Annotated in this window: 53 protein-coding genes; 26 read left to right on the top strand and 27 right to left on the bottom strand. The window is 67.9% G+C overall.

Features of this window, described 5'->3' with window-relative positions:
• Positions 1-243: 243 nt before the first annotated feature.
• Together BG61_RS28200 and BG61_RS28195 are read right to left on the bottom strand one after the other, a co-directional pair.
• Entirely contained in the window at positions 244-1,215 is a 972-nt protein-coding gene (locus BG61_RS28200) for an AraC family transcriptional regulator (protein ID WP_035937140.1), read from the bottom strand.
• A gap of 110 nt (positions 1,216-1,325) precedes the next feature.
• Positions 1,326-1,796 carry a 2,4'-dihydroxyacetophenone dioxygenase family protein gene (locus BG61_RS28195; RefSeq protein ID WP_035937143.1) on the bottom strand — a complete coding sequence of 157 codons (471 nt, stop codon included), beginning with the start codon at positions 1,794-1,796 and terminating at the stop codon, positions 1,326-1,328.
• Between the two features lie 94 nt (positions 1,797-1,890).
• On the opposite strand from BG61_RS28195, the gene BG61_RS28190 reads away from it, so the two are divergent.
• The 5 genes from BG61_RS28190 (at position 1,891) to BG61_RS28170 (ending at position 5,633) form a co-directional block, all read left to right on the top strand.
• Positions 1,891-2,817, top strand: coding sequence for an ABC transporter ATP-binding protein (locus BG61_RS28190; RefSeq protein ID WP_035936990.1), 927 nt, complete (start codon positions 1,891-1,893; stop codon positions 2,815-2,817).
• Positions 2,814-3,575: an ABC transporter permease gene (locus BG61_RS28185; protein ID WP_035936992.1), complete on the top strand. Its 762-nt coding sequence runs from the start codon at positions 2,814-2,816 to the stop codon at positions 3,573-3,575. Before BG61_RS28190 ends, BG61_RS28185 begins: the two co-directional genes overlap by 4 nt.
• A gap of 112 nt (positions 3,576-3,687) precedes the next feature.
• Positions 3,688-4,191: a peptide-methionine (R)-S-oxide reductase MsrB gene (gene msrB / locus BG61_RS28180; protein WP_035937144.1), complete on the top strand. Its 504-nt coding sequence runs from the start codon at positions 3,688-3,690 to the stop codon at positions 4,189-4,191.
• 117 nt (positions 4,192-4,308) lie between these two features.
• The gene (msrA, locus tag BG61_RS28175) at positions 4,309-5,010 is read left to right on the top strand and encodes a peptide-methionine (S)-S-oxide reductase MsrA (RefSeq protein WP_051672824.1); all 702 of its coding nucleotides are present in this window, start codon (positions 4,309-4,311) and stop codon (positions 5,008-5,010) included.
• 41 nt (positions 5,011-5,051) lie between these two features.
• A complete protein-coding gene (locus BG61_RS28170) occupies positions 5,052-5,633 on the top strand; it encodes a hydrolase (RefSeq protein ID WP_035936997.1) in 582 nt (193 codons plus the stop codon).
• Positions 5,634-5,688: 55 nt separating this feature from the next.
• Here the strand turns inward: BG61_RS28170 and BG61_RS28165 are convergent, their stop codons facing one another.
• From BG61_RS28165 to BG61_RS28150, 4 genes are all read right to left on the bottom strand, one after another.
• Positions 5,689-7,047: an MFS transporter gene (locus BG61_RS28165; protein ID WP_035936998.1), complete on the bottom strand. Its 1,359-nt coding sequence runs from the start codon at positions 7,045-7,047 to the stop codon at positions 5,689-5,691.
• A 261-nt stretch (positions 7,048-7,308) separates the two neighbouring features.
• On the bottom strand, positions 7,309-8,241 hold the full coding sequence (kce, locus tag BG61_RS28160) for a 3,5-dioxohexanoate:acetyl-CoA acetone transferase (protein ID WP_035937001.1): 933 nt from the start codon (positions 8,239-8,241) through the stop codon (positions 7,309-7,311).
• Positions 8,242-8,274: 33 nt separating this feature from the next.
• Entirely contained in the window at positions 8,275-9,066 is a 792-nt protein-coding gene (locus tag BG61_RS28155; RefSeq protein WP_035937003.1) for an SDR family oxidoreductase, read from the bottom strand.
• Between the two features lie 49 nt (positions 9,067-9,115).
• Positions 9,116-9,808 carry a GntR family transcriptional regulator gene (locus BG61_RS28150; protein ID WP_035937005.1) on the bottom strand — a complete coding sequence of 231 codons (693 nt, stop codon included), beginning with the start codon at positions 9,806-9,808 and terminating at the stop codon, positions 9,116-9,118.
• A gap of 210 nt (positions 9,809-10,018) precedes the next feature.
• On the opposite strand from BG61_RS28150, the gene BG61_RS28145 reads away from it, so the two are divergent.
• A complete protein-coding gene (locus BG61_RS28145) occupies positions 10,019-11,059 on the top strand; it encodes a patatin-like phospholipase family protein (RefSeq protein ID WP_035937008.1) in 1,041 nt (346 codons plus the stop codon).
• Positions 11,060-11,307: 248 nt separating this feature from the next.
• On the opposite strand, the gene BG61_RS28140 is transcribed toward BG61_RS28145, so the two are convergent.
• Positions 11,308-11,553 carry a hypothetical protein gene (locus BG61_RS28140; protein ID WP_035942486.1) on the bottom strand — a complete coding sequence of 82 codons (246 nt, stop codon included), beginning with the start codon at positions 11,551-11,553 and terminating at the stop codon, positions 11,308-11,310.
• On the opposite strand from BG61_RS28140, the gene BG61_RS28135 reads away from it, so the two are divergent.
• Entirely contained in the window at positions 11,552-12,049 is a 498-nt protein-coding gene (locus tag BG61_RS28135) for a hypothetical protein (RefSeq protein ID WP_035937010.1), read from the top strand. The genes BG61_RS28140 and BG61_RS28135 overlap by 2 nt on opposite strands.
• 271 nt (positions 12,050-12,320) lie before the next feature.
• Here the strand turns inward: BG61_RS28135 and BG61_RS28130 are convergent, their stop codons facing one another.
• Positions 12,321-13,487, bottom strand: a complete 1,167-nt coding sequence (locus BG61_RS28130; protein WP_035937013.1) for a metallophosphoesterase — start codon at positions 13,485-13,487, stop codon at positions 12,321-12,323.
• Here BG61_RS28130 and BG61_RS44170 point away from each other — a divergent pair.
• Positions 13,450-14,391 carry a copper-binding protein gene (locus BG61_RS44170; RefSeq protein ID WP_232256366.1) on the top strand — a complete coding sequence of 314 codons (942 nt, stop codon included), beginning with the start codon at positions 13,450-13,452 and terminating at the stop codon, positions 14,389-14,391. The two genes, BG61_RS28130 and BG61_RS44170, sit on opposite strands and share 38 nt — an antisense overlap.
• 59 nt (positions 14,392-14,450) lie before the next feature.
• Here BG61_RS44170 and BG61_RS28120 read toward each other — a convergent pair whose 3' ends face one another.
• Together BG61_RS28120 and gabT are read right to left on the bottom strand one after the other, a co-directional pair.
• Positions 14,451-15,899 carry an NAD-dependent succinate-semialdehyde dehydrogenase gene (locus BG61_RS28120; protein ID WP_035937015.1) on the bottom strand — a complete coding sequence of 483 codons (1,449 nt, stop codon included), beginning with the start codon at positions 15,897-15,899 and terminating at the stop codon, positions 14,451-14,453.
• 16 nt (positions 15,900-15,915) lie between these two features.
• Positions 15,916-17,199 carry a 4-aminobutyrate--2-oxoglutarate transaminase gene (gabT, locus tag BG61_RS28115; RefSeq protein ID WP_035937149.1) on the bottom strand — a complete coding sequence of 428 codons (1,284 nt, stop codon included), beginning with the start codon at positions 17,197-17,199 and terminating at the stop codon, positions 15,916-15,918.
• Positions 17,200-17,325: 126 nt separating this feature from the next.
• Here gabT and pdxR point away from each other — a divergent pair, with 126 nt between their 5' ends.
• Entirely contained in the window at positions 17,326-18,798 is a 1,473-nt protein-coding gene (pdxR, locus tag BG61_RS28110) for a MocR-like pyridoxine biosynthesis transcription factor PdxR (protein ID WP_035937018.1), read from the top strand.
• A gap of 105 nt (positions 18,799-18,903) precedes the next feature.
• On the opposite strand, the gene BG61_RS43370 is transcribed toward pdxR, so the two are convergent.
• Both BG61_RS43370 and BG61_RS28100 read right to left on the bottom strand, forming a co-directional pair.
• Positions 18,904-19,137, bottom strand: coding sequence for a hypothetical protein (locus BG61_RS43370; protein ID WP_035937150.1), 234 nt, complete (start codon positions 19,135-19,137; stop codon positions 18,904-18,906).
• A 76-nt stretch (positions 19,138-19,213) separates the two neighbouring features.
• The gene (locus BG61_RS28100; RefSeq protein WP_035937019.1) at positions 19,214-20,050 is read right to left on the bottom strand and encodes a DMT family transporter; all 837 of its coding nucleotides are present in this window, start codon (positions 20,048-20,050) and stop codon (positions 19,214-19,216) included.
• Between the two features lie 229 nt (positions 20,051-20,279).
• Here BG61_RS28100 and BG61_RS28095 point away from each other — a divergent pair, with 229 nt between their 5' ends.
• A complete protein-coding gene (locus BG61_RS28095) occupies positions 20,280-21,470 on the top strand; it encodes a M20 aminoacylase family protein (protein WP_035937021.1) in 1,191 nt (396 codons plus the stop codon).
• A 49-nt stretch (positions 21,471-21,519) separates the two neighbouring features.
• Here BG61_RS28095 and BG61_RS28090 read toward each other — a convergent pair whose 3' ends face one another.
• The 5 genes from BG61_RS28090 to BG61_RS28075 all read right to left on the bottom strand — a co-directional run bounded on the left by BG61_RS28090 (position 21,520) and on the right by BG61_RS28075 (position 26,714).
• Positions 21,520-23,061, bottom strand: coding sequence for a methyl-accepting chemotaxis protein (locus tag BG61_RS28090; RefSeq protein ID WP_035937152.1), 1,542 nt, complete (start codon positions 23,059-23,061; stop codon positions 21,520-21,522).
• Between the two features lie 230 nt (positions 23,062-23,291).
• Positions 23,292-23,444, bottom strand: a complete 153-nt coding sequence (locus tag BG61_RS43365) for a hypothetical protein (RefSeq protein WP_169743320.1) — start codon at positions 23,442-23,444, stop codon at positions 23,292-23,294.
• Positions 23,445-23,471: 27 nt separating this feature from the next.
• Positions 23,472-24,053, bottom strand: a complete 582-nt coding sequence (locus BG61_RS28085; protein ID WP_035937023.1) for a glycosyltransferase family 9 protein — start codon at positions 24,051-24,053, stop codon at positions 23,472-23,474.
• Between the two features lie 554 nt (positions 24,054-24,607).
• Positions 24,608-25,102, bottom strand: coding sequence for a hypothetical protein (locus BG61_RS28080; protein WP_035937026.1), 495 nt, complete (start codon positions 25,100-25,102; stop codon positions 24,608-24,610).
• Between the two features lie 142 nt (positions 25,103-25,244).
• Positions 25,245-26,714: a UdgX family uracil-DNA binding protein gene (locus BG61_RS28075; RefSeq protein WP_035937028.1), complete on the bottom strand. Its 1,470-nt coding sequence runs from the start codon at positions 26,712-26,714 to the stop codon at positions 25,245-25,247.
• A 232-nt stretch (positions 26,715-26,946) separates the two neighbouring features.
• On the opposite strand from BG61_RS28075, the gene BG61_RS28070 reads away from it, so the two are divergent.
• Positions 26,947-27,645 (top strand): glycosyltransferase family 2 protein, encoded by a 699-nt coding sequence (locus BG61_RS28070; RefSeq protein WP_051672822.1) that lies wholly within the window; start codon positions 26,947-26,949, stop codon positions 27,643-27,645.
• 3 nt (positions 27,646-27,648) lie between these two features.
• On the opposite strand, the gene BG61_RS28065 is transcribed toward BG61_RS28070, so the two are convergent.
• From BG61_RS28065 to BG61_RS28030, 8 genes are all read right to left on the bottom strand, one after another.
• A complete protein-coding gene (locus tag BG61_RS28065) occupies positions 27,649-28,236 on the bottom strand; it encodes a nucleotidyltransferase family protein (protein ID WP_035937030.1) in 588 nt (195 codons plus the stop codon).
• Positions 28,237-28,355: 119 nt separating this feature from the next.
• Positions 28,356-30,578 carry a xanthine dehydrogenase family protein molybdopterin-binding subunit gene (locus BG61_RS28060; RefSeq protein WP_035937033.1) on the bottom strand — a complete coding sequence of 741 codons (2,223 nt, stop codon included), beginning with the start codon at positions 30,576-30,578 and terminating at the stop codon, positions 28,356-28,358.
• The gene (locus BG61_RS28055) at positions 30,575-31,564 is read right to left on the bottom strand and encodes an FAD binding domain-containing protein (RefSeq protein ID WP_035937036.1); all 990 of its coding nucleotides are present in this window, start codon (positions 31,562-31,564) and stop codon (positions 30,575-30,577) included. The genes BG61_RS28060 and BG61_RS28055 overlap by 4 nt, the downstream gene beginning before the upstream one ends.
• A gap of 9 nt (positions 31,565-31,573) precedes the next feature.
• Positions 31,574-32,275, bottom strand: coding sequence for a 2Fe-2S iron-sulfur cluster-binding protein (locus BG61_RS28050; RefSeq protein WP_035937038.1), 702 nt, complete (start codon positions 32,273-32,275; stop codon positions 31,574-31,576).
• Positions 32,276-32,615: 340 nt separating this feature from the next.
• Positions 32,616-32,912 (bottom strand): DUF4148 domain-containing protein, encoded by a 297-nt coding sequence (locus BG61_RS28045; protein ID WP_035937040.1) that lies wholly within the window; start codon positions 32,910-32,912, stop codon positions 32,616-32,618.
• 233 nt (positions 32,913-33,145) lie between these two features.
• Positions 33,146-33,937: a transporter substrate-binding domain-containing protein gene (locus tag BG61_RS28040; protein WP_035937044.1), complete on the bottom strand. Its 792-nt coding sequence runs from the start codon at positions 33,935-33,937 to the stop codon at positions 33,146-33,148.
• A gap of 109 nt (positions 33,938-34,046) precedes the next feature.
• On the bottom strand, positions 34,047-34,571 hold the full coding sequence (locus BG61_RS28035; protein ID WP_035937047.1) for an isochorismatase family protein: 525 nt from the start codon (positions 34,569-34,571) through the stop codon (positions 34,047-34,049).
• The gene (locus BG61_RS28030) at positions 34,561-35,853 is read right to left on the bottom strand and encodes an inositol monophosphatase (RefSeq protein WP_232256367.1); all 1,293 of its coding nucleotides are present in this window, start codon (positions 35,851-35,853) and stop codon (positions 34,561-34,563) included. Before BG61_RS28030 ends, BG61_RS28035 begins: the two co-directional genes overlap by 11 nt.
• A 130-nt stretch (positions 35,854-35,983) precedes the next feature.
• Between BG61_RS28030 and BG61_RS28025 the strand changes: the two genes are divergently transcribed.
• The 12 genes from BG61_RS28025 to BG61_RS27975 all read left to right on the top strand — a co-directional run bounded on the left by BG61_RS28025 (position 35,984) and on the right by BG61_RS27975 (position 50,226).
• Positions 35,984-36,388, top strand: coding sequence for a GFA family protein (locus BG61_RS28025; RefSeq protein WP_035937160.1), 405 nt, complete (start codon positions 35,984-35,986; stop codon positions 36,386-36,388).
• Between the two features lie 239 nt (positions 36,389-36,627).
• A complete protein-coding gene (locus tag BG61_RS28020) occupies positions 36,628-37,011 on the top strand; it encodes a nuclear transport factor 2 family protein (protein ID WP_035937049.1) in 384 nt (127 codons plus the stop codon).
• Positions 37,012-37,069: 58 nt separating this feature from the next.
• A complete protein-coding gene (locus tag BG61_RS28015) occupies positions 37,070-37,672 on the top strand; it encodes an O-methyltransferase (protein WP_035937052.1) in 603 nt (200 codons plus the stop codon).
• Between the two features lie 251 nt (positions 37,673-37,923).
• Positions 37,924-39,492: a S53 family peptidase gene (locus BG61_RS28010; protein ID WP_035937054.1), complete on the top strand. Its 1,569-nt coding sequence runs from the start codon at positions 37,924-37,926 to the stop codon at positions 39,490-39,492.
• A 91-nt stretch (positions 39,493-39,583) separates the two neighbouring features.
• Positions 39,584-41,239, top strand: coding sequence for a S10 family peptidase (locus BG61_RS28005; protein ID WP_035937057.1), 1,656 nt, complete (start codon positions 39,584-39,586; stop codon positions 41,237-41,239).
• 33 nt (positions 41,240-41,272) lie between these two features.
• A complete protein-coding gene (gene katE, locus BG61_RS28000; protein ID WP_267908605.1) occupies positions 41,273-43,444 on the top strand; it encodes a catalase HPII in 2,172 nt (723 codons plus the stop codon).
• Between the two features lie 256 nt (positions 43,445-43,700).
• Positions 43,701-47,006, top strand: coding sequence for an ATP-binding protein (locus BG61_RS27995; protein ID WP_051672821.1), 3,306 nt, complete (start codon positions 43,701-43,703; stop codon positions 47,004-47,006).
• Positions 47,007-47,198: 192 nt separating this feature from the next.
• Positions 47,199-47,744 (top strand): hypothetical protein, encoded by a 546-nt coding sequence (locus BG61_RS27990; RefSeq protein WP_035937061.1) that lies wholly within the window; start codon positions 47,199-47,201, stop codon positions 47,742-47,744.
• Positions 47,745-47,782: 38 nt separating this feature from the next.
• Entirely contained in the window at positions 47,783-48,163 is a 381-nt protein-coding gene (locus tag BG61_RS27985; protein WP_035937062.1) for a hypothetical protein, read from the top strand.
• 206 nt (positions 48,164-48,369) lie between these two features.
• A complete protein-coding gene (locus BG61_RS44695) occupies positions 48,370-48,492 on the top strand; it encodes a hypothetical protein (protein ID WP_267908603.1) in 123 nt (40 codons plus the stop codon).
• Positions 48,493-48,497: 5 nt separating this feature from the next.
• Positions 48,498-48,764 carry a hypothetical protein gene (locus BG61_RS27980; protein WP_035937165.1) on the top strand — a complete coding sequence of 89 codons (267 nt, stop codon included), beginning with the start codon at positions 48,498-48,500 and terminating at the stop codon, positions 48,762-48,764.
• 253 nt (positions 48,765-49,017) lie between these two features.
• Positions 49,018-50,226: a L,D-transpeptidase gene (locus tag BG61_RS27975; protein ID WP_035937064.1), complete on the top strand. Its 1,209-nt coding sequence runs from the start codon at positions 49,018-49,020 to the stop codon at positions 50,224-50,226.
• A 75-nt stretch (positions 50,227-50,301) separates the two neighbouring features.
• On the opposite strand, the gene BG61_RS27970 is transcribed toward BG61_RS27975, so the two are convergent.
• Together BG61_RS27970 and BG61_RS27965 are read right to left on the bottom strand one after the other, a co-directional pair.
• On the bottom strand, positions 50,302-51,177 hold the full coding sequence (locus BG61_RS27970) for a DMT family transporter (protein WP_035937066.1): 876 nt from the start codon (positions 51,175-51,177) through the stop codon (positions 50,302-50,304).
• 92 nt (positions 51,178-51,269) lie between these two features.
• On the bottom strand, positions 51,270-51,455 hold the full coding sequence (locus BG61_RS27965) for a hypothetical protein (protein ID WP_035937069.1): 186 nt from the start codon (positions 51,453-51,455) through the stop codon (positions 51,270-51,272).
• Positions 51,456-51,701: 246 nt separating this feature from the next.
• Between BG61_RS27965 and BG61_RS27960 the strand changes: the two genes are divergently transcribed.
• The 3 genes from BG61_RS27960 to BG61_RS27950 form a co-directional block, all read left to right on the top strand.
• Entirely contained in the window at positions 51,702-52,457 is a 756-nt protein-coding gene (locus BG61_RS27960; RefSeq protein ID WP_035937070.1) for a DeoR/GlpR family DNA-binding transcription regulator, read from the top strand.
• Positions 52,458-52,609: 152 nt separating this feature from the next.
• A complete protein-coding gene (gene phnS, locus BG61_RS27955) occupies positions 52,610-53,683 on the top strand; it encodes a 2-aminoethylphosphonate ABC transporter substrate-binding protein (RefSeq protein ID WP_035937073.1) in 1,074 nt (357 codons plus the stop codon).
• Between the two features lie 19 nt (positions 53,684-53,702).
• Positions 53,703-54,033, top strand: a 331-nt coding sequence (locus BG61_RS27950; protein ID WP_035942484.1) for an ATP-binding cassette domain-containing protein, incomplete at its 3' end; no start/stop codon positions are given.

The following is a 54,033-nucleotide window of genomic DNA, read 5'->3' as shown; positions in this document are numbered from 1 at the left end:
TCGCGAACAGCATGTCCTTGACCGGTGCCGTGTAGCTCATTTTTGTGTCTCCCTGATAGGCCGCGCGCCGCGAGAACTCGCCAGTTCATCGTGCAGCGCACATCGGATGAGCGATCGTAGCGCCACGCGGCGCGCTACCGGATATCCGAATCTGCCTTTTCATTGACAAAAGCTGCCGCTTTTCACACCGTGGGGCCGTGTGCCGTCAGCTTCCCGGCTGGCAGGATCTGTCAGTCGGGAAGCTCACATCGTCTTGCGGTACGCGTTGGGCGTGCTGCCGGTCCAGTGCCGGAACGCGCGATGAAATGCGGTCGGGTTGTCGAACCCCACTTCATAGGCGATCGCCGCGATGGCGTCGTCCGAGCGCGTGAGCCGCTGGATCGCGATGTCGCGCCGCACTTCGTCCTTGATGGCCTGGAACGTCGTGTCTTCGGCGGCGAGCCGCCTGCACAGCGTGCGCACGGAGTAGTGCAGCGCCTGTGCGACGGTGGCGATGGGCGGCATGGCCGGCAGGCAATCCGCGACGTATTGCCTCACACGATGGCAGGTCAGCTGTTCGGCGAACGATACGAAGATCCAGTCTTCGGGCGCACGCGACAGGAATTTTTTCAGGTCGGACTTGCGCTGCCTGACGGGCATTTCGAGATAGGCCGCGTCGAAGCCGATGCGGGTGGCATCGCAGGAAAAGCGCACCGGCCCGGGGAACAGGTGGAGATGGTCGTTCGCCTGCGGAGGACGAGCGAAATCGAAGTCCACCTCCACGAGCGGAATCTTCTGCCCGATGAGCCACGACGCCACGCCGTGCACGAGCTTTAGCATCAGTTCGCGCCCGAGCATGCTGGGCGCCGGGCCGCGCGGATTCCCGACGACTTCGACGTAGCCCAGCGCGCCTTCGCGGTGCGACTGGAGCCTGAAGTCGTCGAGGATCAGGTGGAAGAACTGGCCGAAGCGGTGCAGCGCGACTTCGAGCTTCGACGCATCGATGAGGCTCAGGCACAGATATTTGAGCGTGCCGTTGCGCAGCGGGCGGCTGAAGATGCCGGGCATCTCGTCGTCGAGTTCCATCGCGAGCAGGCGATAGAGCGTCGAGAACTGCTCCTGTGTCACGCGCGCGCCCGGCTTGCGCAGCAATTCGTGCGGAATGCCCGAGCGCTCGGCGAGCCGCGCGATCGCGCGACGGTCGGCGCCGGACAGGAAACCGTTGACGACCGAGATGGGAACGGTGGCGGAAAGGGCGTTCAAGGCTTGAGCGAGGAAGGGCCGCGGTGTGGCCTATTTTGTCATAGTGTCCGCGCGGGGCCGCGGCCGGCCGCCTGCGGCGGGAGTTACGCGAACGCCGTCAGGTCGCGCGGTTCGAGGCCGTTCGCCTTGCAGTACGCCGCATAGCGCTCCCAGCCGCTGCGCCAGTTCTCGATCGCGATCACCTGCCGCGCCTCGTTCATGAAGAGCAGTTCTCCCTGGATGATATTCAGCGTGACGATGTCCTCGTCGCCCGGGATCGCCTGGGGCGTGTGGGTCGATCCGGCCACCTCGTAGACCACGCTGCCCTTGCGCGCCACCCAGCCGTGCTCCAGGTACTTCCATTGCCCCTGGACGGTGTAGACGATCACGGTGCCGGTGTGATGATGGACCGGCATCTGCCCGGCGGCGGGTGCCCTGAGCAGCGCGATGGTCTCGCCGCGGACGGGGTCGAGCTTGAAATACTTGACGAACACCTTCTCGCTGTAAGGCGTGAACGGGACCCAGGGGATCTCGTCGTCGTTGATGCAGGCGGTTTCTATCTGTTCGAACAGCATGGCGCGGCTCCCGGCATTCCGTGGTATCGCGCCATTGTAGACACGCGCGCGGCCGGTCGAGCCGATTTGGACGGTATCTGATATCGTCCACGCCATGCAAACAATCATTACCGTATCGAATCTCGGCAAGACCTACGCGTCCGGATTTCAGGCGCTGAAAGGCATCGACCTTGAAATCAGGCGCGGCGAGATCTTCGCGCTGCTCGGGCCGAACGGGGCGGGCAAGACCACGCTGATCAGCACCATCTGCGGGATCGTGCGGCCGAGCGCCGGCCGCGTGCTCGTGAACGGTCACGATATCGTCACGGATTATCGCGCCGCCCGCGCGATGATCGGCCTCGTGCCGCAGGAACTCACCACCGACGCCTTCGAAACCGTCTGGGCGACCGTGTCGTTCAGCCGCGGCCTGTTCGGCAAGCCGCCGAACCCGGCGCACATCGAGAAGGTGCTCCGGGCGTTGTCGCTCTGGGGCAAGAAGGACAACCGCATCATCACGCTGTCGGGCGGCATGAAGCGGCGCGTGCTGATCGCGAAGGCGCTCTCGCACGAGCCCGACATTCTCTTTCTGGACGAGCCCACCGCGGGCGTCGACGTCGAACTGCGGCGCGACATGTGGCAGCTCGTGCGCTCGCTGAAGGCGAGCGGCGTGACGATCATCCTGACGACGCACTACATCGACGAGGCGGAGGAAATGGCCGACCGCATCGGCGTGATCACCGGCGGCGAGATCATCCTGGTCGAGGAAAAGGCGGAGCTGATGCGCAAGCTCGGCAAGAAGCAGCTCGTGCTGCAACTCGATCATGCGCTCGAGCGCATTCCCGCCGCGCTCGGGCCCTACGGCCTCGAACTGTCCGCCGAAGGCACCGAGCTGACCTACACCTACGACGCGAGCGACGAGCCCGGCCGCATCATCGCGCTGTTGCGCCACCTCGACGAAGCCGGCGTGAAGTTCAAGGATCTTCAGACGACGCAAAGTTCGCTCGAAGACATCTTCGTGAGTCTTGTAAGGGAGGCGAAATGAATCTGCACGCAGTGCGGGCGATCTACCGCTTCGAAATGGCGCGCACCGGGCGCACTCTGATGCAGAGCATCGTGTCGCCGGTCATTTCCACGTCGCTCTATTTCGTCGTGTTCGGCGCGGCGATCGGCTCGCGCATTCCGCACATCGAAGGCATCAGCTACGGCGCGTTCATCGTGCCGGGGCTCGTCATGCTGTCGCTGCTCACGCAAAGCATCTCGAACGCCTCCTTCGGCATCTATTTCCCGAAGTTCACGGGGACGATCTACGAGCTGCTGTCCGCGCCGATCTCGTATCTGGAGATCGTCGTGAGCTACGTGGGCGCGGCGGCGACGAAATCGGTGATTCTCGGGGTGATCATCCTCATCACGGCGCGTCTCTTTGTGCCGCTTCGCATCGACCATCCGGTCTGGATGATCGTGTTCCTGCTGCTCACGGCGGTGACGTTCAGCCTGCTCGGCTTCATCATCGGCATCTGGGCGGACGGCTTCGAGAAGCTGCAGGTGATTCCGCTCCTGATCGTCACGCCGCTCACGTTTCTCGGCGGCAGCTTCTATTCCATCGACATCCTGCCGCCGTTCTGGAAGACGGTCGCGCTGTTCAATCCTGTCGTCTACCTGATCAGCGGCTTCCGGTGGAGCTTCTACGGACTCGCGGACGTGGACGTCGGCGTAAGCCTCGCGATGACGCTCGTATTCCTCGGACTATTTATCGCCATCGTTGCGTGGATCTTTAAGACCGGTTATCGACTCAAATCGTAGCGGGCTTCGATTGTTTGCGTCGGTTTGCGTCGGTTTGCGGCAGCCGGCACACCGGGATCGAGTGAAGGCGAACGGAACGGCGGCACGCGTGGGGTCCTTCTGGATGAGCATGATGAAAGGCACGAAACGCAGTTTTCTCGGCGCGATCGCGGCGAGCGTGGCGGGCGCCGTCGCGTGGCGCGGGAGCGGCGCGGGCACGGCGCGCGCCGCGGATGCCCCTTCGTTCGAAATCAGCCACAGCGACGCCGAATGGCACAAGCTGCTCACGCCGGCGCAATATCGCGTGCTGCGCGGCGAGGGTACGGAGCGGCCGTACAGCAGCCCGCTCAATGCGGAGCATCGCGCGGGCATGTTCGCCTGCGCCGGATGCGGGCTGGACCTGTTTTCGTCGAAGACGAAGTTCGAAAGCCATACCGGCTGGCCGAGCTTCTGGCAGCCGCTCGACGGCGCCATCGCGACCCACGCGGACGCGTCGTTCGGCATGGAGCGCAACGAAGTGCACTGCCGCCGCTGCGGCGGCCATCTCGGGCACGTGTTCGACGACGGACCAAAACCCACCGGCCTGCGCTACTGCATGAACGGCGTCGCGCTCGTCTTCACGCCGGAGTCCGCGTAATGCCGCACGAAGCTGCATGACACTCCATCGCGCCGCCGCGCTCCGGGCGAGGCGGCGCCCGTATCCGGGACCACCATCATGAACATTTCAGATCGACCGGCCGGTAAGGCGACGCGCATGCGCCGCGCCGTCATGTTCGCGTCGGCCGCGTTGTGCGCCGCCGCCCTGCTGTTTTCGCAGCGCGCGGCGCTGTCTTCCGAGGCGCCGGTCGCGATCGCGCCGCCCGCCGTCGACGAACCGGCCTCCGGCGCGCACACGCAAACGGCGGTGCTCGCCGGCGGGTGCTTCTGGGGCGTGCAGGGCGTCTTCCAGCATGTGCGTGGCGTGACCCGCGTGGTCTCCGGCTATTCGGGCGGCGAGCCCGGAACGGCGAACTACGATACCGTCAGCGGCGGGCGCACCGGTCACGCGGAATCCGTGCAGATCACCTACGATCCGGGCCAGATCACCTACGGCCGGCTGCTTCAGGTCTACTTCTCGGTCGCGCACGACCCGACCGAGCTGAACCGCCAGGGGCCGGATCACGGCACGCAGTACCGGTCGGCGATCTTCGCGGCGAACGCCACGCAGATGCGCGTCGCGCAGAGCTATATCGCGCAGCTCGACAAGTCGCGTGCGTTCCCGGCGCCGATCGTGACGAAGACGGATTCGCTCAAGGCGTTCTATCCCGCCGAGGGCTATCACCAGAATTACCTGACGCTGCATCCGGATTCGCCGTATATCGCGACATACGATCTTCCGAAGATCGAGAACCTGAAGCGCATGTTTCCGGACCTGTATCGCGAAAAGCCGGTGCTCGTCACCGGACTCGCGCAATAGCCGGCAACGTGACCGACCTTTCACACCCGCGGGATCGTCCAATGAACAACGCCGATTTCAAGCTTCAGAGCCGCTCCACCGCCCTCGTGCTGATCGACCTCCAGGCGGGAATCACCGCGCTGCCGGTGCAGCCGAACAGCGCCGCGGACGTGCTCGCCAACGCTCGCGCGCTCGCGGATCGTTTCAGGGCGCTCGATGCGCTCGTGGTGCTGGTCAAGGTGGCTTATCCCGCCGCGCCCGGCGGCATGCGGCCGATCACCGAGGCCGGGCAGGCGCCGCTCGCAAGCGAGCCCGCGGGATGGAGCGAGCTGTGTCCGGAGCTGGCGGTGCAGCCGTCGGACATCGTGATCACGAAGCGGCAGTGGGGCGCCTTCTACGGCACCGAGCTCGACTTGCAACTGCGCCGGCGGGGGATCGACACGATCGTGCTGGGCGGGATCGCGACGCATATCGGTGTCGAATCGACTGCACGCGCAGCCTACGAGCACGGCTACCAGCAGATCTTCGTCGAGGATGCGATGAGCGACCTGCACGCCGACACGCACGAATCCACGTTCCGCTATGTGTTTCCGCGCATCGGGCGCATCCGCTCGACCGCGCAGGTTGTCGCGGCGCTCGAATGAGCGCGGCGCGCGTGGCGCGCGCCGCTTTCCTGCTGCCTTCCTGCCGCTTCCTGCCTCAGATCGCCTTGTGTGCGGCCGGCGTGTCGGCCGCCGCTTCGCGGTCCTCGGCGCCGTGGCGCAGCCGCAGGCTGCAGATCGCCGCGACGACGAGCGCCGCCGCGAGCAGCACGAGCCCGTTCATCGCGCGGCCGGTCGATTGCTCGATCAGGCCCATGACGGTCGGTCCGACGAAGCCGCCGAGCAGCCCGCACGAGTTCACGAGCCCGAGGCCGCCCGCGAGCGCGCTGCCCGAGAGGCGCGAGGACGGGAAAGTGAAGATGATCGACTGCACGACGAAGAACATCGACGCCGACAGGCACACGCCCAGAAGGCCGATCACGGGCGTCGAATAGGCCGCCACCACGAGGCCCGACGCCATCACAACGAGCCCGCCGACGAGCAGGCGCCGGCTGCGCGCCGAGTCGCTCGCGAAGCGCGGCAGCGTCGCTGCGCCGATCGCGGCGGCGATCCACGGTGTCGCGCTCAGCAGGCCGATGGTGAACGGCGAGAAGTGGCCCGACGCGCCGATGATGCCCGGCAGGAAGAAGATCACCGTGTAGATCGTGAGCTGGTGGCAGAAGTACACGAGAATCGCGAGCCACACCTGACGGTCGGCGAGGCACGTGCGGAACGAATGCGCGCTTTTGCCCGCGCCGTGTCCGCCCTGGCCGTCCTGCTCGGCGGCGAGGCGGCGTTCGAGCGCTTCGGCCTCGTCGCGTGCGAGCCACGGCGCCTTGGTCGGGCGGTCCGGCAGCACCTTCCAGACGACGTAGGCGAGGAGCACCGCGGGCAGGCCTTCGATCACGAAGAGCCACTGCCAGCCGTGAAAGCCGAGTGCGCCGTCGAGTTCGAGCAGCGCGCCGCCGAGCGGCCCGCCGAGGATATTCGCAATGCACACGCCGAGCAGGAAAAAGCCGGTCGCGCGGGCGCGTTCCTCGCGGCCGAACCAGTAGGTCAGATACAGCATCACGCCCGGAAAGAGGCCGGCTTCGGCCGCGCCGAGCAGCAGGCGCATGACATAGAACGAGGTCTCGCCCGTCACGAACGCCATGCCGATGGAGAGCAGCCCCCACGTAATCATGATGCGCGTGATCCAGAAGCGCGCGCCCACCTTGTGCATGACCAGGTTGCTCGGGATTTCGAAGAGCGCGTAGGTGAGGAAGAAAAGGCCTGCACCGAGCCCGTAGGCGGCGGAGGACAGGCCGAGGTCGATGCCCATCGAGTGCTTCGCGAGCGCGATGTTCGTGCGGTCGAGGAAGCTGATCACGTACACGATCACGAGCAGCGGCATCAGCTTCGCGATCAGCAGCTTGTTGAGCGACGCCTGCTGCGCGGGCGTCTGCGCGCGCGGTGGTTGCATGTTGCGAGTTGACATGGATACTCCCGGGATTGGTCGGTGCGGCCGCTGGCCGGCGCGATTAGTTGAAGGCCGGCAATCTGCCGGCAGCGGCGGGCGCGTGTCCCGCCGCGGCTTGATGCGAGCCTGCCAGGCGCTTCGGTGCCGTCGCTGTATCGACGTCAACAGGTGAGTTGAACTGCATGGGATGTCGTCTCCTGAGATTATGTTTTTGTATGTCTGGAAGGCGCGGCTCGCCGATGAGGCCAGCCGCGCAAAAAAAGGGTCGGGCCGCGCGCGTCAGAACGCGACGTTGTCGCCGCCCTTCAGCTCGAGCATCGCGCGTGCCTCCTGCGGCGTCGCGATTTCCAGCGACAGCCCCTCGATCACCTGCCGGATCTTCTTCACCTGCGCCGCGCTCGATTCGGCGAGCTTGCCCGGCCCGATCCACAGCGAGTCTTCGAGACCCACGCGCGCGTTCGAGCCCTGCGCGACGCCCATCGTGGCGAGCGGAATCTGGTTGCGTCCCGCGCCGAGGATCGACCACACGTAGTCGCTGCCGAACAGGCGGTCGGCGGTGCGCTTCATGTGCGCGAGGTCCTCCGGATGCGCGCCGATGCCGCCGAGCAGCCCGAACACGCTCTGCACGAAGAAGGGCGCCTTGGCGAGGCCTCGATCGACGAAGTGCGCGAGGTTGTACAGGTGCGAGATGTCATAGCACTCGAACTCGAAGCGCGTGCCGTTCGCGCCGCACGAGGTCAGGATGTATTCGACGTCGGCGAACGTGTTCTTGAAGACGAGATCGCGGCTGTTTGCCAGATGCTGGCGTTCCCAGTCGTGCTTGAGTTCCGTGAAGCGGTCGAGCATCGGATAGAGGCCGAAGTTCATCGACCCCATGTTCAGCGACGCCACTTCCGGCTGGAAATGATGTGCGGGCTTCAGGCGCTCCGCGACCGTCATATGCGGGCTGCCGCCCGTCGTGAGGTTGATCACGGCGTCGGTTTGCTCCTTGATGCGCGGCAGGAAGCGTTCGAACACGGCGGGGTCCTGCGTCGGGCGGCCGTCTTCGGGGTGGCGCGCGTGCAGGTGGAGAATCGCCGCGCCTTCGCGGGCCGCCGCGAGCGCGGCGTTCGCGATCTCGTCGGGTGTCACCGGCAGGTACGGCGACATGGACGGCGTATGGATCGCGCCGGTCGGCGCGCACGTGATGATGACCTTGCGGGTCTTTGCCATGATGGTCTTGTCCGTGATCGGGATGAGGGAAATTCAGAGCGTCTCGACGTTGCCGCACACCGACAGCGCCTGCCCCGAGATCGCGCTGCCCGCGGGCGAACTCAGGAACAGCACGCTCGCGGCGACTTCGTCCTGCGTGACCATGCGGCGCAGCGAGATTTTTTCGAGATAACGTGCTTCCATCTCCTCGTAGGTGAGGCCGAGCTGCTTCGCGCGGGCCGCGATGACGCCTTCCATGCGCGGCCCCTTGACGATGCCCGGCTGCACCGCGTTGACGCGGATGTTGTCGGGTCCGAGTTCGATCGCGAGGCTTTTCGCCAGTCCGACGACCGCCCATTTGGTGGCCGAGTACGGCGTGCGAAAGCCATAGCCGAGGCGTCCCGCCACCGACGAGATGAACACGATCACGCCGCCGTCGGGCGCCTGGCGCAGGAGCGGCACGGCCAGCCGCGAGAAATAGAAGTGGCTGTTCAGGTTGACCGAAACGGTCTTTTCCCACTCGGACGCCTCGATCGCATCGATGCCGCCCGTCGGGCCGGCGATGCCCGCGTTGTTGATCAGCACGTCGAGGCCGCCGAGCTCGCGCTGCAGGTCGTCGAAGACGCGCGCGACGTCGGCCTGGTCGGCGACATTGGCACGCGTGCCGGTGATCGCGGGCGTTTCGGTTGCGAGCGCGTCGATCGCGCGGCCGTCGACGTCGCACACGTGCACGCGGGCGCCCGTCGCGACGAATGCCTTCGCGATCGCCAGGCCGATGCCCGACGCGCCGCCCGTGACGAGCACGCGCAAGCCGGCGCGGGGAGTGAGAAGTTTCAGTGCATCCATGAGTGTTCCTCCTGTTGATCTTCGGGTGTCCGGACAGGCGCGCCGCGGGTCAGCGGCACGCCTCTCCGAGCGTGATGTCTTGCGGCGCGCGCAGGCGCCCGGCGAGCGCTTCGGCTGCGTCGCCGATGTCCTGCGCGATGCCCGCGCGCACCGCCGCGCCGTCGCGGCGCCACAGCGCGTCGACGATCTTGCGGTGCGCGGCCATCGAGCGCCGCATGTGCGCGATATCGGGCGCGACCATGTTGAGAAACGGCCCGATGCGCATCCACATGTTCTGGATCGTCGCGAGCGTGAGTTCGCTCGCGCCGTGCGTGTAAATGCTCGTGTGGAACGCGAAGTTGCTGCGCAGGTACGCGGCGGCGTCGCCTGCCTCGGCGTGTGCGTCCATCACGTCGTGGATCTGCTGGACGGCGCTCAGATGCGCGTCGGTCATCCGCGCCGCGGCGCGCGCCGCCACGCAGCCCTCGATCGCGACGCGCACGTCGCGCAGCTCCTCGATCAGCTCGAGCGTCATCGGCGGGACCATCAGCGCGCGCCCCGGGCCGTCGACCAGCGCGCCTTCGGCCTGCAGCCGCGTGAGCGCGCCGCGCACCGGCATCGTCGACGAACCGACCGCCTCCGCGACGCCGCGCAGGCTGAGCGGCTGGCCAGGCGCGAAACGGCCGCTCATGATCGCCTCGCGCAGTTGCTGGTACAGCTTGGCGGCCATGGTCTCGTGAGCGACGGCTTCCAGTGGCGGCATGGCGCGGGGAACGGAACGGATTGCCACGGGTGAATTCCTTTGTAACCGAGATTTGTGATGTGTGATCACAGTTGCGAGAAGTTTGATTTCCGCAGCACTGAAAGTCAATGCGCGATCGCTAGGGGAAAACGCGGACACCGCCCGCGGCCGGCGACGGCGCCCGCATCTCCTATGCTTCATCGAGCGTCCATCCATTCTTTAGAGGAAAACATGGCGACGATTCCCAAGGTAGCGATCGCATGCCAGGGCGGCGGGAGCCACGCCGCGTTCGCCTCGGGCGTTCTCCAGCGTCTTCTGAGCGACGAGATGGTGAGCCGCTTTCAGCTCGTCGCGCTGAGCGGCACTTCGGGCGGCGCGATGTGCAGCGCGCTCGCGTGGGCGGGCCTTCTGATCGGCGGTCCGGCCGATGCCATCCGGCGCCTCGAGGGCTTCTGGACGGACCTCGAGGCGCGCGACGCCCCGGACATCGTCGCGAACGCGCTCGGCACGTTCGTCGCGCGTTTTCCGGTGACGGCCGAGATCAGCCCGTATTTGTATCCGCCGCTCGCGGAGGAGCGGTTGCGGCAGCTGCTCGACAAGCACCTGCCGCTTTCCGCACTGCCCGCCGACCCGGCGAGCCGCGCGAAGCCGACGCTCTTCGTCGGCGCGACCGATGTCGAGACCGGCGACCGCGTCGTGTTCCCCGGCGAGCGGCTGGACCACGACCAGCTGATCGCGTCGGCGGCCGTTCCGCCGCTCTATCGCGCGGTGAGGGCCGACGGCCGGATGTGCTGGGACGGGCTTTTCAGCAGCAATCCGCCCGTGCGCGAATTCACCGACCTCGACATGGACACGCGCCCCGACGAGATCTGGGTCGTCCAGATCAATCCGCAGTCGCGCAAGGAGATACCCGAATCGATGAGCGAGATCGTCGACCGGCGCAACGAGCTTGCCGGCAATCTCGCGCTCGGGCAGGAGCTGTATTTCACGACGCGCATCAACGCGCTGCTCGCGAAGGACAAGTCGCTCGGCGAGCGCTACAAGCCGATAACGGTGCGGCTCGTGGAGATGCAACTCGACCGCAGCGACTACCCGGGGCCACTCGACTACGCGTCGAAGCTCGACCGCAATCCCGCGCTGATCCATGCGCTGATGCGCAAGGGCCGCGAACGCGCGGCGTGGTTCTTCGACGCCCGCTCGGCGTGGCCGCGCGAAGGCACGGTGCCGCACAAGAGCGTCTACGCGACGGCGCCCGCCGCCGCGCGCGGCTGAACGCTGTGGAACCCGGCTGAACGCCCGTACGGGCGGCGGGGCTGAGCGCGTCCGGTAAGCCAGGGTCGAAGTCGCGTTTCGTTCGGATCGGCGGCTCGGGCGCGCCGGCGTCCGACGCAGGGGCTGCCATGTCCAGACGCGAGCCGAAGGGGGCGCTGCCGCAAGCGCTCGCCGTACCAGGCGAGCCTGCACGATAAAGCGCGGGATGGGCACGAAGCCAAGTCTTACTGTTCCCGCGCCTTCACTACTCAATCATCTGGAACAGCAACGCGGACCTGCGGGCGGCGCCTGCTCCTCGCACACCGGAAGCCACCCGAAAGCCGGATCAGCGGTCTCAAAATTAGGAATCCAATTAAAAAGACACTTAAGCGATTGACAGCCGATATCTCGAAAAACAGACTCTCCGGTTCGGTTTCAATCAGCGTCGCCGCGGCGTTCTGGACGGCCGGACAGCCGCCGCGCGCATCCCTTTCGTTTCGCAGGAGAATTCCCATGAAATCCAGATTCCTTTCCCTCTTCGGTTGTGCGCTGCTCGTCGCGGCATCGGTCGTGGTGTCGCCGGGTGTGTCGGCGGCGCCGGGCGCGTCGAGGATCGAGGGCGAGACGGCGGTGCAGATCGGCGGGACGGTCAGCTCGGTCAACCTCGCGACGCGCACGGTCATGATCGCCGACGCGCAAGGCGCGATCAGCTCGGTGCAGGTGGGCCAGGACGTGCCGAACCTCGACAGGCTTGCGAACGGCACCCGCGTGACGGCCAGCACGATGCGCGGCGTCACGCTGACGATCCTCGCGAAGGGTGCGCTGGCGGCGAACAATACGCCGGTCGCCGAAGTGGTTCGCGCCGACGACAGGTCGGGCGTCATCACGCTGAAGGACGCGCAGGGCGGGCAGCTCGTCGTACGGGTGCGCGAGCCCCTGATGGCTGCCGGTATTGCGGCGGGCACGCGTGTCGCAGTGGAGTTCGCCGCTCTGACCGCGGCTGCCCACTGAACGTGATTTGTCGGACTTTTCCAGTAGTGCACGAACGCGCATACCGGTAACGTTCGGCTTCCTTCGATTGGCAGGTGCCCCTCCCGCCGATCGAAGGGCGCCCGGTCAGGCTCCAAAGCCCGGGCGCAGCGCTTCCCCGAGCGCGGGGACACGGGTGGGCGCCGTACCTCGGCGTCTCCCGATGTCCTTCCCCGTCCATCCGGCGCGAGCCGGATGGACACTTTCCCTCCTTCCGCCTTCTGCTTCCGCGGTCGATCCGACGATCCGACGCTCAGCCGCCCCGCAAGCCTTCCACCAGCCGCACACGCGTGATCTCCGACGGCGCGCCGAGCCGCTTCGGCGGTCCCCAGTAGCCGGTGCCACGGCTCGTATAGATCCAGAGTCCGTCGAGCCTGTCGAGACCCGAGACGAACGGCTGCTGAAGCCGAACGAAGAAATTCCACGGCAGGAATTGCCCGCCGTGCGTATGCCCGGACAGTTGCAGCGTGAAGCCCGCTTCGGCGGCGGCCGCCGCGCTGCGCGGCTGGTGCGCGAGCAGCAGACGCACTTTCGCGTCGTCGGGGGCGCCCCGCAGGGCGGCCGCGGGATCGCTCTTGTGCGACGGATCGAAGCTGCCCGCGTTGTAGTCGGTCACGCCGGCCACGACGGCGCGCGCGCCATCGTGATCGAGCACGACGTGCTGGTTCATCAGCACCGTCAGACCGAGGCGCCGGAATTCCGCAACCCACTTGTCCGCGCCCGAGTAGTACTCGTGGTTGCCCGTCACGAGAAACGCGCCGTGCCGCGCGCTCAACTGGCCGAGCGGGCGCGTGTGGTCGGCGAGATGCGCCACCGCGCCGTCGACGACATCGCCCGTCACCGCGATCATGTCCGGCTTCAGGCCGTTGACCGCCGCGACGATACGCTCCACGTAATGGCGCTTGATGGTCGGCCCGACGTGGATGTCGCTGATCTGCACGATCGTGAAGCCGTTGAGCGGCGCGGGGAGGTTGTCGATCGGCACGTCGACGGTGACGACGGGCGCCCGCCGGCGCGCGTTGTAGAAGCCGATCGCCGATGAGAGCAGCGCAAGCACGGGCACCGCAAGCGCGCTGTCGGCGACGAGCGTGGGCGAACCGATCGGCGTGCCGCGCGCCCAGTCGATCAGATGCACCACGAGAAGCAGCACGTCGCGTGCGAAGGTCAGCACGAGCAGCGACGAAAAGAAGCCGAGGGCGATGAGGCCGATCCAGGCGAGGCGGTCGGAGAGCGGCTGCGGCTCGATGGTGCGCGCGGCCATGCCGAGCGGAATGAGGAGGACCGACGCGATCAGTGCGAGCACCGCGAGCGAGCGCAGTGGAGTGCCAACGGGCGCGGCCGGAATGAGCCGCACGCCGACGTAGATGTGAAACAAAATACCGATGCCGATGACGCGAAAAAAGAACGCGGAGCGTCGCATAGAGCGCCTGAAAAGAGGAAGAGACGGGCGGCGTCAGCGCCGCGCCGGAGATGGAGCCGATTCTACCGTTTCGTCAAAAAGCCTGCCCCGGCATTGCGCCGGGGCGAGCGGCCGACCCGGCCCGTTTATTTTGCCCCGTGCGAAACGATTTACCCGATTTCTGCGGGTTTCGAAATTGAGCGTATCAGGTGGACATGCGGTAAATGCGCAGGGTATAAATGTCGCTGATTTAATCCTGCGTAATCTTGGGTACGGCCTTTCATTGCGCCGGTTAATGAAAGAGGAAAACCATGGAGAAAGCCGCATGAATGCAAAATGGAGCGTGGTTTTGATGCTGGCGGCGTCGGCGATCACGACGTCGGTTCACGCGCAGAACGAGTCACTCGCCACTCAGGCGCAGAAAATCGCCGGCTCGGCGCAACCGGTTCATCTTCAGGCGCAAATCATCGGAATCGACGCGGGCACGCGCACGCTCACGCTGCGCGGCGCGAAGGGCGCAATATCCACCGCGGTGGTGAGCGACCAGGTGAAGAACTTCGATGAGCTGAAAATCGGCGATCAGGTCGACGTGCTCTACAAGAGCGCGTTGCTCGTGACGGCGCAGAAAGTCGCGGGCGCGGACAAGGGCATCCGCAAGCGCGTCGACACATCGGTTTATACGCCGGTGTCCGGCGCGTCGGGCGTGCCCGGATTCGAATCGGAGCGGCAGGTCGAGATTCTCGCGACCGTGCAGAGCATCAATCGCAAGAACGGCACGATCACGCTGCGCGGTCCGTGGCGCACGGACACCTACGATATTCCAGCGGACGTGGACACCAAAAACCTCAAGCCCGGCGATACCATTCATGCGGTATTCGTTTCTGCGGCAGCGGTGGAAGTCACGCCGAAAAGCGCGGCGAAATAGCAAAGAAAAGGCCTGGCGAAAATCGCCAGGCCTTTTTCATTTCACCACTTAATCGGCTTTCAAACCGCCATGCACAGATACTTGATCACGACATAATCGTCGATGCCGTAATGCGAGCCTTCGCGGCCGAGTCCCGACTGCTTCACGCCGCCGAACGGCGCCACTTCATTCGAAATCAGGCCGGTATTGATGCCGACCATGCCGTATTCCAGCGCTTCCGCCACACGCCATACGCGGCCGATATCGCGGCTGTAGAAATACGCGGCGAGACCGAATTCCGTATCGTTCGCGAGACGCACGACTTCCTCGTCGGACGAGAAGCTGAAAATCGGCGCGAGCGGGCCGAACGTCTCTTCCTTCGCGACTTTCATGTCGGGCGTGACGCCGGTGAGCACCGTCGGCTCGAAGAAGCCGTGACCGAGCGCGTGGCGCTTGCCGCCGGTCGCGATCCGCGCGCCCTTCGTGAGCGCGTCCTCGATATGCGATTCCACCTTCAGCACGGCCGCTTCGTTGATGAGGGGCCCGAGCGCGACGCCGCTTTCCGTGCCGCGCCCGACCTTGAGCTTGTCGACCGCCGCCGCGAGTTTTTGCGCGAACGCGTCGTACACGCGCTCGTGCACGAAGAAGCGGTTCGTGCACACGCAGGTCTGCCCGCTGTTGCGGTACTTCGACGCGATCGCGCCTTCGACCGCCGCGTCGAGATCGGCGTCGTCGAACACGATGAACGGCGCGTTGCCGCCCAGTTCCAGCGACACCTTCTTGATCGTCGGCGCGCTTTGCGCCGCGAGCAGCCGGCCGACCGCCGTCGAGCCGGTGAACGACAGCTTCCTCACGATCGGGTTGCCGGTCATCTCGCCGCCGATCGCCTTCGGGTCGCCGGTCACGATGTTCAGCACGCCCTTCGGCACGCCCGCGCGCTCGGCGAGCACCGCCATCGCGAACGCGGAGAACGGCGTGGCTTCCGCCGGCTTCACGACGATCGGGCAGCCCGCCGCGAGCGCCGGGCCGACCTTGCGGGTGATCATCGCGGCCGGGAAGTTCCACGGCGTGATCGCGGCGCACACGCCGATCGGCTCCTTCGTCACGACGATGCGCTTGTCGGCGGCGGGCGACGCGAGCGTGTCGCCGGCAACGCGCTTGCCTTCCTCCGCGAACCACTCGATGAACGACGCCGCGTACATGATCTCGCCCTTCGCCTCGGCGAGCGGCTTGCCCTGCTCGGTCGTGAGGATCAGCGCGAGGTCGTCGGCGTTCTCCATCATCAGTTCGTACCAGCGGCGCATGATCGCCGCGCGGTCCTTGGCCGTCTTCTTGCGCCAGGCGGGCCAGGCGGCGTTCGCGGCGTCGATCGCGCGGCGCGTTTCGGCCGCGCCCATGTTCGGCACGCGCCCGAGCGAGACGCCGTTCGACGGATCGACGACTTCGAATGTCGCGCCGTCGTCGGCACCTTGCCATTCGCCGTCGATGAATGCTTCGTGACGCAGCAGCGCCGGGTCTTTCAGATTCATTGAGAACACTCCTCGGTTACACCGTTGCGCCGATGGTTTCGGTCAGGACATCTTCCAGGATGGCGAGCGCTTCGTCGAAAACGGCGTCCTGAATGGTGAGCGGAAACAGGAAGCGCACGACGTTGCCGTACACGCCGCACACGAGCAGCAGGAGGCCGCGCTCGAGCGCGCGGGTCTGCACGCGTTTTGTGAAATCGACGTCGCCGTCGCTCGTGCCCGGCTTGCAGAATTCCACCGCGACCATGCCGCCGGGGCCGCGCACGTCGGCGATCTGCGGCACCTCGCTTTTCAGCGCGTTCAGCTTTGCCTTCAGCTTGTCGCCGAGCACGACGGCGCGCTCGGAGAGCTTCTCGCTGTCGATGATGTCGAGCACCGCATGCGCCGACGCCACCGCGAGCGGATTGCCCGCGTACGTGCCGCCGAGGCCGCCGGGGGCCGCGGCGTCCATGATTTCCGCGCGGCCGACCACGCCCGACAGCGGCATGCCGCCCGCGAGGCTCTTCGCGATCGTCATCAGGTCGGGGATCACGTCGTAGTGCTGCATCGCGAAGAGCTTGCCGGTGCGCGCGAAGCCCGTCTGCACTTCATCCGCGATCAGGAGGATGCCGTGCTCGTTGCAGATCTTGCGCAGCGCGCGCACGAATTCCAGCGGCGCCTGATAGAAGCCGCCTTCGCCCTGAACCGGCTCGAAGATCATTGCGGCGACGCGCTTCGCTTCGATGTCCGCCTTGAACAGCTGCTCGATGGCGCGCAGCGAATCCTCGACCGACACGCCGTGCAGCGGGTTCGGGAACGGCGCGTGGAACACGTCGGAGGGGAACGGGCCGAAGCCGATCTTGTACGGTGCGACCTTGCCGGTGAGCGCCATGCCCATCAGCGTGCGGCCGTGAAAGCCGCCCGTGAAGGCGATCACGCCCGGGCGGCCGGTTGCGGCGCGGGCGATCTTGATCGCGTTTTCGACGGCTTCCGCGCCGGTCGTGAAAAACGCCGTCTTTTTGGGATGGTCGCCGGGGGCGCGTGCGCTGATCTTTTCGGCGAGCGAAACATAAGACTCGTACGGAACGATCTGATACGCGGTGTGCGTGAAGCAGTCGAGCTGCGCGCGGATCGCCTCGACGATCTTCGGATGGCGGTGGCCCGTATTGCACACGGCGATGCCCGCGGCGAAGTCGATGAAACGGCGGCCTTCGACGTCCCACAGCTCCGCGTTCTCGGCGCGCGCCGCGTAGAAATCGCACATCACGCCAACGCCGCGCGGCGTCGCGGCATTCTTGCGGGCCTGCAGGTCGGCGTTTTTCAGATTGTTGCTCACGGGGGGATCTCCTTCGCGCGGGGCGCGGTGGTCAGTCGAGTTGATATGACGACTATAGTAAGATTTGGCTCTTAAGTTCAGAGCCATTTCAATAAATATATAGGAGCCAATTCGATGCGCGCGAGCGTGTTGTCCGACTGGCTGGCGCAGCGGCTCGACCGCGGCAGCGGCCAGCCCATCTACCGGCAGCTGCACGGACTGCTGCAGCACGCGATCCTGTCGCGCGAACTGCCGGCGGGCACGAAGGTGCCGTCGTCGCGTTTGCTTGCCGCGGAACTGGGCGTGGGGCGCAATACGGTCACGCAGGTGTACGAGCAGCTGGCGCTGGAAGGGTATGTGTCGTCGGCGACGGGGCGCGGCACGTTCGTCGCCGACAGCGCGCCCGACGAGATCGTCTTCGACGAAGCGCCGGCGCGTATCGAAGCGGCGCCCGCCGTGCTCTCCGCGCGCGGCGAGCGGCTGATCGAGGGCGCGGGCGTCTCGAAGCGCCAGGGCGGCGCGTTCATGCCGGGCGTGCCGGACGTGTCGCGCTTTCCGGCGCGTGTCTGGAGCCGGCTGCACGCCAAATACTGGCGGCGTCTGCGGCCCGATCTGCTTACGTACGCGCCCGGCGGCGGGCTCGCTTCGCTGCGGCACGCGCTTGCCGACTATCTGCGCACGTCGCGCTCGGTGCGCTGCTCGCCCGAGCAGATCATCGTGACGACCGGTATTCATCAGTCGATCGATCTCGCCGTGCGGCTGCTCTCAGACGCCGGCGACACGATCTGGACCGAGGACCCGTGCTACTGGGGCGTGAGGAGCGTGCTGACGGTGTCGGGGCTCGACCTGAAGGCGATTCCCGTCGACGAGGAGGGGATCGCGCCCTCGGCGGACGATCTGGCGAATCCGCCGAAGCTGATGCTCGTCACGCCGTCGCACCAGTATCCGCTCGGCATGGTGATGAGCCTCGCGCGGCGGCGGATGCTGCTGGAATATGCGCGCCAGCACCGCTGCTGGGTGATCGAGGACGACTACGACAGCGAATTCCGCTATGGCAGCCGGCCGCTCGCGTCGCTGCAGGGGCTCGATACGGCGGGGCAGGTGATCTACGTCGGCAGTTTCGGGAAGACGCTGTTTCCGGGGTTGCGGATCGGCTACATCGTCGTGCCGGAGGCACTCGCCGCGAGTTTCGCGACGGCATCCGCCGAGCTATATCGCGAAGGGCAACTGCTGCAGCAGGCGGTGCTCGCGGAGTTCATCGCGGAAGGGCACTTCACCTCGCATATCCGGCGCATGCGCGCGCTCTACGGGCAGCGACGCGAGCTGATGCTCGCGACCATCGCGAAGCGTTACGGCGACAGGCTCGCGATCGTCGGCGGCGATGCGGGGCTGCATCTCGTGCTGCGGCTGCCGGATGGCGTCGATGACCGCGCGGTGGCGTCCGAGGCCCTCGCGGAGAATATCGTCGTGCGGCCGCTGTCGGGGTATTTCGCGCGGCGCGACAACGCGGGTTCCGGGCTGCTGATCGGCTATGCGTGCGTGCCGGATGAGGACATCGAGCCGGCATTCGAGACGCTCGCGGGGGTGATTGACCGGTTTTTGGGGTGAGGGGCGTGCGATTGTCCGGCTCCGCGCACGACGCATCCTCAGACTGGCTCCGCGGGTGCGCGAGCGACGCTGTGTAGAAACAGACGCTGCCCGCGTAGCTGGAGGTCAGTCCGTCGCACGGGCGATGATGTCATCGACCAGTTCCGTCCCCCCCTCTATATCCTCTGTTCCAAGAAAGCGGGAAATCTCGAGATGCCCGTCCCGGAAGACGTCAATCTCGATGCGTTGCCCGACCAGGGTGACGGAAACCAGAATCGACTCTGCCCGATGGCGGCCCAGCATGTAATGTATTCGCGCGGCGTCGAGCCGTTCCAGAAGATCAAACAATGCATGGTTCACAGAAGAAATCCTCATTTCTCTTGAAATTCGATGGCGACCACTGTCTCGGAACGGTCCCTTAGCGCCAGCCCCCGCCCTAAACCCGTATGAGAATCGCCCCCGCCGACACCATCACGCAAGCCAGCACGCGCCGCGCCGTCAGGCGCTCGCGCATGAACATCCACCCGATCAGCACCGCGAAAATCGAGCTCATCTCCCGCAGCGCCGACACCATTGCGATCGGCAGGTAGCGAAACGCCTGAATCACGATCCCGTATGCGACGAGCGCGATCGCGCCGCCCGCCATGCCGTGGAGCGCGCGGCGAGGTTCGTCGAGAAACAGCCGCCGTGCGCCGCCGTAGCGCCGCCAGACCATTGCCGCGAGCGGCACGTTGAAGATCAGGTAGACCCACGCGATGTAGCTGAAGCCGTTGCCCGCGACTCGCACGCCGATTCCGTCGACGATCGTATAAGCCGAGATGAACGCGCCGGTCAGCAGCGCGGCCGGCACGCTTTCAGCGGCAAGGCGCCGCCGGTTGAACGCGAGCGACACGATCCCCAGCGACACCAGCGCGACGCCCGCAAGCGCAAGGGGTCTCAACGCTTCGCCCGCGAACACGAGCGCCCCGACGCACACGAGCAACGGCGACAAGCCGCGGGCGATCGGATAGATCTGGCCGAAGTCGCCCGTGCGGTAGGCTGCCGCGAGCGCGACGCAGTAGCCGAGCTGCAACGCCGCCGACGCCGCGATGTACGGCCAGCTCGCTGCCGCCGGCGCGGGCAGGAACACGAGCGCGGCGGCGGAAACGGCGAGATAAGGAAACGACATCATCCCGAGTTGCCATATCCGGTCGCCGCTCGTGTGCAGGAACGCGTTCCAGGTGGCGTGCAGCAGCGCGGAGAACAGGACGAGCAGGACGATGACAGTTTCCATCTGAGGCTTGATGTGGCGGGTGGGGCATATGTGGCATTTGTTGGCAAAAAGTGTCGTTTTGCCGGGTTTGGCATTATGACAGAACCGAGGAGCATCTTGCTCCGGAAAGCTGGCGCAGTCTTCGCGGCTGGCGGATCATGTCGGTCGCGGCTTCCGAACTGCCCGTCCCAAGGGCGATTTGCATCGAACCTCCCGTCAAACAACCCGTGAAAGAGAAACGAGCCCTCTCATGACAGCCACGTCCCGCTACACCGACCTCGCCGACCTCGCCGACGACGCCGCCTCCCTGCGCGAGATCCGCCACCACATCCACCAGCATCCCGAACTCTCCTTCGAAGAGGTGCAGACCGCGGCGCTCGTCGCGCAGAAACTCGAGGAATGGGGCTGGCAGGTCACGCGCGGGATCGGCGGGACGGGCGTCGTCGGCACGCTGAAAGCGGGCGACGGCACGCGCAGCATCGGCCTGCGCGCGGACATGGACGCGCTGCCGATCGTCGAGGCAACCGGCAAGCCTTACGCGAGCGCCACGCGCGGCAAGATGCACGCGTGCGGGCACGACGGCCACACGACGATGCTGCTCGGCGCCGCCCGCCAGCTCGCGCGCACGAAGCGCTTCAGCGGCACCGTACATCTGTATTTCCAGCCCGCCGAAGAGAACGGCGTGCCGAGCGGCGCGCAGAAGATGATCGCGGAGGGCCTCTTCGAGCGCTTTCCCTGCGACGCCGTCTTCGGCGTGCACAATCATCCGGGCATGCCGCCCGGCGTGTTCCTGTTCCGCAAGGGCGCGTTCATGGCGGCGGGCGACCGCGTGACGATCACGATCGAGGGCGTCGGCGGACACGCGGCGCGGCCGCATCTGACGGTCGATCCGGTGGTCGTGGCGGCGAGCGTGGTGATGGCGCTGCAGACCGTCGTCGCGCGCAACGTCGATCCGTCGCAGCCGGCCGTCGTCACGATCGGCTCGCTGCATGCGGGCACCGCGAGCAACGTGATCCCGGACAGCGCCACGCTGGAACTGAGCGTGCGCTCGTTCAGCGCCGACATGCGCGCGCTGCTCCGGCGGCGGATCACCGAGCTCGCGCAGTCCCAGGCGGCGAGCTACGGCGCGAAGGCCGTGGTGGAGTACGTGGAGGGCTATCCGGTCGTCGTGAATTCGGACGACGAGACCGAGTTCGCCGCGGAGGTGGCGCGCGAACTGGTGGGCGAGGAGAACGTGGTGGCGAACGCCGACCTGCTGATGGGCAGCGAGGACTTCGCCTTCATGCTGGAAAAGCGTCCCGGCACGTTCCTGCGGATCGGCAACGGCGCGGGCGAGGACGGCTGCATGGTCCACAACCCGCACTACGACTTCAACGACAAGAACCTGCCGATCGGCGCCGCCTACTGGACCCGCCTCGTCGAACGTTTTCTTTCGCGATAAAACTTATAAAACTTTATGCGCATAACGCCCGTCATGCGCATCCTTCCGGTCACGCAGGCAGCGAGAAGCTCTCGATCGCGTCGCGCAGCACGTCGACCTGATCCTTCAGCGAGTGCGCTGCTGCCGCCGCCTCTTCGACGAGAGCGGCGTTCTGCTGCGTGACCTGGTCCATCTCGACCACCGCGCGGTTCACCTGCTCGATGCCCGCGCTCTGTTCGCGCGACGCGTGGCTGATCTCGTCGAGGATCTCGTTCACGCGGCGCACCGACTGCACGATTTCGCCCATCGTCGCGCCGGCGTTCGTCACGAGCGAGGCGCCTTCTTCGACGGTATGCGTCGAGGTTTCGATCAGCGCCTTGATTTCCTTCGCCGCCGTGGCCGAGCGCTGCGCGAGGCTGCGCACTTCGGCCGCGACCACCGCGAAGCCGCGGCCCTGTTCGCCGGCGCGCGCCGCTTCGACGGCGGCATTCAGCGCGAGGATGTTGGTCTGGAACGCGATGCCGTCGATCACGCCGATGATGTCGCCGATCTGGCGCGAGCTTTCGGTGATGCGCGTCATCGTCTGGATCACGTCGTCGACCACGCCGCTGCCGCGCGTGGCGACGTCCGCGGCCTGCCCGGCGAGGCGCGCGGCCTGCGTCGCGCTGTCGGCGTTCTGCTTCACGTTGGCGGTCATCTGGTCCATGCTCGATGCCGTCTCGACGAGCGCCGCCGCCTGCTGTTCGGTGCGCTGCGAGAGGTCGGTGTTGCCCGCCGCGATCTCCGACGCGCCGACGTTGATGTTCTCCGTGCCGTTTCGCACGCGCGACACCGTCTCGACCAGCCCGTTCTGCATGCTCGCGAGCGCGTGGAGCAGGCTCGACGTGTCGCCTTCCGCGACCGGCACGGGCGTCGTCAGGTCGCCGCGCGCGATGCGCTGCGCCGCGCCCACCGCGATCTGGAGATCGCCGCCCAGGCTGCGCTTGATGCTGCGCAGCACGAGCAGCATCGCGACGGTCGCGAGCACGCCGAGCGCGGCGGTGATCGCGAGCCAGCGCAGCGCGCTCGTGTAGAAGGCGGCCTGCACGTCGTCCATGTACATGCCGGTGACGAGATACCAGTCCCACGGCGCGAAGCGCTGCGAGAAGCTCAGCTTCGACACCGGCTCTTCGCTGCCCGGCTTCGGCCACAGATAGCCCACGAAGCCGCCGCCGGGGTTGTTGCCCGCCTTCACGATATCGACGAAAAGCCGGTTGCCCTGCGGGTCCGTGAAGTTCGACAGGTCCTGCCCGACGAGCGCGGGCTTCATCGGATGCATCACCATCACGGGGCGCGAGTCGTTGATCGAAAAGTATCCGTCGCGGCCGTAGCGGATCGCCCCGATCACTTCGAGCGCCTTCTTCTTCGCTTCGTCTTCGCTGAGCGTGCGGTTTGCCGCGAGCGCCTGAAAATGCCCGGCGACGCTGTGCGCCTGGTTGACGAGCGCTGTCAACTGCTCGCGCCGGTCCTCGATCATCGACGCCCGGTTTTGCCACGCCCCGATCACCCCGATCGCGATCAGGCCGATCCACAGCACGGCGATCATCGAGCCGAGCTTCTGATTCAACGTCATTTTGTTCATGTGTTCCGCCAGCCGCCTGTTCGAATGTCCGATGTCGTTCGGCGCGGCTGAGGATGCCGCGCATGATCGCATTACGGCAATCGGCGGCTGTGATGTAGGGGCGGGAATACCCTTATATCGGCGAAATCATAGAAAAACGATTCGCGCGCAATCGTCTGCAGAATAAGAAATTTCCAACGCGGGCGGCGGGCGCAGAAGACGCGGCCGCCGCTGCCCGCGCGTCAGATGGGGTCCTTGTCGGGCGGGGCGTCGGGATGCTGCGGCTCCTCCGGACGATGTCCGGGCGAGGGCGGCGTGAGCGGGTCGGCTTCCGGATCGCGGTTCGGATCGGCGATCGGGTTCGGCACGGGGCTGGTCTGCATGTGGATGTTCATGATCGCGTCTTCGGGAAGTGGAAGGGCTCAGGCCGCATCGGAGAACGCGGGCGTGTGCAGGGTGAACGGGTCGCCGGGGTGCGCGGCGCTCTCGCGCGCGAGCGCCGCGCGGGCTTCCGCAGCGACATCGTCGCTCGTCGTCTCGCCGTGGCGTTCGTCGAGCGCGATCTGCGGCGTGCCGAGCGCGCGGGCCTCGGCCACCGGGGAGGGCCGCGCGGCGTCGTCGGAGAGGACGAGGCGCGCGTCGCCGATCAGTCTCGTCAGTGTTTCCGGCGTCATCGTGCCGGCGAGAAAGAGTGCGGCGGTCTGCATCGCGCCCAGCACGGCGCCGGTGCGCTCGGGCTCGAGCGCATCGCCGACGATCGCGATCTGCCAGCCGTCGGCGGCGAGCAGGTCCGCGACTTCGGCGTAGCGCTCGGTGGGCCACGCGGGCGCGGCGGCGTGGCTGCCCGGATGGATCAGCACGAGGCGCTCCCGCTCGAGGCCGTGAAAGGCGACCAGCTCGTCATAGGGGGTGCCGGGCTGCGCGGCCATGCCGGGCGGGGCCGCGGGCGCGTCCGGGACGAGCGCGAACTCGTCGGAGAGCGGGGTGAGGGGAGTGGCTCGCATCGTGGCTCCTGCATCTGGCGTGAAGATTCCGGACGTGCACCGGTCGCGGCCCCGCGCCGAGGCCACCTGGCGATACATCTGGCGATACTCAAAGGCCGCGTGTCGTGCAGCATGCTTCGTGCCAGTGGCGCCCTGTCATGCGCGCCTCGCGCCGGTCCTGGCTGCGCCTGCGGGTCCGGCGGCGCTGCGCGTGTTCGCTTCGGTGCGAGAGCGCGTGGCATCGCCTGGAGCCTCGTGACATCGTGTGAAGCCTGACTGGCGCCGCCTCGTGCACGGCAGCGATGTGTCACGCATCCGGCCGGAATGCCGCGTGACGTCGCCGCCGCTCGCCGCGACTCGTCAGTCACGCATCAGCAACACCTGACCGGTATTGAAGACACCGCGGACGCGATCGTCAAGAGAATAAACCGTGGAACGTCATGAGCGCGCCGTGCACGGCGCGCTCGCCAGCGCGGCGCGCGAAGCGCAGCGGCGGGATGTCCGGCATGAGCGGCCTGCGCGCGCAAGCGGCCGGGTGGATTCCGGGCGGGCGGCCGTGCCGGCTCGGGTCCGGCTCAGGTTTCGGTATTGCCGTCGTCGGCCGGCAGGGTCTTCGGCACGAACGCTTCCGCGCGCTGGCGGATCGCATCGATTTCGCCGGTCACGAAGGTGCGGTTGTCGGCGGCGAGAGCGTTCTGGTACGACGCGCCCTCCGGCACGCGATGCAGCAGCGCGCGCAATTCGCCTTGCGTCGTCTGCTCGACGGGTTCGAAGTTGTACAGCCTGAGCGACAGCTCCGTGCGTGCGTGGAGCACGAACAGGCACGACGCGAACACCGCGACCGCCAGCACTTCCTGCGCGCCGAAGACGAATTCGTCGGGCACCGGCGAAAACGGCAGCCACGCGATCGCCGCGACGCCGAGCAGCGCGAGCGCGATGGTCGCGTGAAGCAGCATGCCGATGCGCGCCACGATGCGTTCGCGCTCCACGCTCAGCTGCCCGGCCGACTTCGGAACGAGCGCGGCGTGTTGTTCGTTTTGACGGAGTGCGGAGAACGGGAGAGCGGCCATATGAGCGATGTGCCTCGTGAGCGGTGAGCGCCGAAAGCTGCGCGACGCCCCTATAACGTCCGGCTTGCGGGAACGTTGACGCCCGTTACGTCCTGTTGCAGTTGCCGTCCGGCGGGAACCCGCGGCACAAGGCCCGCGGGACTCACGCTTTGAACGGCGTCCTGACGCTCGCGGTGCCGTCGGCGATCTGGCGCGCGAACACCAGCGCCTCGACGATCGTCCCGAACACTTCGTCCCGGATGCCGGGATCGATCACGCGCAGCGCGTAGGACGGGTGGTAGGTCGGCACGATCAGCCGGCCCTTGTGCTCGATGGTCTTGCCGAGATATTCGGAGAGCGCCGTGCGATGCCCGGTCAGGGACTTGAGCGCCGTCGCCCCGAGCGCCACCACCACCCTGGGCGCGATGCGCGCCAGCTCCTCGTCGAGCCAGTAGCGGCACGCCTCGCGCTCGCGCTGCGCGGGCTGCTGCTGAAGCCGCTCCTTGCCCTGCAACTCCCACTTGAAATGCTTCATGGCGTTGGTCAGGTAAAGCGCCTCGCGCTGAAGCTGCGCCTCGCCGATCGCCTCGTCGAGCAGCCTGCCCGCCGGGCCGACGAACGGCCTGCCCGCAAGGTCCTCCTGATCGCCCGGCTGCTCGCCGACCAGCATGATGCGCGCGTTGGCCGGACCCGCGCCCGGCACCGGCTGCGTCGCGTTGCGCCAGAGCGCGCAGCGCTTGCAGGCAGCGAGCGAGGCGGGCGCCTTTTTCATCGACGGCCCGTCGTGCGGCTCCATGTCGATCGCGACTTCCATCTCCGGCGGCACGTTGCGCAAACGCCGGTCGCGGCGCGCACCGGGATCGGCGCGGGCGATCAGCGCCGGGTCGCTCGGGTCGCCTGGGCGGCTTTTCCAGTAGCGCACCGGCATGTGGGACGCCATCTCGGCCGCGTTGGCGCGCGCCGGATCGAAGGTGCTCTCGTAATAGGCGAGCCAGAGTGCCTCGATCGCGTCGCCGCTGACCGCTTCGCCCGTCGATGCGAGCTCGGTCGGCTTCGGCTCCGGCTCGCTCATGCGGTCCACGCGCAGGAGCGCGCCGTCCCAGAACGCGGCGCCGTGCGGCGTCGCGATCATCCACGTGGCGTTGCCCATGCGCGTCGCGAAACCGAGCGCGGCGTGCTCCAGCAGGTCGTGCACCGGCTCGAACCAGCTGATGAACTCGGGCGGCCCGAGCGACGGATCGCGATGCCGAAAGCGCAGGAACCGCTGCATGTCGCTCTCCTCAGCGCGCACCGCATCGATCATCTCGTGCAGCCGGCGGCCGTCGGGGTCGCCGGGCGAGGCGACCGCGCGGTCGCCCTGCGTCCAGCGCCACAGCGCCCGGTACAGGAACGGCCAGCGGTCGCGGGCCCGGAAGCACGCGGCGGTTTCCAGCATCGCCAGGAACTCGCGGGCGATCTTCACGGGCGCGGGCGCGCCCGGGCCGGCGGGAAGCGCATCGACCGTGCCGAACACGGTTGCCGATTCCGGCGACTCCCGCCAGAGCAGCCCGTCCGGCGCCACGCCCTGCGCGAGCAGATCCCGCGCGGCACCGCGCCAGGCGGCAAAGGACGGATCGATGACGACGCTTTTCATCGGCGGCACGAGCTGGCGGAAGGGGTTCGAAAAGGGGACTGAAAGTACTGTATATCCATACAGTATTCTAGCGACGCCAGCGCCCCTGCGGCAACTTTTTCGGGACGATCGGACCCCTTTGGCGGCGGGCGTTCCAGCCGCCGTTGCACGGAATGAAACGCTGGGAACACTGCTTGCTGAAAGCCCCGCATCGCGGCCGGTGTCGCCGTCCATCGAACAACTCGGAGTCAACATGCTCGGCATCATCATTCCCGCCCACGACGAGGCGGCGCATATCGGGGAATGCGTCGCGTCCGCCCGCCGCGCCGCGGTCCATCACCGGCTTCTGGGGGAGGACGTGCGCGTGATCGTCGTGCTCGACAGCTGCACCGACGACACCGAAGCCATCGTCCGAGCGCTCGGCGCCGACGTGACGCACGTCGACGCGCGCAACGTCGGCCTGGCGCGGGCGCACGGCGCCGAGCGGGCGCTCGCGCTCGGCGCGCGCTGGCTTGCGTTCACCGACGCCGACACGACGGTCGCCGACGACTGGCTCGTCCAGCAGCTCGACTGCTGCGCGGACGCGGTGTGCGGCGTGATCGGCGTGTACGACTGGTCGCCGCATGTCGCCGCCGTGCGCGAGCACTTCGGGCGCACCTATACCGACGCGGACGGCCATCGCCATATCCACGGCGCGAACCTGGGCGTGTCGGCGCGGGCGTATCTGCGCGCGGGCGGCTTTCTTCCGCTCGAAGCGGACGAGGACGTGGCGCTCGTCGAGGCGCTGCTCGCGACGGGCGCGACGATCGAATGGAGCGCGTCGCCGCGCGTCGTGACGAGCGCGCGCACGGATTTCCGCGCGAAGAAGGGGTTCGGCGCGACGCTGGTGGACGTGAGCAGGCGCTGCTTCACGCCGGGCGAAGGGGAGCCGGCGGTCGGCCTTGCCGCCTGAGGCTCACTGCGTCTGCAGGTCGCTCGGCAAATCGATATCGCGCAGGATGTTCGCGTCGCTCACGTCGATGCGCCGCACGAGATGCGTCGACAGCAGGGCGCGTGCGCCCGCATCGCCGTCGAGCTCGGCAAGCGTCGCCCGATGTATCGCGCCGAAACCCACCGGATGCCCGCGCTTGCCCCGATGAAATGGCGCGACGAGCGGCGCACCTTCGTCGAGCGGGCGCGCGACGGCTTCGATCGTTGCCGGCTCGATCCACGGCATGTCGCCGAGCGCGACGAGCCAGCCTTCCGCCTCGGGCGTCGCGCGCACGGCGGCGGCGAGCGTCGCGCCCATGCCCCGCTCGGCGTCGATGGAAAAGATCACGTCGCAGCCCGCCTCGTTCAGCACGTCGGCGAGCTTTTCCGCGCCGGGACGCACCACGGCAACCACCTGTGTCGCGACCGAAAGCAGCCGCCGCGCCGACTGGAACACGACCGGCGTGCCGTCCGCGAGCGTTGCGAGCAGCTTGTTGTGAAGGCCGGACGGGTCGAAGCGCGTGCCGAGACCGGCGGCGAGCAGGATGCCGGTCGCATTCGATGCATAGGTCATGGCCGGTCGTTCGCGGGCAAGGGAAGCGTCGATTGTGCAGCGCGTCGAGGCGCCCGGCAAGATGAAAAAAAGCGCCGCGCGGGCTCGCGTCCGCGCGGCGCCTGCACGACGTCCGGCGCCTAGACGGCCGCCGCCGGCAGCACCTTGTCGAGGGTCAGCGGCAGGTCGCGCACGCGCACGCCCGTGGCGTGATAGACCGCGTTGGCGATCGCGCCCGCCACGCCCGTGATCCCGATCTCGCCGATGCCGCGCGCCCCGAGCGGATTGATGTACGGATCGCCCGGGCCGGTGAACGAGATGTCGATCGTGCCGATGTCGGCGTTCACCGGCACGTGGTACTCGGCGAGATTCGCGTTCGTGTAGCGGCCGTAGCGCGTGTCGAGATCGCTCTTTTCGAGGAGCGCCGAGCCGATGCCCCACACGATGCCGCCCATCAGCTGGCTGTGCGCCGTCTTTTCGTTGAGCAGGGTGCCGACGTCGTACACGCCGACCACGCGCGGCACGCGGATCGTGCCGAGATCGGCGTCCACGTGCACTTCCACGAACACCGCGCCGAACGAGTGAAACGCGTACTGCCTTCTCTCGTCTCCCGGCTTGACGGTCGCGACCGCCTCGATCGGCCGTCCGCCGTTGCGCGCGATGACCGCCGCCGCCGGATCGCGCTTTCCCGGCGCCGAGCGGCTCGTCACCCAGCCGTTGTCGACGGTGACGTCGTCGCGGGGCATGCCGCTCAAGGGCGAGCCGGGGTCGGCGATCGCCAGCGCGACGAGCTGCTCGCGCGCCTCGATGGCGGCGGCGCGCACGGCCGGCGATACGCTCGCCACCGACTGCGAGCCGCCCGACACCGGCGCTTTCGGCAGCGACGAGTCGCCGAGCGCGAAGCGCACGTTCTCGGGCGCGAAGCCGAGCGCGTCGGCGGCGACCTGCGTCATCACCGTGTACGTGCCGGTGCCGAGATCCTGCGTGCCGGAGGCGACCATTGCGGTGCCGTCGGGCAGGATGCGCGCGATCGCGGACGCCTCGTTGCGGTTCGCCGGATACGTCGCCGTGCCGAGCCCCATGCCGATCAGCGTGTTGCCCTCGCGCATCGACCGCGGGGCAGGCGTGCGCCGCGCCCAGCCGAACTTCTCCGCGCCCGCGCGGTAGCACTCGCGCAACGCCTTGCTCGACCACGGCTTCTTGTCCTGCGGCTCGATCTCGGCGTAATTCTTCAGGCGAAACGCGAGCGGGTCCATCTTCAGCTGGTACGCGAGCTCGTCCATCGCGGATTCGAGCGCGAACGAGCCGCTCGTCTCGCCCGGCGCGCGCATGAAGGTCGGCGTGCCGATGTCGAGCCTGACGAGCCGGTGCGACGTCGACTGGTTCGGCACCGCGTACAGCATGCGCGAGACAATGGCGGAGGTTTCGGTCCAGTCCTCGAAGGTCGAGGTGGTCGAGATCGAGTCGTGGCGCATGCCGGTGAGCGTGCCGTCGTCGCGGGCGGCGGCCTGGATGCGCTGCTCGGTGAACGGCCGGTTGCCGACCATGCCGAACATCTGCGTACGCTCGAGCACGAGCCGCACCGGCCGGCCGGTCTGCTTTGCGGCCATGGCGGCGAGCACGACGTGCGACCACGCCGAGCCCTTGCAGCCGAACCCGCCGCCGACGAACGGGCAGATCACGCGCACGTTCTGGTCGCTGATGCCGAACAGCTTCGAAACCGAATTGCGCGCGCCGGAGACGCCCTGCGTGGAGTCGTAGAGCGTGAGGTTCGGGCCGTCCCAGCGGGCGAGCGTCGCGTGCGGCTCCATCGGGTTGTGGTGCTCGTAGGGTGTCGTGTAGACCGCGTCGAGCCGCGTCGGGCCCTGGCGCAGACCGGCGGCGACGTCGCCGCGCTGCGTCGCTACCGGGCGGTTGTTCATCTTCTCCGGCGCGAACGCCTGCGGCTTCGCGCGCTGGAAATCGGCGTTCGGCGCCGTGGCTTCGTAGCGCACCTGCACGTAGCGTGCGGCGTCGGTGGCGCGTTCGAGCGTATCCGCGACCACCACCGCCACCGGCTCGTTGCTGTAGCGCACCTCGTTGGTTTGCAGGAGCGTGAGCCTGCGCACCGCGGGCGGCGCCACGTCGGCGATGCCGCCGTTCGGCAGGCGCATCGCGTTCTGGTGCGTCATGACGAGCAGCACGCCGGGCATCGACTGGGCGCGGGCCGAATCGACCGCCGCGATGCGTCCCTTCGCGACCGTGCTCGTCACGAGCACCGCGTGCGCCAGCTGCGCTTCCGGGAATTCGCCCGAATAGCGCGCCTGGCCCGTGACTTTCAGCACGCCGTCGGTGCGGTCGAGCGGTTTTCCGATGACACTCATGCGACACCTCCAGCCTGTTCGACTGCGCGGACGATCGCGCGCTCAGCGAGCGCGATCTTGAACCCGTTATCGCGGTACGCCTTCGCGTCGCGCACGGCGAGCGCGGCAGCGCCTTGCAGCGTGTCGCGCGACAGCGGCTTGCCGGTGAGCGCCTGCTCCGTCGCGGTGGCGCGCCACGGCTTGTGCGCGACGCCGCCGAGTGCGACCCGCGCGGCTTTCACCGTGCCGCCGTCCATCTGCAGCGCGGCGGCCACCGACACCAGAGCGAACGCGTAGCTCGCGCGGTCGCGCACCTTCAGGTAGTGCGCATGCTGCGCGAAAAGCGGCGGCGGAAGATCGACGGCCGTGATGAGTTCGCCTTGCTGCAGCGTGGTGTCGAGGTCCGGCCTGTCTCCGGCCAGGCGATGGAAGTCCGCGAACGGGATCGCCCGCTCGCCGCGCGGGCCGGTGACGCGCACGACGGCATCGAGCGCCGCGAGCGCGACGCTCATGTCCGACGGGTTCGTCGCGATGCACTGGGGGCTCGCGCCGAGGATCGCGTGAATCCGGTTGTTGCCCTCGATCGCGGCGCACCCGCTGCCCGGGTTGCGCTTGTTGCACTGGACGAAGGCGGTGTCGTAGAAGTAATAACAGCGCGTGCGCTGCATCAGGTTGCCGCCGACCGTCGCCATGTTGCGCAGTTGCGCCGACGCGCCCGCCAGAAACGCCTGCGAGAGCAGCGGGTAGCGCTCCCGCACCCAGGCGTGGTTGGCGGCATCGCTGTTGCGCACGAGCGCGCCGATGCGCAGGCCGCCGTCGGGGAGGGCGCTCACGCGGTCCATGCCGCTGATATGCGTGATGTCGACGAGCTTGACCGGCCGCGCGACGCCGCCTTTCATCAGGTCGAGCAGGTTCGTCCCGCCGCCGATGAAGACCACGCCCGGCTGGCTTGCCGCCGCGACCGCCGCGCCGACGTCGGTCGCGCGTTCGTAGGAAATGGCATCCATGTCGCGCTCCTACGCCTTGGCCGCGACGGCTTTCACCGCCGCGACGATGTTCGGATACGCGCCGCAGCGGCAGATGTTGCCGCTCATGCGCTCGCGGATTTCGTCGTCGGAAAGCTGCGGGGGGCGGGCGCGCACGTTCGCCGTGACCGCGCTCGCGTCGCCTGCGCGGAATTCGTCGAGGAGCGCCGTCGCCGAACACAGCTGGCCCGGCGTGCAGTAGCCGCACTGGAAGGCGTCGTTCACGATGAACGCCTGCTGGATCGGGCTCAGCGTGTCGCCGGCGGCGAGTCCCTCGACGGTCGTGACCGATCCGCCGTCGTGCATCACGGCAAGCGTGAGGCACGAGTTGATGCGCTTGCCATCGGCGATCACCGTGCACGCGCCGCACTGGCCCCGGTCGCAGCCTTTCTTCGTGCCGGTGAGGCCGGCGTATTCGCGCAGCGCGTCGAGAAGCGTCGTGCGCGCTTCGAGCTGCAACTCGTATGGACGGCCGTTGATGGCAAGCCGCACCGGCATCAGCGGCGCGGCAGCGGGCGGCGGCGCGGCCGTTGCCGGGGCGGCCGCGCCTGACTGCTGCGCGTGCGCATGCGGCGCCGCCGTGACGGCCGCAGCCGCGGCGGCCGATTGCAGGAAGCGCCGCCGCGACGGCTTCTCCGCTACGGGTGTTTCGCTGGACGTTTCGGTGCTGTGGGGATCTTTCGTTTGAGACATGGCGATACGACGCTCCTCGCTCGGTCTGAGAGGGCGGTGCGCTGGCTGGCTCGTCGGGCGCGGGGAGGCTTCGCGTCGGCGCGCTGGCTGGTGCAACGCTTCTGCGGCCCGCCGGCGGTGACCGGCGGGTGGCAACCCATCGCTCGCAAGCAAGTCCGGTGCCATATCCGGCACGACCGCCCGATGCGAGTACAGCCGGGTTGTTCGCAGGCAAATGCTACATTGCGCGGCAAGTTCGCACATCAGACGAAGGATCGCGCTGTCAGCGGTGAAAGCTGCGCGCCATTTTCGTGACCGGATTCGTGGACGCGACGATCCGGTGAACCCGTTTCAGGGATCGTCAGTTCGACGGATATCGCGGCGGCGTGCCCGGGCCCCACCTGCCCGGGCCGTAGGGGTCGGGATTGCCGAAGGGCGGGATCGACCCGTCGGCGCGGGCCCGCGCGAGATCGGCGCGCACCTGGGCGCGCGTAAGCGGCCCCTGCGTCTGCCCGGGTTCCGGCGACATCGCGGTGTTGGTCGGCGCAGGCGCCATGCGCACGGGCGCAGCGGAGGGATCGGGCGGCGTCTGGGCGTGCGCCAGTGCGGGCAGCGCGCCGAGCGTGCAGATCGCGAGCAGTGTCGACATCTTCATCATCGTTCTCCCTCAGCCGTCCCGGGCGGCGGACATTGCGTCCGTCGTTCTCAGTTATACGCGCGGGAAGGGAAACCGGATGCGATCATTTAGCAACTAACGGTCGATGCCACGGGCCCCCGCGCGTGACCGCGCGAGGGGATGCGCGTGAAAGTCTGCAGAAAGATGGCGCGAGCAAAAAAAGAGACGCCGCGAGCGGCGCCTCTTTCAAAACGATGCGGTCCCGGCCCAGCGCCTCAAAGATCCGCGGGATACGGCGCCTTCAGCCATTTCGTCGAGAGCGTGTTCAGCGTGCCGTCCTTCTTCGCCTGGGCGATGGCGGCATCGACTTCCTTCAGCAGGCGCGGCTCGTTCTTGTTCAACCCGACGTGGTCCGGCGAGCTGAAGAGCTGAAACTTCTGCTCCGGCTGGATCGGCGGATTGCGCGCGATGATCGTCGCGCCGACGTCGTTGCCGACCACCATCAGCTGCGCCTGCCCCGACAGGAACGCGGAAATCGCGCCGTTCGGGTCGTCGAAGCGCTTGATCGTGGCCGAGGGCGGCGCGACCTTGCTCACGCTCAGGTCTTCCAGCGTGCCGCGCGCGACCGAGATCGTCTTGCCGGCGAGATCGCCCGTGTTCTTGACCGCGAGCGACTTCGGCCCGAACACGGCGAGGTAGTACGGCGCGTACGGGCGCGAGAAATCGAGGATCTTCTCGCGCTCAGGCGTCTGGCCGACTGAGAGCAGCATGTCGGCCTTGTGCGTCGCGAGATAGGCCATGCGATTCTCGCCGGTGATCGGCACGAGTTCGACTTTCGCCTTCAGCGCGCGGCCGAGGTAGTCGGCCATCTCGATGTCGTAGCCCTGCGGCTTCATGTCCGGACCGATCGAGCCGAAGGGCGGGTAATCCATGAACACGCCGATGCGTACGACGCCGCTCTTCTGGATCGTGTCGAGCGCGTCGGCGTACGCGGGCGCCGCGAAGGATGCGGCAAGGGCGAGCGCCGCGCAGAGTTGCTTGGCGAGGCGGGAAACGCGAGTCGTCATGATAGTGGCCTGAGCGGTGAGGAGGGATCGCTGCACTCTAGGTACGCCAAAATCCCGTCACAATCGATTTATGCTCATGCGTGCCATGCGCGCGGCGCATGGCTGGCGGCTATTTGACGAGGGCGAGCGCCTCGCGAAACGCGGGGTGCCGGTAGCTGCCGAGCCAGTTGAAGATCGCGGTTTCGGTGGTCGTGAGGCGGGCGCCTTCCTGCTGCGCGCGCTCGAGCGCAAGCGACTTGTTGACCGGGTTGCGCGAGCCGAGCGCGTCCGCGACCAGTTCCACGCGGTAGCCGAGCCGCAGCAGCCCGAGCACCGACAGCAGCACGCACACATGCGCCTCCGCGCCCGCGACGAAAAGCACCGTCTCCTTCGGCGGCAGCGCGGCGATGAACTCGGCGTTGCGCGTGGCGTCGAAGGTGTCCTTCGCGATCACGCGATGCGCCGGCGTGAGCAGGCCGTCCACGGTCGCGCCCAGTCCGCCCGGATTCTGCTCGGTGGCGAGCACCGGCACGCCGGTCAGGTCCGCCGCGCGAACGAGCGCGGTGCAATGGCGCGAGAGCGTGGCGGCGTCGTGGATGTGCGGCACGAGCCTTCGCTGCACGTCCACCACGAGTAGCAGGAAATCAGGCTTCACTTTCCATGATCCTGTCGATGAGCCGTGCGTTCTCGCCCGCCGAGCCGATGCCGGCGTGCTTCGCCATCGGCACGAAGAAGTGCGTCGCGACGGGCAGTTTCGAGCGCTCGAGCCAGCTTGTCAGATGCTGATGCAGACGATGGGCGGGCGCCTTCAGCTCCTCGCGCAGCACGGGGGGCAGCTTCTCGAAATGCTTCATCTCGGTCTGGTACGGCTCGGGTGCGACGCACAACGCGTTCGGCCGGCCGTCGACGTCGATCGGCAGCCGCTCCAGCGCCTGGTGCAGCAGCGCCACGCCGAGCCCTTCGCCGCGCCAGGGCTTCCTGACCTCCCACATGCTGATGTAGATCACGCGATGCTGGCTGAATACGCTGCAAAGCCGCTCCGGGCCGAGCGCCTCGGTGGCGGCGAGCGCGAGCGACAGCATCTCGCCGGAGTACGTGTCGAGCACGTAGACGAGGTCGGCGCTGCTCTGGATCGGCGGCACCTTGACGAGCTTCAGCTCGACCGCCGCCGCGACGATATCCGTGCCCGCCTCGTGGAAGACCGCGAAGGCGGTGCCGAGGCGTTCGTCGTCGACTTGCGGATATTCGTGCCGGTACGTCATCGTGAAGAGGAGCGGCCCGATCTTCTCGCGATACGCGAGCGGCCGGGCGACGTCGTAGTCGCTCGTGCCTTCGAGGCCGTACGGATCGTAGTCGCGCTTTTCGCGGTTCTCGCGGCCAGCGCCTGCCGTAAGCGCGACGAGCGGCCGCCGCGACTCGGGCACGAGGTCCTCCGGCAGCCCTTCCCACGTGAGTCGCAGGAACTCCCGGCCGCCCCGATAGTGCGTCTCGAAGAGCGTGATCAGCTGGTGCGTCGCAACCGGGTCGAGCATCCGCTGGACGCATTCGAGCGCACGATCGAGCAGCTGGTCGGCTTCCCCGGGATCGGGCGCGAGGTGCGGCTCGCTGCCCTGCGGGCTCGCGGGCAGTCCCTGCGCGAGGCGCGCCCGGTGGGCCAGTTCGAGCCACTCGTCGGCGGCGCGCTCGGCGAGAAAACCGGCCGCGATCCGGTAGCCGGAGAGCACGATCGACTGGCCCGTCTTGCCGAGCGGAAACACGTATTCGTCCGACATGGCCTCGTCGACGGTGACCGAGCGGAAGGTTTCGCGCGGCGAAACGGCGTTCGCCTGCGAATCGAAACGGTCGTGCGACAGCACGTGGGCGACGAGGTCGGACGCCGAGGGGCCGAATTCGGACCCAACGCCGGGCAGCAGCTTCAGCAAGGACAGGGTGCTCATGAGTGCCATCTCCGACAAGTGGGGCTCCATCGTAGCAAACCGCCGCGCCGATGCTCAATGCCCGCAGCAAAGGCGCGCGCCTTGCTGCGTTGGTTGCTACGCTATCGTTATGTGCGGCTTGGAGACGAACATGAATACGCTCGATACGGTTCAGGAAGGAGGCTGCGCATGCGGCGCCGTGCGCTTTCGCGTGAGGGCGGCGCCGCAGCGCGTGGGCCTGTGCCACTGCATGACCTGCCGGAAAATTCACGGGTCGGCGTTTGGAGTCTATGCGGTTTTCGAGCGCGGCGACGTCGAGTTTTCGGGGCACACGTCGGTGTGGGAAAGCTCGCAGACGGGGCGGCGCCACTTTTGTCCGGTGTGCGGATCGGTGGCGTTCATGGATTACCTGAGTTCGCCGGAAATCGACGTGCCGCTCGGCGCCTTCGACCGCACCGGCATCTACAGGCCGACCTACGAGCTCTGGTGCCGCCGCCGCGAGCCGTGGCTCACCGCGAACGGGCGCACCGAGTATCAGGAAGACCGGCCGCAATGACGCGGCCGCCCGGGCACCCGGGCGCGCCGCTTCGCGGAACCGGCCCGCGCAAACGCCTTTCGTCGATAAACCCTCGCCGCCGTGCAAGCCGCGACGTATGCTCCTAAATCGACAGCGACCCGACAGCGCACGCGCTTCTGCCCGCCGCCGCCACATCATGCGGCGGTGCGACAGCCGTGCCGATCGAGCGGACCCGGGCCGGCGCACGCCGGATCTTCATCCACCGACAGGAGGCAGTCATGAGCACGCAGTTGGGCATTCTGCAGGGCGCATACGAGGCTTTCGGCCGCGGCGACATCGACGCGGTGATGAACTGCATCGCGGAGGAGGTGGACTGGCGCGTGGTCGGGCCGGCGAGCGTGCCGTTCGGCGGCGCGCGGAAGAGCCGCAAGGAAGTGGCCGAGTATTTCCGGCTGCTCTCCGAATCCGACGATGTGACCGAGCACGAGGTGCGCGAGGTGATCGACGCGGGGGACCATTTCGTCGTGCTCGGCTACGTGAAGGCGACCGTGCGCGCGACGGGCAAGCCGTTCGAAACGGAATGGGTGCACATCATCACGATGAAGGACGGACAGGTCACGCGCTGGCTCGAATTCTTCGACACGGCGGCGCGCGAATGCTGAGCGCCGGCCGCCGGCGCGTCGCCTGAAAAAAACCGGAACACCGCAACGGAGAGACCAGTTGATCCGCCTCGACGCACGCACGGCCGCGCTCGTCTCGCAACTCGAACGCTTCGCCGCCGACAACGACGCCCGCGCCACCGAGCGCAGCCAGAAGCTCCTGAACCTCGAACGCCCGACGGCGGAACTCGTCTGGCTGCTGATCACATCGGGCAAGCGCCGCCGCGTGCTGGAGATCGGCACGTCGAACGGCTACAGCGCGATCTGGCTTGCGAACGCATTACAGGCGACGGGCGGCGAGCCGCTCGTCAGCATCGAGCGCGATGCCGCGAAGGCCGCGCAGGCGCGCGAGAATCTGGCGGCGGCGTCGCTCGACGCACGCGTGCAGGTGCTCGAAGGCGACGCGAGCGCGCTGTGCGCAGCGCTTCCCGGCCCGTTCGACTGCGTCTTCTTCGACGCCGATCGCGTGAGCGCGCCCGCGCAACTCGCGGCGCTCCTGCCCAGACTCGCCGGCGACGCGCTCCTCCTCGCCGACAACGCGCTCTCGCATCCCGGGGAGATCGCGGGGTATATCGAGGCAGTCGAGGCGTCCGGCCAGTTCGACACGTTCACGGTGCCGGTCGGCAAGGGCCTGCATGTCGCGCAGCGGCGTGAGGCCGCGTGAATCTGCGTGAGTGAGCGTGAGTGAGCGGCTTGCGCAATCCGTTACGCGGGTTACACGCCGGGAACATCCGCAATCCGGCGCGCTCAGGAACTGCGTTCGCTTGCACGGGTCGGATGAATTGCATTCGGGGCCGGAAGGCACGGCGGCAGGACACGCGGCAAGCGACGCGGTGAAAGACCTTGCAGGCAGCCTGAAAGCGACGCGGCGGCACCGGAGCCTTGAACTTCATTGCAGGCGAGGAGCATCGATACATGGCGAAGCAACCCGTAACCGGCAGCGACAAGGCGCATCCCGATGGCGCGAAATGCATCGGCGAGTGCAACCCGGCCGAGGAGATCGAAGTCGTCGTGATGCTGCGGCGTCAGGACGAAGGCGCGTTCCGGCAGTTGATGCAGAAGATCGACGCGGGCGAAGCGCCCGCCGTGCCGGTTTCGCGCGAGGAGTTCGCGAGGCGCTTCGGCGCCTCGGATGAGGACGTCGGCAAGGTGAAGACGTTCGCCTCGCACTACGGGCTCACCGTGCTGCGCGCCGATCCGGCCGCGCGCAGTGTCGTGCTGAAGGGCACCATCGAGCAGTTCCAGAAGGCGTTCGACGTCAAGCTCGAACGCTTCGAGCATCACAACATCGGCGAGTATCGCGGGCGCACCGGCCCGGTCAACGTGCCCCACGAGATGCACGACGCCGTCACGGCCGTGCTCGGCCTCGACAGCCGTCCGCAGGCCCGCCCGCACTTTCGCTTCCGCCCGCCGTTTCGCCCCGCGCGCGGCGTGGCGAGCACCTCGTTCTCGCCGCTCGACCTCGCGCGCCTCTACGGCTTTCCCGCAGGCGACGGCGCGGGCGAGTGCATCGGCATCATCGAACTCGGCGGCGGCTATCGGGAGAGCGACCTGTCGGCGTACTTCTCCAAGCTCGGCGTGACGGCGCCGAAGGTCGTCGCCGTCGGCGTGGACGACGCGACGAACGCGCCGACCGGCAACCCGAACGGCCCGGACAGCGAAGTGACGCTCGATATCGAGATAGCCGGGGCGATCGCGCCGGGCGCGCTGATTGCGGTGTATTTCGCGCCGAACAGCGACGCGGGTTTCGTCGACGCGGTGAGCCGCGCGATCCACGACACCACGAACCAGCCTTCGGTTGTGTCGATCAGCTGGGGCGGGCCGGAACCGACGTGGTCGCCGCAGTCGCTCAACGCGTTCAACGACGTGCTGCAGGCCGCCGCGGCGCTCGGCGTGACGGTGTGCGTGGCGTCGGGCGACAGCGGCTCGGGCGACGGCGTCGGCGACGGCGCGGATCACGTCGACTTCCCGGCCGCGAGCCCGTACGTGCTTGCGTGCGGCGGCACGAGCCTCGCGGCGTCGGCGCAGGGAATCGAGGGCGAAGTGGTCTGGAACGACGGCGCCCAGGGCGGCGCGGGCGGCGGGGGCGTGAGCAGCGTGTTCGCGGTGCCGGTGTGGCAGAAGGGCTTGTCGGTGGCGCGCGCGGGCGGCGGCCGCACGGCGCTCGGCAAGCGGGGCGTGCCCGATGTCGCCGGCGATGCCTCTCCGCTGACGGGCTACGAAGTGCTGATCGGCGGCGACGAGACGGTGGTCGGCGGCACGAGCGCGGTCGCGCCCCTGTGGGCCGCGCTTTTCGCGCGGATCAACGCGGCGGCGGGTGCGCCGGCCGGGTTCGTCAATCCGAAGCTGTATCGCGCGAAGACCGCCTGCCGCGACATCACGGAAGGCAACAACGGCAGTTTTGCCGCGGCGCCCGGCTGGGACGCCTGCACGGGACTCGGCAGCCCGGTTGGCGAGAACGTGGCGGCGGCCCTGAAGCCATGACGAACGGCCACAAGAACGACGACGACGACAACAACGACGACAACAACGACGACAACAACGACGACAACAACGACACCAAGGAGCAAGCACGATGAACGCCGACGATTCACCCGCAGCGAATTCCGCCGACGGCGCACCGCAGGCAGCCGCGAAGGCCGCCAAAGCCACAAAACGCGACCAGCCCTATTTCGACCCGGTCGCCTACGGCAACGGCCCGGACGACTCGATCGCCGCGACCGAGGCCGACGAGAACGCCGCGACCACGCACCACACGGTCACGGTGGGCGGCAGCAAGATCGCCTACACGGCGACCGTCGGGCATCTCGTGACGGTCGATCCGAGCAGCTCGAAGCCCGACGCCAAGATGTTCTACGTCGCGTTCACGAAGGACGGCGAGAAGGAGGAGAACCGGCCGCTTACGTTCTTCTATAACGGCGGGCCGGGGTCGTCGTCGGTGTTCGTGCTGCTCGGCTCGTTCGCGCCGCGCCGCATCAAGACCGCGATGCCCGATTTCACGCCGCCCGCGCCCTACGCGATGGAGGACAACCCCGACAGCCTCATCGACAGGAGCGACCTGATCTTCATCAATCCGGTCGGCACCGGCTATTCGGCCGCCATCGCGCCGAACAAGAACCGCGACTTCTGGGGTGTCGATCAGGACGCCGATTCCATCAAGCAGTTCATCAAGCGCTATCTGACGAAGAACAACCGCTGGAATTCGCCGAAGTTCCTGTTCGGCGAGTCGTACGGCACCGCGCGCAGCTGCGTGCTCGCGTACCGGCTGCACGAGGACGGCGTCGATCTGAACGGCATCACGCTGCAATCGTCGATTCTCGACTACCGGCAGGCGGGCAATCCGGTCGGCGCGCTGCCCACCGCCGCCGCCGACGCGTGGTATCACCGAAAGCTCGGCGTGCATCCGCGCCCGGCGAATCTTGAAGTGTTCGCGGAGGAAGTGGCCGAATTCGCGCGCACCGACTACATCAACGCGCTGCGCAAGTTCCCGCAGACCGACGACGAAGTGGTCCAGAAGCTTTCCGACTACACCGGCATCGACCGCGTGACGCTGATTGCGTGGAGCCTCGACATCGCCGCCTACGACAGCCGCGGCAACTCGCTCTTCCTCACCACGCTGCTGAAGTCGAAGGGGCAGTCGCTCGGCGCGTACGACGGCCGCGTGACCGCGATTTCGACGGGCATCGCGGGGAGGATCGACCCGAATTCCGGCGGCAACGACCCGGCCATGACGGCGGTGAGCGGCGTCTACACGACAATGTGGAACAGCTACCTGGACGAGCAGTTGAAGTTCACGTCGACTTCGTCGTTCACCGACCTGAACGACCAGGCGTTCCTCAACTGGGACTTCAAACACACCGATCCGACCGGCGCGGAGAAGGGCGTGGACTCGAAGGGCAACGTCATTCTCTACACGGCGGGGGATCTCGCCGCCGTGATGGCGCTCAACGTCGACCTGAAGGTGCTCGCGGCGAACGGCATGTACGACTTCGTCACGCCGTTCTATCAGACGGTGCTGGACCTGCAGCAGATGCCGCTCATCGACAAGACCGTGCGGCAGAACCTGTCCGCGACGTTCTATCCGTCGGGACACATGGTGTATCTCGACGGCGGCTCGCGCACGCGGCTGAAGGCGGATCTGGCGGCGATGTACGACGCGACGACCGCGAACCGCGTCGCGATGGATCGCGTCATTGCGCTGCAGCAGATGACGGCGGCGAAGATGCGGTAGGGGAGTCGGGAACACAAGTTGCGGCGAATCGGTCTGGCGCCTGCGTGCGCCCAGGCCAATTCGTCACAATGGAGTTCCCCGATGCCGACCCAGAAAAAGACGGCGAGCGCCGTCGCCCGCACCCCATCGCAAAGCAATACGAACCAGAAGCTCGAAAGTCTCGAAACGTTCCGCTCGGACGCGACCGATCAGGCCCTGACGACGAACCAGGGCGTCAAGGTGTCCGATAACCAGAACACGCTGCGCGCGGGCCCGCGCGGTCCGTCGCTGCTCGAAGACTTCATCATGCGTGAAAAGATCACGCACTTCGACCACGAGCGCATCCCCGAGCGGATCGTCCATGCGCGCGGTTCCGCGGCGCACGGCGTGTTCAGGGTCTATGAATCACAGGCCGGGCTGACGAAGGCCGCGTTCCTGCAGGACCCGTCGAAGGAAACGCCGGTCTACGTGCGCTTCTCGACCGTGCAGGGCTCGCGCGGTTCCGCCGACACCGTGCGCGACGTGCGCGGCTTCGCCGTCAAGTTCTACACCGAGGAAGGGAATTTCGACCTCGTCGGCAACAACATGCCGGTGTTCTTCATCCAGGATGCGATCAAGTTCCCCGACTTCGTGCACGCCGTGAAGCCCGAGCCGCACAACGAAATGCCGCAGGGCGGCTCGGCGCACGACACGTTCTGGGATTTCGTCTCGCTCGTGCCGGAATCGCAGCACATGGTGATGTGGGCGATGTCCGACCGCGCGATCCCGAAAAGCCTGCGCACGATGGAAGGCTTCGGCATCCACACGTTTCGCTTCATCAATGCCGAAGGGAAGGGGCTCTTCGTGAAATTCCACTGGCGCCCGACCATCGGCTCCGCGTCGCTCCTGTGGGACGAGGCGCAGAAGCTCGCGGGCAAGGATTGCGACTTCCATCGCCGCGACCTGTGGGATGCGATCGACATGGGCGACTACCCCGAGTGGGAGCTGGGCGTGCAGATCGTCGAGGAAGAAGACGAGCACAACTTCGACTTCGATCTGCTCGATCCGACCAAGATCATCCCCGAAGAGCTCGTTCCGCTGAAAATGATCGGCAAGCTGACGCTCAACCGCAATCCCGACAACTTCTTCGCGGAGACGGAACAGGTCGCGTTCTGTCCCGGGCATATCGTGCCGGGCATCGACTTCACGAACGATCCGCTGCTGCAAGGCCGCCTCTTCTCGTACACCGATACGCAGATCAGCCGTCTCGGCGGCCCGAATTTCCACGAGATTCCGATCAACCGCCCCCTCGCGCCCCTGCACAACGGCCAGCGCGACGCGATGCACCGCCAGACGATCGACCGCGGCCAGGCCGCCTACGAGCCGAATTCGATCGACGGCGGCTGGCCGAAGGAAGCTGCGCCGGCGGCCGCGGGCGGCGGTTTCGAAAGCTATACGGAGCGCGTCGAGGGATCGAAGATCCGCGTGCGCAGCCCGTCGTTCGCCGATCACTACTCGCAGGCAACGCTCTTCTGGAACAGCATGACGCCGCCGGAGAAGGATCACATCGTCGGCGCGTATTCGTTCGAGCTGGGCAAGGTCGAGCGAAAGCCGATCCGCGAGCGGCAACTCGGCATCCTCGCCAATATCGACGCCGAACTGGTCTCGCGCGTGGCCGCGAATCTCGGCTTGCCGGTGCCGAAGAAGAGCGCGAGCGCCGAGCAGATGGGCAAGTCGTCGGTGAAGGAGTCGCCCGCGCTTTCGATCGTCGCGAAGACGAAGCCGTCTGTTGCGACGCGCAAGGTCGCGATTCTCGCGGCGAAGGGCGCGGACGGCGCCAGCATCAAGGCGGTCAAGGACGCGCTCGCCGCGCAGGGCGCGCATGCGAAGGTCATCGCGCCGGTGCTGGGGCCGGTCGAGAACGGTGTCGAAGCGGACGCGACGATCCTCGCGATGCCGTCGATCATGTTCGACGGCGTGATCGTGGCGGGCGGCAAGGAGAGCGCGAAGACGCTGGCGGAATCCGGCGACGCGCGCCACTTCGTGCTGGAGGCGTTCAAGCACCTGAAGGCAATCGGCGCGGTCGGCGACGGTGAGGACGTGCTAGCCGCCGCGCACCTGCCCACGGGCGATGAAGGCGTTTGCGTCGGCGGCGACGCGAAAGCGGTGATGAAGAAGTTCATCGAGGCGCTGGGGCAGCATCGTGTGTGGTCGAGGGCGCAGAAGGCGGAGAGCGTGCCGGCTTGAGAACCGGCCGGCGGCGCGCTGAAGAATCCCCCGGAATGCGCGGGGGATTTTTTGGGAGGATGGGTATCCCGGGTCAGGTTGGCGTGCCGCCTTGGCGCGGAATGATGGGATTGGAAGCAGGCTTGTCGGGTGCCTGATTGGCTGGAAGCTGGATTCACGATGTCCTGCAACCAGCGCCGCCATCCTCTCCCCCGCCATTTGCCGACTCCTCACATAATTTGAGACACTGCTAAGACCTTTCCTAAAGGCAACGGGCTTGGCACGTTTCGCAGTCCACCTCCTGCGCGGCGCGCGTTTCATTTTCTGCGCGCTCTTCATCGCATGCTGCGACGTTGCGTCGGCGGCGCAGGGGGAATTCGTCGTGGGCGCCGTGCCCGGCGCAGTCCCGCCGCTTGACCTGAGCGCCCAGCCGGCGAGCGCCGGCGCGCCGCCCGTCGTGCGCGGCATCTCCGCCGACTTCGCGCGCGAAGTCGCGCAATCGCTGGGACTCGCGCTGCAGTGGCGCGTCTACCCCGACCGCCCCGCGATGATCGCGGCGCTCGCCCGCGGCGAGATCGACGCCGCCACGACCGCGACCGGCGACGACCCCGGCGCGCCGCTTCTCCTGAGCCGCCCCTATCTGCCAACCAAGCAGGTCCATGTCGAGCCGCGCGAGCGACGCGCGGCGACGGGCCGCATCGCGTATGTCGAGGCGCAGACATCGCCCGAGCGGCTGCGCTCGGCTTATCCGCAGTTGCGCCCGGCGGGCTATCGCACCGCGACCGCCGCGTTGCTGGCGGTGACGCTCGGCGACGCCGATGCCTTCGTCGGCGATCTCGTCGCGACCACCTACGCGATCGGCCATTTCGACTTCGCGGCCCTGCGGATCACCGGCTTCGCGCCCTTCGACGAGGCCGGCTACAGTTTCGCGTTCGCCGCCGCGCGGCCGCAAGCAGCGGCGTGGCGCGAACGTGTCGACGCGGCGCTCGCGGCGCTGCCGGCGCGCTTTCTGCTGGAGATCCGCGCGCGCTGGGGCGCGATGGCGACCGCGGTCAGTTTCGACGAACCGCTTGCGCTGACTGACCCCGAGCGCGCCTGGATCGCGGCGCATCCGGTCGTGCCCTATTCGATGCTCGGGCGCGCGGCGCCGCTGACTTTCCGCGATGCGAACGGCCGCCCGGCCGGTTTCGCCGTCGACATCCTCGCGGCGATCGCGCGCATTACCGGCTTGCGCTTCGACGCGCGAGTGCGCAATTCGATCGACGACATCGACCGCGACATGCGCGACGGCGACGCGCTGCTGACGCCGTTCGGACAGTCGGCGGCCGCCGGTGCCGGGCTGCTCGGCAGCCGGCCGTACGGCGAAGGTCTCTTCCTGATCGTCACGCATGCGGGCGCCGCGCCCCGGCGCGACGCAGCATCGCTTGCCGGTGCGCGGGTCGCGGTGCCTGGCGGCGCGCTCGTCGAATCGCTCGTGCGCGAGCGCGTGCCGTCGGCGCGAGTCGTGCCGACGGCGAACTACGACGCCCAGTTCGATGCGCTCGCGAATGGCCGCGCCGATGCCGCCGTCGCCGACATGGCCTTCGCGAACTACGCGGTGTCGAACCCGTATCGCGGACGGCTCGTGGTGAGCGGCGCGCTCGGCGGCGAGCCGGCGCCGTACCGCCTGCTGGTGTCGGGGCGCGAACCGACGCTCGCCGGGATCATCGACCGCGCGATCGATCACCTGCATCCCGCCGAACTCGATTCGATCCGCCGCCGCTGGTCGCTCGGCCAGCATCCGGAGACGCTGTGGGAGCGGCGGCGCCCGCAGATCGAGCTGGGCGCGGCGCTCGGCATCGGCGTCGTGCTGCTGCTCGTGGCCTGGGCGGTGTCGCTGCGCACGCAGATCCAGCGCCGGATCGCCGCTGAAGACGCGATGCGCGTCGCCAAGGAGGAGGCGGAAACCGCGAATCGTGCGAAATCGACGTTCCTCGCAACGATGAGCCACGAAATCCGCACGCCGATGAACGCCGTGCTCGGCCTGCTCGAACTCGAACTGCGCTCGGCGCGCGACCGCGCATCGACGGTGCGCTCGCTCGCCACGGCGCACCAGGCGGCGCGCGACCTGCTCGGCATGATCGACGACATTCTCGACGTCGCGAAAATCGAGGCCGAGCGGCTCGTGCTCGCGCCCGCGCCGCTGGATCTCGATGCGTGGGTGGCGGGCGTCGTCGCGATCTACGAGCCCGCCGCGCGCAGCAAGGGCATCGTGCTCGCGGTGGAGCGGCGCGCCGGCGACGGCCCCGCGTGGGTTCTGGCCGACGCGCTGCGCCTGCGGCAGGTGCTCGGCAACCTGCTGTCCAACGCGATCAAGTTCACCGAAAAGGGCGCGGTGACGCTTGCCTGGGGCATCGGCGAGCCCGCCGGCGGGGCGCGGGAAGTGACGCTGGCGGTGTCGGACACGGGCATCGGCATGACGCCCGGGCAGCAGGCCGCGCTTTTCGCGCCGTTCGTGCAGGTGCATCGGGACGGCGGCGGCCGGTATGGCGGCACGGGCCTCGGGCTCACGATCTGCCGGCGGCTGGTCTCGATGATGGGCGGCACCGTGGAGGTATCGAGCGAGCCGGGGCGCGGAACCTGTTTCACGGTGCGCATCGTCGTGCCTGCCGCCGAGCCGGCGGCGCAAGAGGAATCGGTGTACCGGTGCGGCGGGCAGGAGGCGGCGTCCGAGGATGCGTCGGAACTGGCCGGGCTGCGCGTGCTCGTCGTCGACGATCATCCGGCCAACCGCATGGTGCTCAGCGGTCAGCTCGAATTGCTCGGATGCACGCCCGAACTGGCGAACGACGGGTGCGCCGGGCTCGCGCGCTGGGAAGCGGACCCGCGCGCGGTCGACCTGATCCTCACCGATTGCTCGATGCCCGTGATGAGCGGCGAGGACCTCGCGAGGGCGGTCCGGGCGCGGGAGGCGGCGGCCCGGCGCTCGGGCGCCCCCGGCTCCGCGAGCCGCGCGCCGGTCCCGATCATCGGCGTGACGGCGAACGCGCAGCCGGAGGCCGCCGCTGACGCCGTGGTCGCGGGCATGAACGCGTGTCTCGTCAAGCCGCTCGCTCTCGACGATCTGCGGCGCGCGCTGCTGTCGGCTGCGCGGCGCGACCGGGCGGTGCCGCAGCCGCGTCCCCGGGACGCGCAGCCGGTCCGCGCGTCGTCGGCATCCCGGCCGTACGACCCGGCGATCGTCGATGGCTTCGGCGACCAGGCCGCCGCGCTCGTCGATGCGCTGCAGGCGGCGAACACGCAGGACCTCGACGACGCGCGCGCCGCGATGAACGATGGCGACTACGCGCGCCTGCGCGAGACGGCGCACCGCATGAAGGGCGCGGCGTTCGTCGTCGGTGCGACGCCGTTCGCGCAGGCGTGTCTCGCGCTTCAACTGGCGTGCCAGAGCGCGCTCGACGAGGGGCGCGGCGGCGAACGGGGCGCGTGCCATGAGCGCGATGAGCGGCACCACAAGGGCGATGAGCGTGTGGAGACGGCGTTCCGCCGCCTGATCGACGAAGGGGCGGTGCTCGCCGCCGCGCTCGCGCGACGGGCCGCGTAGCAATGCCGCCGGTGCGGGCAAGCGCCTGCCCGGCACCCGGCGCCGCACCTCGCCTGACTGCACGACGCGAACCAGCCGGCCGTTTGCGCGACACCCGCGCGCGGAAACGGCCGTGTGTTCTAATTCAACCTTCGCTTATCCCGATAAACGCTCCCGACCGGGGCGGCGCCGCCGCTTGCGATACACAGACGCATGAATCGAAGGCACATTTCCCTTTCCACGCAGCGCCCGGCCCGTGCGGAACCCCCGGCGGCGCGCCCGGGCAGGCTCGCGCGCGCGGCGCTCGCGTGCTTCGCGCTCGCGCTGGCCGCCGCGGCCGCGCCGGTTCACGCGCAGCGCCCGGACTGGCTCGATCCGCGCGTCTCGCAGGCGACGATCGTCGATACGATCTGTGTGCCGGGCTACGTCGACCGCGTCTCGCCGTCGTTCGACATGCAGATGCGGCAGAAGGACCGGCTGCTCAAGCAGCGCGGCATCGACGGCGCGTCGGCGTCGGAATACGCGCTCGATCACCGCATGCCGGTTCTCCTCGGCGGCGCGCCCAACGCGGCGGCGAACCTGGACCTGCGGCGCTGGGACGGCCGCGCGGGACAGCGCCGCAAGGAGCGGCTCGCGGTCTTCCTAAAGCGCTGCGTCTGCACCGGGGACATGACGCTCGTCCAGGCCCAGACGGCCATCGCGGGCGACTGGCCGAACCGCTACCCCAATCTGTCGAGCCTCACGTGCACGGGCTCGTGAGCGCTCGGACAATCCATCGAAATCCGGAGAGAAACCTCATGCAATCCATCTTCGATCACGGCCGCAGGGCCGTTGTTGCCGCCGGTCTCGTGCTGGCCGCGCTCGCCGGCGCAAACGCGCACGCGGCGGGCAAGGGCGCGCCGCCGCGGCCCGACTGCGGCAACGAGCGCGCGATGAAGATCGTCGGCGATACGCCGGGCGCGATCAGCTTCGACGTGTACCGGCAACTGCATCCGGTCACGGCGCAGCATCTGGCGCTGTTCGTCGACAGCGGGCAGGTCAAGCTGCTGCGCGACGGCCTGCCGGTGTGCACGGTCCGCGACGACGGCGTCGACGACCCGAGCGCCGTCCTCGTGCGTGCGCCGAGCGACAAGATGAGCTTCTGGGTCAACGCGTCGAACCTCGCCGGCGCGCGCTGAGATTCACCCGTCTTCTGTCTCGAAAATGTGCGCCGGACGCGGAGCAACCCTGACGCGAGTGTGGATGCGCTTGTGCACATCCGCCCGGAGCGCCGCCCGGCGGGCGGTGTCGCGGCGATGACACAGAAAAGACAAAATGTCGCGCCGCAACAGGCTTTCAGATGACTAATATGTAGTTGTCTTGAAATTGGCTCGACGGAGGCGCGATGACTGTCCTGTACCTGACCCTGCTGATTGCCGGCACGACCTTTCTACGCATCGCGATGAAAGCCCCGAAGCCCCAGCCGGCGCGTATCGGGCGGGTGGTTCACATGCATCGCCAACGGTGAATGTCATGCATCTGCTGATCTGGAATCTGCCGCCGCGTTGCGCTGCCGCCGACGTCCGGCGCTTTCTCGAACACGAGCTGGGCGCATACGCGACCGAGATCGCCGTCTACGGCGCGGGCACGCCCGACGCCTACGCGCAGGCGAAACTCGCAACCGACGTGCCTTATATCGGCGAGGCGATCGCCCAGCGCCTGTGCCACCAGCGGCTGCTGGACAGGCCGCTGCGGGCGCGCGCGTCCGTATTCGGCGATGCCTCGACGCGCCTGCACTGAGCCCCGCATTCTTCTGAAGGCGCTGGCGGCGGGCGTGACGCGCCGCAGCGAATGAAGTGAACTTTGCGGGCCAGAACGCGACGAACCTGTGACAGCACGGTGCGTCGGGTCGACCCGATTTTCGATACGAAGCCGGTGCGTCCACGCGCACCGGCTTTTTTGTTGGCGGCTGCGTATCCGCCGGGCGCGTGCATTTCAACGATCGGAAAATCGCGCGGATCGTCCGCGCAATCGTCGAGGCAAGCACATTTCGATGCAGCAAGCGGGGAAGAAGAGCAAGGGCAGAGTAGCGGGGATCGGGGCGGCGGTTCTCGCGGCGTTGGCGATGCCGGCACTCGCGCAGAACGCGGCATCGGGCGGGGCGGTTGCGCAGGGGCACATCGAGCGCGCCATGCCGCCGTTGCTGCCCGGCCCCGGTCAGGCGCCAGCGGCGAAGCCGGCGAGCGGTGCGTCGTCCGCACAGGTTCCGCGCATTCCCGATACCGCGCGGCCGCTCCCCGGCATGCCCGTTCCGCCAGCGGCGCCGGCATCGGCGGCTTCAGCGCCTCCGGTTCAGCCCGCTGCCCCGGCTGTTCCCGCTTCGGTTCCGCCGTCGCCGGCGAGCGCCGCTGAAGAGGCGGCGCCCTCGGCCGCATCCGAGGCGGAAATCCCCGAGCCGCCCGCGCCCAATCTGGCCCAGACCTCGTCGCTCGACCCCGCAGGCGCGCTCGCCATGCGCCAGCTCTTCGCGAAGGAGGTCAGGCGCCGCCTCGCGCTGCCCGCCGCCGACCAGCAGGCCTACGGGCGCCTGTTGCAACGCACGCTCGCGGAGCACGGCCACGGCGACCTCGCGAACGAATACGTGCTGCTCGTCGACCGCAGCCAGAACGTGCAGGCGATCTTCATCTATTTCCGCGCGGCGGCGGGCGACAACTGGTCGATGATCGGCGCGGCGCCCGTCTCCACCGGCCGGCCGGGCACCTACGATCATTTCCTGACGCCGCTCGGCGTATTCGAGCACACGCCGCGCAACATGGACTTCCGCGCCGAAGGCACGCTCAACGAATTCGGGATTCGCGGCTACGGCGCGCGCGACATGCGCATCTACGATTTCGGCTGGGCCGACGGCGAGCGCGGCTGGGGCAAGGGCGGCGTCTCGCCGATGCGCTTCCAGATGCACGCCACCGATCCCGACAAGCTCGAACAGGTATTGGGCATCCGCCACTCGAAGGGCTGCGTGCGGATTCCGGCCGCGCTGAACGTGTTTTTCGACCATCGCGGGATCATCGACGCCGATTACGAAGCGCGCGCCGCCGCAAGCGGGCCGCTCTGGATTCTCAAGAGCAAACGCGAGCCGACGCCGTGGGCGGGGCGCTATCTGGTGGTCGTGGATACCGAGCGCAAGGCGCGGCCCGTCTGGGCGCCGGCGCCGGGCGGCGCGGCGCGCGCAAAAGTGCCGGCGGGCGCGGATTCAGCCGACTGACGGCCGCCTGTGCGCGTCCGGGTGCGCTCCTGCCGCTCCCGCCGCAGATACGTCCCAGCAGCGAAGCGGCGTCGTTCACTCCGATCGCGCCAGCAGCACGCCCGCGAGCGCCACGCCGAACCCCACGATCTGCACGACGGAGAGCGTCTCCCCGAACGCGAGATAGCTTTCGACGGCCGCGAGGGGCGGCGCGAGGAACATCAGCGCCGTCGCGCGGGACGCGTCGCCGCGCCGCACCATCCAGACGAGCAGCGTTGTCGCGACGCCCGAGAGCATCACGATGCCCCACGCGAGCGAGAGCCATGTCGTCGCCGACGCAATGAAGCGATGCTCGCCGAGCCCCCATGCCAGCGCCGCCGCGACGATCGCCGCGCCGAGGTTCTGGAGCGCGCTCGAACTGCGGATATCGGCTTTGGACAGCGATGTCTTCTGGTAGAGCGTGCCGATCGTGATCGCCACGACCGCCAGCACCGCCACCGACACGACGAGCCACTCCGGCACGCCGCCGCGCGCGACGTGCGGGCCGCCCGCCGCGATCTTCGGCGCCAGCACGAGCGCCACGCCCGCGAGCCCGATCGCGAGTCCCGACCACGCGCGCGCCGACAGCCGCTCGCCGAAGATCCGTGTGGCGATGGCCGCCGTCAGGAGCGGCTGCAGCGCGCCGAGCAGCGCCATCACGCCCGCGCCGAGTCCCTGCGCCACGGCCCAGTAGCCCGCGCCGAGATAGACGCCCTGCAGCATCGCGCCCGCGAACAGGTGCCGCGCGGCGGCGCGGCCCTTCGGCCACTCGGCGCCGGCGATCAGCGCGATCGCGACGAAGAGGAGCGCCGTGCCCGCGAAGCGCGCGAGCAGGTAGAGATTGGGATCGACGTAGGGCGTGATCGCCCGCGCGACGATGAAGCCTGTCGACCACAGGAATACGAAGACGGCGGCGACCAGGAACGTGATCATGACGTCGAAGCGGGTGAGGTGACACCGCAGTATCCACGAGGGGAGCGGCTCGCGTCTTGTTCAACCGTGCACCGCCTGCTCCGCCTGCGCGGTCATTCGATCGAAAACGTGTCGAGCGGCTGGTTCGCGCGGGCGTCGCCCTCGAGGCGCGCGGCGAGCTGCGCGTGAAGACGGCGCGCTTCGTCGAGCGTCAGGTCGATCCAGTACGGGTCGCCTGCGGCGTCGTTCAGGCGCTCGGGCGGAAACTGGATTTCGATCACGACACCTTTCTTGTACATCGGATTGCCTTCGCTCGAAGCGGGAAAGGAAAGGCGGTCGAGTTTAGCAACGGACCGGCGCCGGATTGCGCACCGAGGGGAAACATCGCATTGCCGGCGCGCGGGTTGACGCTGCCGCAACGCGTCTTCATGCGTCTTCATGCGGCGCGGGGAGCGCGGCGGTATCGGCGCATGAGCCGCCAGGCGACCCGTACTACAATACGCGCGCCCTCAACCCTCACGCCCCCAACGGCCACACCAGAAGCGATGCTCGCGGAACAACGTCATCAGTACATCCTGTCGGAGGTGTCGAAGAACGGCGCGCTGTCGGTGGCCGAACTCGTGCGGGCGCTCGGCGTGTCGCGCGAAACGGTCCGGCGCGATCTCAACACGCTCGCCGGACGCGGCCTGATCCTCACGACCCACGGCGGCGCGCTCGCCGCGGACCGCCGCGAGCCGCACGTCGACGTGCGCGTGGCCGCGAACGCGGCGGCGAAGCGGGCGATCGGCGAGCGCGCCGCCCGGCTCGTGCCCGACGGCGCGTCGCTCATCATCGATTCGGGCAGCACGACGCATGCGCTCGCGCGCGCGCTCGCGGACCGCCACCGGCTGACGGTGTACACGAACGACTGGCGCACGGCGATGCTGCTCGGGCGCCGCAACGACAATCGCGTGACGCTGCTCGGCGGCGAACTGGCCGATCTCGAGGACGCGACCTTTGGCCTCGACACCGTGCAGCAGCTCTCGCAGTACCACGCGGATTTTGCGTTCGTGGGCGCGGGGGGCATCACTTCGGACGCCTTTCTCACCGACTACTCGCGCGTCGCCGCCGAAGTGCGCAGCCGCATGATCGGCGCGGCCGGGACGGCGGTGGTCGTCGCGGATCATTCGAAGTTCGGCCTGGTGACGCCGGTGCGTATCCGCGATTTCGAGAAGGTCCGCTACCTCATCACCGAACGCGCGCCCGACAAGGCCCTGCGGCGGGCGCTCGCGGCGCGCGGGCCGGAGCTGATGATCGCCTGAAGGCGCGCGCCGCCGCGCCCCGGGCGTGGCGTTTTGTGTCATTCATTGGCGTGATGTGGCGTAGTCACGGCGCTGTCACACGGATTTGCGATGCTTCGGCTGAAGTGCTGAACCGTCATTCCAACCGACACCGTTTCGTCCAGAGAGCCACCATGACCCGCAAAATCCGCCTCGCGCGCAAGCTGCTGCCGACGCTCGCCGTTGCCGCCTTCACGGCCGCCGCCTTGCCCGCGCATGCCGCCGACGCCGTCGTCCTGTACACCGCCGACGGTCTCGAAAACCTCTACAAGGACGTCTTGCCGGCGTTCGAGAAGAAGGAAGGCGTGAAGGTCAACATCGTCACGGCGGGCAGCGGCGAGGTGGTGAACCGCGCGACGGTCGAAAAGGATTCGCCGAAGGCCGACGTGCTCGTCACGCTGCCGCCGTTCATCCAGCAGGCGTCGCAGACGGGTCTGCTGCAGCCGTACCAGAGCGTCAACTACAAGAACGTGCCCGCGATCGCCAAGGCGCCGGACGGCGCGTGGGCCACCTTCGTGAACAACTACTTTTCGTTCGCGATCAACCCGGACGTCACGAAGACCGCGCCGAAGACCTTCGCTGACCTGCTGCATCCGTCCTACAACGGCAAGCTCGCGTATTCGAACCCGGCGACGGCGGGCGACGGCATGGCCGTGATCATCCTGACCTCCGCGCTGATGGGCGAGGACAACGCGTTCAACTACCTGAAAACGCTCGAGCAGAGCGCGAAGTTCCACACCAAGGGCACGGGCTATCTCGACGTGCTGCTCTCGCGCAACGAGATCGCGTTCTCGAACGGCGACCTGCAGATGGATCTCGACGACGCCGCCAACGGCGGGCTGTCGATCAAGCCGGTGTTCCTCTCGCACAAGGCGGGTGAAGCGCCGACCACGTTCCAGCTGCCGTACGCGATCGGCCTCATCAAGAGCGGCCCGAACCAGGCGGCGGGCAAGAAGCTGATCGACTACCTGATGTCGGCGGACGTGCAGGCGAAGGTGCCGGACATCTACGGCATCCCGGGCCGCAGCGACGTGCCGCTCGCCGGCAAGAACGGCGAGACGGTCAAGCAGGCGATCGCGGGCGTGAAGCTGATTCCGGTCGACTGGAACCACGTGATGGAGAAGAAGGCCGGCTGGACGGAGCGCTGGAAGCGCGAAGTGATCGGCGACTCGGGCAAGCAGATCGAGGTCGTGAAGCCGAAGTCCTGAGCCAGCAAGGAAGAACGACGTGAACACTCTGGCGTTCGCACCCGCGCGCGACGAAAGCGCGGCCGCCGATCCGCACGCCGCGGGCGGCGTGCACATCGATCGCCTCACGGTCCGCTTCGGCGAGCGCACGGTGCTCGACGACCTGTCGCTGACGATCCGGCGCGGCGAGCTGCTCACCGTGCTCGGCCGCAGCGGCTGCGGCAAGACGACGCTCTTGCGGTTCATCGCGGGCTTCGTCGCCGCCGACGGGCTCGCCGGCACGCTGACGGTGGCGGGCCGCGACCTGACGCACGTGCCGCCGCACCAGCGCAACCTCGGGCTGCTGTTCCAGAGCTACGCGCTCTTTCCGC

The organism is Caballeronia glathei, assembly GCF_000698595.1.
GTDB lineage: Bacteria > Pseudomonadota > Gammaproteobacteria > Burkholderiales > Burkholderiaceae > Caballeronia > Caballeronia glathei.
The sequence above is the reverse complement of the archived record's forward strand: the minus strand, read 5'-3'. Positions and strand labels throughout refer to the sequence as shown.

Excerpts from the sequence above, each read along its gene's own strand:
- BG61_RS28195 (WP_035937143.1), bottom strand. The coding sequence starts at position 1,796 with ATGCTGTTCGAACAGATAGAAACCGCCTGCATCAACGACGACGAGATC.
- BG61_RS28190 (WP_035936990.1), top strand. The coding sequence starts at position 1,891 with ATGCAAACAATCATTACCGTATCGAATCTCGGCAAGACCTACGCGTCC.
- BG61_RS28185 (WP_035936992.1), top strand. The coding sequence starts at position 2,814 with ATGAATCTGCACGCAGTGCGGGCGATCTACCGCTTCGAAATGGCGCGC.
- msrB (WP_035937144.1), top strand. The coding sequence starts at position 3,688 with ATGAAAGGCACGAAACGCAGTTTTCTCGGCGCGATCGCGGCGAGCGTG.
- msrA (WP_051672824.1), top strand. The coding sequence starts at position 4,309 with ATGCGCCGCGCCGTCATGTTCGCGTCGGCCGCGTTGTGCGCCGCCGCC.
- BG61_RS28170 (WP_035936997.1), top strand. The coding sequence starts at position 5,052 with ATGAACAACGCCGATTTCAAGCTTCAGAGCCGCTCCACCGCCCTCGTG.
- BG61_RS28165 (WP_035936998.1), bottom strand. The coding sequence starts at position 7,047 with ATGTCAACTCGCAACATGCAACCACCGCGCGCGCAGACGCCCGCGCAG.
- kce (WP_035937001.1), bottom strand. The coding sequence starts at position 8,241 with ATGGCAAAGACCCGCAAGGTCATCATCACGTGCGCGCCGACCGGCGCG.
- BG61_RS28155 (WP_035937003.1), bottom strand. The coding sequence starts at position 9,066 with ATGGATGCACTGAAACTTCTCACTCCCCGCGCCGGCTTGCGCGTGCTC.
- BG61_RS28150 (WP_035937005.1), bottom strand. The coding sequence starts at position 9,808 with ATGCCGCCACTGGAAGCCGTCGCTCACGAGACCATGGCCGCCAAGCTG.
- BG61_RS28145 (WP_035937008.1), top strand. The coding sequence starts at position 10,019 with ATGGCGACGATTCCCAAGGTAGCGATCGCATGCCAGGGCGGCGGGAGC.
- BG61_RS28135 (WP_035937010.1), top strand. The coding sequence starts at position 11,552 with ATGAAATCCAGATTCCTTTCCCTCTTCGGTTGTGCGCTGCTCGTCGCG.
- BG61_RS28140 (WP_035942486.1), bottom strand. The coding sequence starts at position 11,553 with ATGGGAATTCTCCTGCGAAACGAAAGGGATGCGCGCGGCGGCTGTCCG.
- BG61_RS44170 (WP_232256366.1), top strand. The coding sequence starts at position 13,450 with ATGCCGATGACGCGAAAAAAGAACGCGGAGCGTCGCATAGAGCGCCTG.
- BG61_RS28130 (WP_035937013.1), bottom strand. The coding sequence starts at position 13,487 with ATGCGACGCTCCGCGTTCTTTTTTCGCGTCATCGGCATCGGTATTTTG.
- BG61_RS28120 (WP_035937015.1), bottom strand. The coding sequence starts at position 15,899 with ATGAATCTGAAAGACCCGGCGCTGCTGCGTCACGAAGCATTCATCGAC.
- pdxR (WP_035937018.1), top strand. The coding sequence starts at position 17,326 with ATGCGCGCGAGCGTGTTGTCCGACTGGCTGGCGCAGCGGCTCGACCGC.
- BG61_RS28100 (WP_035937019.1), bottom strand. The coding sequence starts at position 20,050 with ATGGAAACTGTCATCGTCCTGCTCGTCCTGTTCTCCGCGCTGCTGCAC.
- BG61_RS28095 (WP_035937021.1), top strand. The coding sequence starts at position 20,280 with ATGACAGCCACGTCCCGCTACACCGACCTCGCCGACCTCGCCGACGAC.
- BG61_RS28090 (WP_035937152.1), bottom strand. The coding sequence starts at position 23,061 with ATGACGTTGAATCAGAAGCTCGGCTCGATGATCGCCGTGCTGTGGATC.
- BG61_RS43365 (WP_169743320.1), bottom strand. The coding sequence starts at position 23,444 with ATGAACATCCACATGCAGACCAGCCCCGTGCCGAACCCGATCGCCGAT.
- BG61_RS28085 (WP_035937023.1), bottom strand. The coding sequence starts at position 24,053 with ATGCGAGCCACTCCCCTCACCCCGCTCTCCGACGAGTTCGCGCTCGTC.
- BG61_RS28080 (WP_035937026.1), bottom strand. The coding sequence starts at position 25,102 with ATGGCCGCTCTCCCGTTCTCCGCACTCCGTCAAAACGAACAACACGCC.
- BG61_RS28075 (WP_035937028.1), bottom strand. The coding sequence starts at position 26,714 with ATGAAAAGCGTCGTCATCGATCCGTCCTTTGCCGCCTGGCGCGGTGCC.
- BG61_RS28070 (WP_051672822.1), top strand. The coding sequence starts at position 26,947 with ATGCTCGGCATCATCATTCCCGCCCACGACGAGGCGGCGCATATCGGG.
- BG61_RS28065 (WP_035937030.1), bottom strand. The coding sequence starts at position 28,236 with ATGACCTATGCATCGAATGCGACCGGCATCCTGCTCGCCGCCGGTCTC.
- BG61_RS28060 (WP_035937033.1), bottom strand. The coding sequence starts at position 30,578 with ATGAGTGTCATCGGAAAACCGCTCGACCGCACCGACGGCGTGCTGAAA.
- BG61_RS28055 (WP_035937036.1), bottom strand. The coding sequence starts at position 31,564 with ATGGATGCCATTTCCTACGAACGCGCGACCGACGTCGGCGCGGCGGTC.
- BG61_RS28050 (WP_035937038.1), bottom strand. The coding sequence starts at position 32,275 with ATGTCTCAAACGAAAGATCCCCACAGCACCGAAACGTCCAGCGAAACA.
- BG61_RS28045 (WP_035937040.1), bottom strand. The coding sequence starts at position 32,912 with ATGATGAAGATGTCGACACTGCTCGCGATCTGCACGCTCGGCGCGCTG.
- BG61_RS28040 (WP_035937044.1), bottom strand. The coding sequence starts at position 33,937 with ATGACGACTCGCGTTTCCCGCCTCGCCAAGCAACTCTGCGCGGCGCTC.
- BG61_RS28030 (WP_232256367.1), bottom strand. The coding sequence starts at position 35,853 with ATGAGCACCCTGTCCTTGCTGAAGCTGCTGCCCGGCGTTGGGTCCGAA.
- BG61_RS28025 (WP_035937160.1), top strand. The coding sequence starts at position 35,984 with ATGAATACGCTCGATACGGTTCAGGAAGGAGGCTGCGCATGCGGCGCC.
- BG61_RS28020 (WP_035937049.1), top strand. The coding sequence starts at position 36,628 with ATGAGCACGCAGTTGGGCATTCTGCAGGGCGCATACGAGGCTTTCGGC.
- BG61_RS28010 (WP_035937054.1), top strand. The coding sequence starts at position 37,924 with ATGGCGAAGCAACCCGTAACCGGCAGCGACAAGGCGCATCCCGATGGC.
- BG61_RS28005 (WP_035937057.1), top strand. The coding sequence starts at position 39,584 with ATGAACGCCGACGATTCACCCGCAGCGAATTCCGCCGACGGCGCACCG.
- BG61_RS27990 (WP_035937061.1), top strand. The coding sequence starts at position 47,199 with ATGAATCGAAGGCACATTTCCCTTTCCACGCAGCGCCCGGCCCGTGCG.
- BG61_RS27985 (WP_035937062.1), top strand. The coding sequence starts at position 47,783 with ATGCAATCCATCTTCGATCACGGCCGCAGGGCCGTTGTTGCCGCCGGT.
- BG61_RS44695 (WP_267908603.1), top strand. The coding sequence starts at position 48,370 with ATGACTGTCCTGTACCTGACCCTGCTGATTGCCGGCACGACCTTTCTA.
- BG61_RS27980 (WP_035937165.1), top strand. The coding sequence starts at position 48,498 with ATGCATCTGCTGATCTGGAATCTGCCGCCGCGTTGCGCTGCCGCCGAC.
- BG61_RS27975 (WP_035937064.1), top strand. The coding sequence starts at position 49,018 with ATGCAGCAAGCGGGGAAGAAGAGCAAGGGCAGAGTAGCGGGGATCGGG.
- BG61_RS27970 (WP_035937066.1), bottom strand. The coding sequence starts at position 51,177 with ATGATCACGTTCCTGGTCGCCGCCGTCTTCGTATTCCTGTGGTCGACA.
- BG61_RS27965 (WP_035937069.1), bottom strand. The coding sequence starts at position 51,455 with ATGTACAAGAAAGGTGTCGTGATCGAAATCCAGTTTCCGCCCGAGCGC.
- BG61_RS27960 (WP_035937070.1), top strand. The coding sequence starts at position 51,702 with ATGCTCGCGGAACAACGTCATCAGTACATCCTGTCGGAGGTGTCGAAG.
- phnS (WP_035937073.1), top strand. The coding sequence starts at position 52,610 with ATGACCCGCAAAATCCGCCTCGCGCGCAAGCTGCTGCCGACGCTCGCC.